Source organism: Uliginosibacterium gangwonense DSM 18521, from assembly GCF_000373965.1.
In the GTDB taxonomy this organism is placed as follows: domain Bacteria; phylum Pseudomonadota; class Gammaproteobacteria; order Burkholderiales; family Rhodocyclaceae; genus Uliginosibacterium; species Uliginosibacterium gangwonense.
In genome coordinates this window covers 57672-115342 of record NZ_KB892837.1, presented here as the reverse complement: position 1 = coordinate 115342, position 57671 = coordinate 57672, and the positions used below count along the sequence as shown (strand labels likewise).

The following is a 57671-nucleotide window of genomic DNA, read 5'->3' as shown; positions in this document are numbered from 1 at the left end:
TACCGCGATAGTCATACCAACCACAACGCCTACACATATCGGCAGCCAATGGCGACGCATGATCTGCCGGTAGTCAAAAATAGGGATGGCAAACGCCACCGTCGCCGGGCCAAGCATGGCAGATAGCCAATGGCTCTGTGAAGCGTAGCTGGCGTAAGGCACACGGGCGACCAGTAGGGTGATGATCAACACGATGGGGACGACAATCATCGGGGAGAGCAGGATATGCGGGCGCTGACCATGTACATGGCGCATGGCTGCATAGAGCAGAACTGTCAGGGCAAGCCAGAAAAGGCCGACGAGAAGCGTGACAGGCGTGTTCATACGTTTTCTCCTTCCTGCGTGTTCGATTTGCGCAAACGCCGCTCCAGGCGCCATGCCATATCCACGGCAATTGCCGTGCCCACCATCACGCAGGCGGTACTGGCGACGATCACAAACAAGATGCCCAGTCCATGCTGCTTCATCAAATCGGGGTATTGGATGATGGCAACAAAAACGGGGACGAAGAACAGCAGCATCTCGCGCAATAACCAAGTGGCACCACTTGCCACCCATTCCCGGCGCAGAAGTCCCAAGCCTAGCAAGACCAGGGCAATGATGATGCCAAGGATGCCTGCTGGCACGCTATGCAACCAGCGACTACTGAGCCAGGTGGCAAGAAACCAGATGGCTGTGATTAAACCAATCTGCCAAAGAGTTTGGAGAAAGCGATGTATTGCGGGAGGGAGAGACATGGGCGCAGCGGGAGGGAGAAACTAAGGCGTGATTTTACTACCTCTTTGGGCTGAAGCCATGAAAAGTAAACGTTTGAAACACAATAAGCGGATTTTCTTTGCTTTTCTGATGAAAGAATCGTTTGCGCCTGGATTTTGCAAAGTTGTTTATGTCAGCTTGCTGAAGACGATAAAATCGGGTTTTTGATCACTTCTCGCCACGGTGTGAACGGTGGGTGAAGCATGGCGTAACTGGAGGATGGATGACCGAGCGGGACGAGTATTTCATGCGTGAGGCGCTGCAATTGGCGCGCGAAGCAGCGAGCATTGGAGAAGTTCCGGTTGGTGCGCTGGTGGTGTTTGAGGAGCAGATCGTGGGGCGCGGCTTCAATCATCCGATCGGGCTGCATGATCCCACTTCACACGCCGAAATCATGGCATTGCGCGACGCAGCCTGCACCCTGGGCAACTACCGTTTGCCCGGTTGTACCTTATATGTGACCCTGGAACCCTGTGTGATGTGTTCTGGCGCCATCTTTCACGCGCGGATTGCCCGCGTGGTGTTTGGCGCACGCGATCCGAAGACCGGAGCAGCAGGCAGTGCGATTGATTTATATGCCGAGAGTCACCTCAATCACCATGCGGTGATTGAGGGGGGCGTTTTGGCGGATGAATGCGCGCAGTTGCTATCCAGCTTCTTTTCTGCGCGACGTAGCCGTACTTTGCTGGCTTGATCGCTTCAATCAATCGAGTAGGGCAGGGCACCGAGCGTCAGGCGTAAGCCAGCAGCGCTTCCGAGGTGGATTTCACCGGCCTCCTGAGCGCTCATCTGCACTACGATTAGCAAATCTGATCCGCCCTGAGGCGCTGGGCAGACTGTCACAACCTTGCCACAGGATTGTTCACCAAACACGGGCGCATAGAGATCCTGCCCAGGTGTGGGTGCCGCCGCGTCATCCAGATGCGCTAGGTACATGCGTTTTTTGAGTTTGCCCAGGTATTGGGTGCGGGCCACGATTTCCTGACCGGGGTAGCAGCCTTTCTGGAAGTTCACGCCTCCCAGCAACTCATAATTGAGCATCTGGGCAATGAACTCCTCCTGAATCGCCTTGGTGACCCAAGGAATGCCTGCCAGGACATCTTCACGAATCCATGCCGCGGTACCAACAGCATGAGTGGCTGGGGTGTTGAGCAGTTTTTGCCAGAGCCCAGAGACCTGCTCTGTAGCGTTCACCAGCAGGTAGCGGTTTGTGGCGCCAGCTTGCGGGATGCTGATGACGCCCATCCCATCACTTGTGGCGTTCCCTGTGCCATTGGCCGGGGCAATCAGGCCTGCTTGGCTCAGCACTTCAGAGGCTTGCGCTCCAAACAGACCGCTAAGTAGCACGGTGCTGGAGGCATCGCTGACCTTGACCTTGGCCCGCAGCACGTACATCGATAGCTTCTTGGCTATTTCTGCCACCAATTCTGCCGCCAGTATCAGCGTAAAACCGTTGTCTTTCCGCCAGACCAGAAAGTTGGCCAGCATCCGCCCTTTGGCGCTGTTTAGGCTGCTCCAGTGGATGCCACCACCCGGCATTTTCTTGACATCATTGGAGGTGAGATTGTGTAAAAACGCTGCGGCCTCCTCGCCTTCAACATGCAGAGCGCCCAAGTGTGGCAGAGGGCACAGCACTGCTGCCTGCAGGCGGGTTGTTGCCTCCTCTATACTGGAGAAGCCTGGCAGGGTGGGATCGGCAAGAGATGGGGCAAGGTTCTGCGAGGCAAGCAAGTGAGACCAGGCGGAGTGCATGTGCAAAGATCCTTTCATTGGGGTTCTGCCCGACGGTTGTCCAATAATGGTCTGGGCCTATTCATGTTTCCGTTATTATAAGGCGCCTGAACGGCCAGGGTTGGCTGTTCACCTATCCATTTTCCAGGCTTTTGGTGGTTTGACCGGCTACATGATTCGAACGATTTCACGTTTTATCAAATTGCTGATACTGCTGGGCTTCGTGCTGGCAGGCACATTTGTCTATTATGCGACCCAGCCTTTGGGCCTCAGGCACTCTCCCATTGATTTTGATATCGCACCGGGGGATAGCATGCGCGTTGTCTCGCAGCGTGTGGCCGAGGCTGGCGTGAAGGTGTGGCCCCCTTTGCTGACCTGGACTGCGCGGTTCAGTGGGCATTCGGTCAGGGTCAAAGCCGGAAGCTACCGCATTGAGCAAGACCTGAGTCTGTGGGAACTGGTGGAGTTGCTCTCCACCGGGTCAAATTCCTACACAGACATCACCATTGTAGAGGGGTGGAACTTTGCCCATTTGCGCGCGGCGATGGATGCCAACCCGGATTTGCGCCACGACACTCTTGGCCTCAGCGATAATGAGTTGATGAACCGCTTGGGGCTGGCGCCCCAGCGGCCCGAGGGACTGTTCTTCCCGGATACCTATAGCTTTGCACGTGGCGGCAGCGATACCGAGCTGCTCAAGCGTGCCTACCAACGCATGGCGGCGATTCTGGATCGGGAGTGGCAGGCGCGCAACAGCAATCTGCCCGTGAAGTCGCCCTATGAAGCGCTCACCCTGGCTTCGGTGGTTGAAAAGGAGACGGGCAAGGCGGAAGATCGCCCCCTGATTGCTTCGGTTTTCGTCAATCGTCTCAAGATCAAGATGCCTTTGCAGAGCGACCCCACCGTCATCTATGGCATGGGCCCGAATTTTGATGGCAACCTGCATAAGCGGGATCTGCAGGCCGACACGCCATTCAATACCTATACGCGTCCAGGGCTGCCTCCCACCCCGATTTCTTTGCCTGGGGTGGCTGCATTAAGGGCAAGTCTGCAACCACGGGAATCGAACTATCTGTATTTTGTGGCCAGGGGAGATGGTTCAAGCAAATTTTCCCGCACATTGGAAGAACATAACAGTGCAGTAATGCAGTATCAGAAAGCCGGCAAGAAATGAGTCAACACCTAAGCAATAGATCAGGACGTTTCATCACCTTCGAAGGCATTGATGGCGCAGGCAAAAGTTCGCAGATTGAAGCGGCTGCTGATTGGGCCAAGAGTGCCGGATGGGAGGTCGTGCGCACCCGTGAGCCGGGGGGCACGCCCTTGGGCGAAAAGCTACGCGAATTGTTGCTGCATGAGCCCATGCACCTTGAGACCGAAGCCCTGCTGATGTTTGCTGCCCGCCGGGAGCATCTGGCGGAAGTGATTGAGCCTGCGCTGGCGCGTGGAGCCTTTGTGCTGTGCGACAGGTTCAGTGACGCGACTTATGCCTACCAGCACGGCGGCAGAGGTTTGAGTGAGGCCAAGTTCAAAGCCTTGGAGCATTGGGTGCATCCAGTGTTGCAACCGGATCTGACGTTTCTTTTTGATGTTGCGCCAGAAGTCGCAGCAGCGCGCCTTGCCGCAGGACGTGACAAGGCAGACAAATTCGAGCGCGAGCAGGCCGATTTCTTCAAGAAAGTGCGCGGTGCCTACCTGATGCGGGCCGCTGCTTCGCATGGCCGGATTGTGGTGGTTGATGCGGGCTCGCCGATTGAGAGTGTCTGTGAGGCTGTATTGAATTGTCTGCGGGAACGCTTCGCATGAGTCAGCACGCTTTGCCCGAGTGGTTGATCTCTTTGTGGCAGGACATAACGGCCCGTCGGGATCGCCTGCCGCACGCCTTGTTGCTCACAGGTGCCCCTGGTAGTGGCAAGCGTCTGTTTGCCGAACAGCTATGCGCTGCATTGCTCTGCCAGCACCCCGATTCAGACGGATTTGCCTGCGGTCAGTGCAATGCCTGTCATTGGTTGGCATCAGGCAACCACCCTGATGTACTCCGGGTGGTGCCCGCTGCGGATCAGGAAGAAGCGGGTGAAGAAGGCGAGGGGGCTGAGACGCCCACCAAGAAAGAGAAAAGCCGCTCCAGCCAGATTGTGATTGATCAGGTGCGTGCCATTCAGAGCGTGCTGGAAGTGGGGGCAGGCGGGCGACGGGTGGTGATTGTTGAGCCTGCCGAAGCCATGAATGTTGCGGCCGCCAATGCGATGCTGAAAATGCTGGAAGAGCCTGGGCAGGGCACGGTATTCCTGTTGGTCTGTCACGCTCCGAGGCGCCTGTTGCCCACAATTCTCAGTCGTTGCCAGAGAATTGACTTTGGGCGTCCAAGTGCTGCACAGGTCAAAAACTGGGTGGCGGGGTGTGGAATCAAGGATGCCGAAGCTTTGCTAGGTTTTTGTAGTGGGCTGCCCTTGTTGGTTGAACGCATGCATCAGCAAGGTCTGGATGAGGCGCGCCGCCAGTTCGCTACGGAGTTGGTGCGTTTGCCGAATTCAGACCCGCTGAAACTGGCCGCACAGTGGGAAACACGCCTTAAAGCCAAAGATGCCGACGAACGGGGGTTGAGCCTCGCGCTGCTGATTTCTTGGATACAGCGTTGGCTGGCGGATGGTGCCCGGGTGGCCAATGGCATTGCGCCACGTTTCTATTTGGACTACCAAACAGAATTGGCTGCACTGAGTAATGGGCGTAGCGAGGCATGGACAGCGTGTTTCCGCGAATTTCATACTTATCGTGGCGTAGCACAGCATCCGCTCAACCTGCGTCTTTTTCTTGAAGAAATGCTCTTGGTTTTGCATCGCCGCACTACTGTGGTGCGGCGATGATGGTCAACAAGGGCATAGACAGCCATATTTCTGATGACCACTTGTGAGAAGCGGCTTGACCAAGCGTAAGGGGCTTGTTATAAAACTTCCCGCAGCCAAGCACACGTGCAGTACGCGTCCGGGCGGCGCCAGCTTTGATGCATGGCAATCCGTCCATTCGAGAACAGTCACTTTGAGGGGGTTGTTGTGAATAAGTCTGAACTTATTGAAGTCATTGCGAAACAAGCCGAAGTTTCCAAGGCGGCAGCAGGCCGCGCGCTGGATGCAACCATTGCTGCCATCACTCAGTCCCTGAAGAAGAATCAGGACGTGACGCTGGTTGGTTTTGGTACCTTTACTGTGGGTAAACGTGCCGCTCGTACAGGGCGCAATCCGCGTACAGGGGACGCAATCAAGATCAAGGCCGCAAAAGTTCCTAAATTTCGCCCTGGTAAAGCTTTAAAAGATGCGGTAAACTAACCGTCTTTGCTGAACGCAGTAAGTGTTCTGGTGAGTGGGTGCTTAGCTCAGTTGGTAGAGCGTCGCCCTTACAAGGCGAATGTCGGCGGTTCGAGCCCGTCAGCACCCACCAAGACTTTATTGCGTTACTTCAGAAAGCGCGGAGTGGTAGTTCAGTCGGTTAGAATACCGGCCTGTCACGCCGGGGGTCGCGGGTTCGAGTCCCGTCCACTCCGCCAGTAATTCGACAAGGCGAACGTAAGTTCGCCTTTTGTTTTTTTCGGATCTCTATTCTTGGACCATTATGTTTGACGTCGTTCGAAACAATCCCAAGATCGCACAGCTTATTCTGGCTGTGATCACGGTTCCTTTTGCGTTTGTCGGCATTGAGGCCTATATCCGTAACGGCAGCGGTGGTGCCGATACGGTTGCCAAGGTTGGCAAGCAGGAAATCACCCAGGCTGAATTCACCAACGCCTTGCGGCAGCAAATTGATCGCATGCGCGAGCAGCAAGGTGCGGCGTTTGACAGTGCCACGGCGGATTCCCCTGTATTTCGTTCCAGTGTGTTGGAAAGCCTGATCAATCAGCGCTTGCTGGATATAGCCATCAAAGATGGGCAACTGGCCATTTCTGATGCTTACCTCCAGGATATGATCAAGTCCAGTCCGGAGTTCCAGGAAAACGGCCAATTTTCCATGCGGATGTATCAATTGGCGGTCGAGCAGAAGGGCATGACGCCCCAGATGTTTGAAGCCCAGCAACGTGGTGAAATTCAGAAAGCCGCGTTGAGCTTTTCTCTGACCGAGTCGACCAAGATGCCTGCGGTGCTCGCCTCCCATTGGCTGGCGCTGATGCAAGAGGAGCGCACGGTGTCTGCCTGGCGCCTTGATGCCAAGAGCAAGGCGGCGGATGTCAAGCTTGCTGCAGATGCGGCTAAGAAGTATTACGACGCCAATCTGAAGCGTTTTGAACAGCCCGAGCAGGTCAAGCTGGAGTATGTTGTACTTAGCGCGGATGACTTGAGCGCCCAGGCCCAGGTGACGGAAGAAGACGCGCGTAAGTGGTATGAAGAGTACAAGAAGACGGGCGACTTCGCGAAGGACAAGCGTTTTTCCGTGCCGGAAAAACGCCATGCCAGCCAAATCCTGGTGCAGATACCTGAAGGTGCCAAGGATGATGTAAAGGCTGCAGCCAAGAAGAAGGCGGAGGATCTGCTGGCCAAGATCAAAGCAGCTCCGGGTAAGTTTGCTGTGATCGCCAAGGAATCCTCTGACGACAAGCCCACCGCCGAAAAGGGCGGTGATATGGGCTTTGTGGGCCGTGACGAAACCGTCAAGCCCTTTGAGGATGCGCTGTTCAAACTCAAACCCAAGGAAATTTCGGGGCTGGTGGAAAGCCAATATGGCTATCACATCATCATGCTCAATGAGGTTCAGGGTGGGAGCGTGAAGTCGTTTGACGAAGCCAAGAGCGATGCTTTGGCTGAGGTTCGCCATCAGGCGGCTGTCAAGCGCTATGCAGAGCTGGGGAGCGACTTTGGCAGCATGGTGTACGAACAACCGGATGGCCTCAAGCCCATTGCAGACAAACTCGGTTTGAAGCTGCAAACGACCGATTGGCTGACAGCTGCAAGCTTGCCGCAAGGCGTGCTGTCGACACCCAAGGTTCGTGCGATGATCTTCTCCGCTGAGGCGATCAAGGAAAAGCGCAATTCCGAGGCCATCGACCTGGGGCATGATTCTGTGCTCTCCTTCCGTGTGGTGGATAGCAAGCCAGCACGTACCAAGACCTTTGACGAAGTGAAGGCTGAAGCCGAAGCCTCTGCCAAGCTTGCAGAAGCCGCCAAACAAACCAAAGTGGATGGTGAGGCAACTGTAGCCAAATTGAAGGCAGGTACTGCGGTGGATGCCAAGTGGTCGCCATCGCAAGCTGTTCAGCGTATGGGTGAAATGTCCAAGGATGTGCGCAAGGCCATCTTTGGTGTTCCAGCCAAACAGCTTCCTGCGTATGTTGGTGTTGCAGATGAAGATGGCTACACCGTCTTCCGGGTCGAAAAAGTTACGGAAGCCAAAGCAGAAGCTAATGATCCGCGCCTGAAGCAGATATCCAGCGGCTATGCCACGGCTTTGGGGCGTGAAGATTTGCGAGCCTACCTACAGGCCCTGCGTAATAAAGTCGGCGTCAAGATCAACGAAGACAAGCTCAACGCAAAGTCTGGGCAATAATTCTTCGTCAGTGTCTGCGTGATATGAAGGAGGCTCAAATCGAGCCTCCTTTTCTTTTGCGCACGCGGCTCTAGCCTAAAAATAACAGATTCGTAAACGAAGTTCCGGCCCCAAAGCCGTGCTTTGGGGCCGGAAAAGTTTGTTTTCAGCTTGCTGTTTGGTGTTTAGAACGCAAAGTAGCGTTCTGCATTGCCATAACAGATGCCTTCCACAATCTTCTTGAGTTGTGCCCAGTCTTGCGGATACTCGCCATTTTCCACCCAGCAACCAATCAGGTTGCAGAGGATGCGGCGGAAGTATTCGTGACGCGTGTAGGACAAAAAGCTACGTGAATCAGTTAGCATGCCGATGAAGGCGCCCAGGTTGCCCAGTTGAGACAGCGCGGTGAGTTGGCGCGTCATGCCATCCTTCTGATCCAGGAACCACCAGCCCGAGCCGAATTGCATCTTGCCCATGACCTTGCCGTCCTGATAGTTGCCGATCATGGTGGCCAGCACTTCATTGTGGATCGGGTTCAGGTTGTACATGATGGTCTTGGGCAGCAGATCGTCGCCATCCAGGGTATCCAGGAAGCGGGCGATCTTGGCCGAAATCAGATCATCCGCAATGGAATCCCAGCCAGTATCCGGGCCCATTTTGTTGAACATGCGGGTGTTGTTGTTACGCTGTGCGCCGATGTGCAACTGCATGGCCCAACCGCGCTTGGCGTATTCGCGGCCCAGATGCAGCATTACGCCCGTCTTGAACTTCTCGACATCTTCCTTGGCGATGACTTCATTGCTCATTGCACGCGCAAGAATTGAAGACAGCTCGGTTTCGGAAGCCGAGGCGAAGAAGGCCAGATCGATAGCGTGGTCGGAAACCTTACAGCCGTGGGCCGCAAAATAGTCCAGACGTGCGGAGAGTGCCTTGGTCAGGTCGGCAAAACCGTTGATGGCGATGCCAGACACAGTGGCGAGCTTGCGGATGTAATCCTGGAAGCCCGCGCGGTCGATGTTGAAAGCCTTGTCCGGGCGGAACGTCGGCAGTACCTTGACAGCAAAGCCATCAGCGGCGATAGCCTTGTGCTGGGCCAGATCATCCACGGGATCATCCGTGGTACAGACCACTTTCACGTTCGAGCGCACCATCAGCCCGCGTGCGGAGAGTTCCGGCTTGCCGATCTGGGCGTTACAGGTTTCCCAGAGTTCATCCGCAGTCGCTGCGCTGACCAGGGTCTTGGTGCCAAAATAACGTTGCAGTTCCAGGTGGCTCCAGTGGTAGAGGGGATTGCCTACGCCCAAGGGAAGCACTTGGCAGAATTTGCGGAATTTTTCCTGATCGGGTTGGTTCCCGGTCATGAAATCTTCGGTCACGCCCGAAGAACGCATGAAGCGCCACTTGTAGTGGTCGCCACCCAGCCAGATTTCGGTGATGTTGCGGAATTGCTTGTTCTGCGCGATCTGTTCGGGTGGCAGATGGCAGTGGTAATCAATGATGGGTTGCCCGGCGGCGTATTCGTGATACAGCTTTTGTGCGGTGGCGGATTCGAGTAGAAAGTTCTCATCCATGAAAGTCTTGGCCATGCATGTCTCCTATGTATCGGCCACCGCGCCACGGCAGGGCCTTAGAGCAAAATAGAAATGGGCCACCTCAGGGAGAATGGCCGCTGACAGGTTTTGTCAGACGAATTGTAGTTCCGAACCCAAAAGTTCGGCAATGTGTCTGACAACTTTGTTTGCTCAAACACCCGAATAGGCGGAAAAACCTCCATCGACGGCAATGATGGAGCCGGTCACAAATCCAGATGCCTTGGATTCAACCAGCCAGAGCAAGGCGCCAATCAATTCGTCTGCTTCGCCAAAGCGGCGCATGGGGGTCTGGGCAATTACCTTCTGCGCACGAGGTGTGAAGCTGCCATCGTCTTGCAACATCAACTTCTGGTTTTGCTCAGTGATGAAAAATCCGGGCGCAATGGCATTCACACGAATGCCTGATTGCCCCAGGTGCACAGCCAACCATTGCGTGAAATTGCTGACCGCAGCCTTGGCACCACTGTAGGCCGCAACCTTGGTGAGCGGACGGAAGGCACTCATCGAGGAAATGTTGATGATGGTGCAACCTTTGCGGCCCAGCATCTGGCGCGCAAACACCTGACTGGGGAGTAGGGTGCCCATCAGGTTGAGGTCGAATACGAATTTGAACCCTTCCGAATCCAGATCAAAAAAGCTTGTCTGTGACGGTTCTTTGCCCGCCGTTTCTGCATCAAAGTATTCCTGGCCGGTAATCCCCTTAGGGTGATTGCCGCCAGCTCCATTGATGAGGATGTCACAGGGGCCGAAGGTTTCCTCGATCAGTTTGGCGCTATTTTCCAATGCCGCACGATCAAGCACGTTGCAGGAAATCCCCTTGGCGACTCCCCCGCTTGCCTGGATTTGTGTGGCGAGTGCTTCTGCCTTGGCGAGATCCCGCCCAATGATAACTACCTTCGCCCCGCAGGCGGCAAGGGACTTGCACATGGCAGAGCCCAGCACACCAGCGCCGCCGGTGACAACAGCTACCTTGCCTGTGAGATCGATCTGAAAGGGGAGGGAATACGGTTGGCTCATACGGATGCTTTCTGGTCAAGATTCGAAGGCGCGAACTTTGTGATGGCTTCCCAAAGTCCGTTCAAATACACCGCGCCCAAGGCACGGTCATAGAGGCCATAACCGGGTTTGCCGGTTTCACCCCAGATCATGCGGCCATGGTCAGGCCGAACATAACCTTCAAATCCTACATCATGATAAGCCCGGAGAATTTCAGCCATGTCTAATGAACCTGTACAAGACAGGTGGGCCGATTCATGGAAGGAGCCATCTTCTTTGACGGCTACGTTGCGCAGATGCGCAAACGGGATACGGCCCATGCCACCGAATTCCCGTACCAGGGAGACAATGTTGTTGCACAGGTCTGCACCGAGCGAACCTGAGCACAGAGTGATTCCGTTTGCAGGCAGGTCGACGATTTTCACCAGTCGGGCCAGATCGTCCCGATTCTTGATGATACGGGGCAGGCCAAAGATGGGGCGTGGGGGATCATCAGGGTGCATCCCCATGCGCACACCGGCTTCCTGTGCAACCGGAATGACGGCCTTAAGGAAGTATTCCAGATTATTCCAAAGGGTTTCTTCATCAACATTCTTGTAGTCGTCCAGTATCTTGCGCAATTCTTCTGGCTTGTAGCTGGCATCCCAACCTGGAAGGGAAATCCCCTTGTCTGGGTCGATGTGCGAGACAGCTTCTGCATCGAAAGCCAGGGTGAAGGAGCCATCCGGTAGTTGTTTGGCCAATTCGGTGCGCGTCCAGTCAAACACCGGCATGAAGTTGTAGCAAATCACCTTGATGCCAATTGCGGCACAGTTACGGATGCTTTGCTGGTAATTGGCAATCAGGCGATCCCGACTGGGTTTACCGAGCTTGATATCCTCGTGCACCGGGATGCTTTCCACCACCTCGAACTTCAGCCCGGTTTTTTCAATTCTGGCTTTGAGCGCTTGGAGCTTGTCCACTGGCCAGATTTCGCCAACGGGAACATCGTAGATGGCCGAGACGATGCCATCTACCCCAGGAATTTGGCGAATGTATTCAAGGCTGACTGGATCATTTTCGCCGTACCACCGGAAAGTCATTTTCATGCTACAAACTCCTCCATGGGGAAATATTGCTTGTATGCTAGTATACAAGAAGCCAAAACACAATCGCTTTGGTTTTATCCAGGGGGCTCTGCATGACAACACCACTGCCAATTATTGCTGGGACGCGTATGGCCTTACAGATCGCCGAGCGACTGCGTGAAGAAATCGTTTCTGCTGCGATTCTCCCAGGGCAGGCTCTGTCCGAAACAGACTACGCCACCCTCTATGGGGTGAGCCGACAACCTGTACGCGAAGCCTTCATACGCCTTGCCGCAGACGGTTTGCTTGAAGTGTTGCCACAGCGTGGAACCTTCGTCAAAAAAGTGTCCATCAAGACAGTGGCGGATGCCCGTTTTGTGCGGGAGGCGGTTGAAGCAGCGATTGTGGTAGAAGCCTGCCAGCGTGCTACACCCGCTGATATTGCTATGTTGAAGCAGATCATTGATTCGCAAACCGAGTTGCTGGAGCTTGAAAGTTCAAAGAGCGCATCGGCTGATGAGGTGATGAATCGTGCGATGGCAACCGGGTTCCTCGCGCTGGATGAGGCCTTTCACCGTGCGTTGGCCAAGGTTGCCAAACGCGAAACGGCCTGGGCGTTTGTCGATCGGCTCAAAGTGCAGATGGACCGTGTGCGCTACCTGAGCTATCAAGAGGCAACACCTGCCGAGCGCTTGGTTGCGCAGCATGCGACCATCGTTGAGGCTATCGCCCAGCGGGATGTGGCTTTGGCGAGCGCGGATATGCATATCCACTTGGCAGAAGTGGTGGGGGCCTTGCCTAAATTGCGCGAGCGCATGCCAGATATGTTTGAAGACTGAACGGCGGATTCTGATCCCAGCATAGAAAAGAGCGGCCCAAGGGCCGCTCTTTTGCTACCAAGGACCTTTAAAACCGTTCAATTTTCGGTTTTTGGGTCACGGCCCATCAGTAGTTCCACCGCATCACGGGGCGAGAGCTTCCCGGTGAGTACTTCGTGTACTGTGCAAGTGATCGGCATATCGACGCCCAATTCACCTGCACGGCGAACGATGACCTGGGTTGTCAACACCCCTTCTGCTACATGGCCCAAAGACTGGAGAATTTCGCCCAGTTGCTGGCCTTCTGCCAACTCAAGACCGACGCGACGATTGCGCGATAAATCTCCCGTAGCGGTCAGGATGAGATCCCCCATGCCGGCCAAACCCATCAGGGTATCGCGCCGTCCGCCCATGGCTTCGCTCAGACGAGCCATTTCCGCCAGCCCACGGGTGATGAGTGCTGCACGGGCGTTGAGGCCAAAGCCAAGCCCATCGGAAATCCCGGCGGCAATGGCGAGGACGTTTTTGACCGCACCACCAATTTCTGCACCAATGATGTCATCGTTGGCGTACAGGCGCAGCCGTGGCAGATTCAGTTCTGCAACCCAGGCTTTGGCAAATTGCATGTTTGTTGAGGCAAGGGTGATGGCGCAGGGCAATCCTTGCGCAACTTCCACTGCAAAGCTTGGACCTGTCAGCGCGCCAAAGCCTACGCCCGGTGCCAGATATTCTTCTGCTACTTCATGAGGAAGCTTGCCAGTTTCTGCTTCAAACCCTTTACAAACCCAGAGCACGGGAAGCTTGTTCCACTGCCCGGCCAGGCGCTGGATGGTCGGGCGCAAACCCGCCACGGGGGTGGCGATGATCGCGATGTTCGCACCGCTGCAGGCATGGGTAAAGTCAGGGGTGACTTCCAGCGCCTCATCAAACGGGATGCCGGAAAGGAATTGCTGATTGGTGCGTTCCTGGATCATGGTTTGCGCATGCGCGCTATCAATGGTCCACAAACGTACATTGTGATGATGGGAACTGAAGGCGTTCGCCAGCGCGGTGCCCCATGCACCGGCGCCCAAAACTGCAATACGTGCCACGCTCAAATTCCCCAGATAGCCTTGATCGAAATATAACCGCTTTGTCCGTCGCGATGCTTGACTTTGACCCAAGCCTTGTTGGGCTTTTCCTGGATCTCAAGCAACACGTCTTTTGCTACGGAAAATGCCTGAGGGGCCGCATCCTCAGGCTGTTGCCGCACAACCGCAGTGGATTGTGTGACGATGACTTGTTTAGCGTCTGTGACTTGGTTTTTTTCAACCCAACCCAGGCCGCCGCCCGCCTCACGGATTTTGACCCATTTATCAACGGCTACCACCACTTCAACCGGAGTGCCACGCAACAGGATGAACTGTGGCGTGGCTTGACGTGAAGCTCCGTCGTACACGATGACGTTTTCGCCAATGTTGCGGTAGTCGATTGCACTTGCTGCGGTAGAGGCAAATAGCCCAACAACAGCACAAAGCGTTGTGCATGCTAAACGCAGGTGGTGGTAGCTCATACTTGCTCCCTGTTATTGCACAGGTACGTCGGCGCCGCCTTGTTGCTGGGCCAGCTCTTGTTGGCGTGCAGCGTAGAGGCCTTCGAAATTGACCGGGGCCAGCGGGGCCATATGCATGCCGCCGCGAGCCACTGCGTCGGAGATGGTTTCGCGTGCATAGGGGAACAGGATGTTGGCACAGCCGATCATCAACACCGGTTCAATGTCGCCTTCCGGAATGTTGCGGATCTGGAAGATGCCGGCTTGTACGGCTTCAACCAGGAAAGCGACCTTGTCTTCACCAATCTTGGCGTTGACAGTCACCGTCAGGGCAACCTCATAGAAACCATCGCCGACCTGGGTGGCTGTCGTCCCCAGCTCAATGCCAACTGTGGGGGCTTCTTGCTCCAGGAAAATAGCAGGGGCGTTCGGAACTTCCAGGGAAAGATCCTTGATGTAGAGTTTTTCAATATTGAAAACGGGTTGCTCGTTTTGTTCCATGTGCAGAAGTCCAATGAACAGGGTGTAAAAGTTGATGAGGTTATCCGACCTGCGTGGGCATGTTGGTGCCGTGCGTCGTCAGGCTTTGTTGGCAATGCCCAGAAGCGAGTCGAGCTTGCCGTCTTTATCCATTGCATAAAGATCGTCACAGCCGCCCACGTAGGTTTCACCGATAAAAATTTGGGGAACAGTGCGTCGGCCTGTGCGGCTGATCATCTCGTCCCGTTTTTCCGGCTCAAGATCAACGCGGATTTTTTCGATGTTGGTCACACCTTTGCGCTGCAAGAGCTGCTCGGCCCGCACGCAATAGGGGCAGACCCCGGTGGAGTACATGAGTACGTTTGGCATTATGCAGGCTTCTTTGTGTTGATCGGCTGGCCCGCATCACGCCAGCCAGCAATCCCCCCAGCCAAGCTGAAGGTCTGCTCAAACCCGGCTTTACGAAGGATGCCAATGGCACGCATGGAGCGATTGCCGGAGGCACAGACGACCACAACAGGCTTGGCACGATACTTTGCGAGTTCGTCTACCCGTTTTTCCAACTCATCAAGGGGAATGTTGCGTGCGCCATTGATGTAACCCGCTTGGTATTCATCGCTGTTGCGAACATCCAACAACAGGGCGTTTTGCCGGTTGATCAGCAGCACCGCTTGCGCAGTAGAAACAGAATTTCCAGCCGCACCGGTGAACATAGGGTAGACGAGCATGGCGCCGCTCACGAGGGCCAAGGTGATCCAAACAAGGTTGCTTTGTACAAAATCCATATGATTTCAAAGTGTTGCAGTCAAATCGGGCAGCTATCCGTGATTTGCATCAAGATGCTACAGGAGCTCACACCCACAATGGGTTGATCCGATACAATAACACTTTTGAGCACTCGCGCGCTTGTCCGCGTTTGTTACTGGTTTTTTTGTTCTCTACTTTATAGGTCATAGATATGTACAAGATCGTATTGATGCGCCACGGTGAATCAACGTGGAACCTGGAAAACCGTTTCACCGGTTGGACGGACGTGGATCTGACCCCGCAAGGCGTGCAGGAAGCGATTGCCGCAGGCCGTCTGCTCAAGGAAAAGGGCTTTGCATTCGACATCGCCTTTACCTCGGTGCTCAAGCGTGCCAACAAGACCCTGAACGTTGTGCTCGAAGAACTTGAGCAACTGTGGATTCCCGTTGAGCACAGCTGGCGTTTGAACGAACGCCACTATGGCGCCCTGCAAGGCTTGAACAAGGCCGAAACAGCCGCCAAGTTTGGTGATGATCAAGTGTTGGTGTGGCGTCGTTCCTACGACGTGCCGCCGCCTGCGCTGGAACTGGACGACCCCCGCATGGGCGACAAGGAAGCCCGCTACGCTGATATGAAGCCGGGTGAATTCCCCCGCACCGAATGCCTGAAGGACACCGTGGCCCGCTTCGTGCCGTACTGGTTGGAAACCATTGCGCCGGTGGTCAAGAGTGGCAAGCAAGTGCTGATCGCCGCCCACGGCAACAGCCTGCGCGCCCTGATCAAGTACCTGGACAATGTGTCCGATGACGAAATCGTCGGCCTGAACCTGCCGACCGCCCAGCCGCTGGTGTATGAGCTGGACGCTGACCTCAAGCCCATCAAGCACTACTATCTGGCTGATCCAGAAGCTATTGCAGCCGCTGTGGCTGCTGTGGCCAACCAAGGCAAGGCCAAGGCCTGATGAAGCGCTTCGCTGGATTGCTGTTGGGGGTTCTGTTGGGCATTGGGATGCTATCAGCAGCCTTGGCCGCACCCAGTGAAGAGCGAAAGCAGGAACTATCCGTCCTGAAGGAAAAGATCCGCAGCCTTCAGGACGAGATAGCCAAAGGGGAAGAGACGCATGATGAGGCTGCCGACGGCTTGGCCGTGGCAGACAAGGCAATCTCTGCTGCGCAACGCCGCTTGCGTGAAGTGTCTTCGCAGCGCAGTCAGGCAGAAGAAAATCTGGCCAATCTCGGGGTGCAGCGTGAAGAGCTGGAAAGAACCCTGGCAGAAGCACGAAAATCGCTGGGAGATGCGATCTTCCGAATTTATGTTGAGGGTGGGCAGGCAGGGGTGCGTCGCTTTTTGAGCGGCGATGAACCCAATCAGCTGGCCCGTGATGCCTATTATCTTGAACTGATCGCACGCCAACGAATGGTGAGCATTGAGAACTCCCGCAAGGCATTGCAGGATCTCAGCGGCATCATTGCCCAAGTGGAGGCCCGCAAAGCGGAATTGGCGCTGCTTGAAAAGGAACATCGTAACGGGCAAGAGACCCTGCTGTCTGAACGCAAGAAGCAAAGCGAGGCGCTTGCCCAGATTTCCGTACAGTTACGCACGCAGCGCAAGCAGATGCAGACGCTGCAACAGAATGAATCCCGCATAGAGAAGCTCCTTAAAGGCTTGGAGCGCATTTCGCGCGAACCTTCTACGCCCAAGAAACCACCGCTTGCAGCCAATTCGCCCCCCGGTGTTACCAAACCAAGCAAGCATGTGACACCACCCGTCACAAGCTCTTCGGTGACTCACGTTGAAGCCGATACGGCCGTTGTTGAGGCGCCAGCCACAGGTAATTTCGCTACCTTGAAGGGTAAGTTGCACTGGCCTGTGCGGGGAGAACTAAATGGACGTTTTGGGGCTCAAAGGGCAGAAGGTGGAGCACAGTGGCATGGTGTCTTCATCCGGGCAGGAGCTGGGCAGGATGTCAGAGCTGTGGCTGCAGGCAAGGTGGCGTTTGCCGATTGGTTGCGCGGTTTTGGTAACTTGATTATTGTGGATCATGGGGACGGTTATATGACCGTCTATGGTAATAACGAATCATTGTTCAAAAGCCCAGGTGAGGCTGTGACAGCAGGCGAACCCATTGCGAGTGTCGGCGCAAGTGGGGGGCAGGATGAATCCGGTTTATACTTTGAAATACGATACCGTGGTCAGGCACAAGACCCAGCCAAGTGGGCTGCAGGTAGGTAAGGCGCAAAATCTCTAACGGAGAAGTGATGAGCAGCAAATTGAAGCAGTTCGGTTTGGTTCTGTCAGGCGTATGCCTGGGGGTTTTGATCAGCCTGAATTATTCGGCCAATGCCACACGGGAAACGCCAGTGGCCTTGCCCGTGGAAGAAGCAAGGAATCTTGCTGACGTGTTCAATGCCATCAAGCAGTATTACGTTGAACCCGTTGAAGACAAGAAACTGATCAGTGATGCCATCAGCGGTATGGTCTCCGGGCTGGACCCACATTCAGTCTATCTGGATGCTGATGCGTTGAAGGATCTTGAGGTCAGCACCAAAGGTGAATTTGGTGGTTTGGGGATCGAAGTCAGCATGGAAGATGGCTTTGTGAAGGTCGTCTCGCCCATTGAAGATACCCCGGCTTTCCGCGCAGGGGTGAAGGCAGGCGACCTGATCGTCAAGCTTGATGATCAGGCCGTCAAGGGCATGTCCTTGAATGAAGCTGTCAAGCACATGCGCGGCAAACCCAAGACGCAGATCGTGCTAACGATCGCCCGCAAAGGGGAGAATAAACCCATCATCCTGACGCTGACCCGCGAGATCATTAAGGTACAAAGCGTGAAATCCAAGCTCATTGAGCCGGGTTATGGTTACTTGCGGGTAACCCAATTCCAGGAGCAGACCACGGCTGATGTGGCACGGCACATGGAACGCATGTATAAGCAGGGACAGTTGAAGGGGCTTGTGCTGGATCTGCGCAATGACCCGGGCGGCCTGCTTAACAGCGCGATCGGTGTTTCCGCTGCCTTCCTGCCTGCCAAGTCTTTGGTGGTGTATACCGATGGCCGCACCGATGACGCGAAGCGCAAGTTCCATGCTGTGCCAGATGATTATATGCGTGGCTCTCGTGAGGACGTCCTCAAGGGGCTGCCTGAAGCATTGAAGAATGTGCCGATGGTGGTGATCGTCAATGGTGGCTCTGCCTCCGCGTCTGAAATCGTGGCGGGGGCCCTGCAGGACTATAAGCGTGCCAAGGTGCTGGGTATCCAGACCTTTGGCAAAGGCTCTGTCCAGACGATTCTACCTATCTCCAGCACGACCGGGATCAAGATCACCACGGCCAAATACTTCACGCCCACCGGTCGTTCGATTCAGGCGAAGGGGATTGTGCCTGACTATATTGTGGATGAGTCGCCCAATGGCAGCGGGGCTGATGTGTACCTTCGTGAGGCTGACCTGAGCCACCACTTGGCCAACCCGAATGATCCAAGTAGTTCGGCGCCTGCGGCAACCCCCAGCCAGTCCAAGCCCTCAAGCAAGGAGAAGGACAAGGAAAAGGGTGAAACCGAAAGCGTTCGTTACGAATTCGGTGGCAAAGGTGATTATCAGTTGGAACAGGCCATGAATCTGCTCAAGGGGTTGCCGGTTGCTGTGGTGCCAGTTGCAGCCAGCCAAAGTACTCCTGCTGGAGATAAGCCATAATGTAGATAACGGCCCCTGGCTCGGGGTGGTGGTGCGCTCTATCTGGATGGAGGTGTGAGCATGATGCGTCGTGAAACAGCTTATCGCATGGCTGGCCGCAATCATCACCATGAGGACATTCTTGACGACGCTTTGCGTCGTCAAGAAATCCGCTTCTCGGTGTTGCCGCCAGGGCAGGCAGAACGAGCCGTGGAACTGCTGTCCAGAATCCCCGGCTTGGGCGTAGCCCAGACACATACCGGGTGCGGTGTACGGATCAGTTATGATCTAGCCCATCACACGCTGCGCGGGGTCGAGGCGTATCTGGAAGGGCAGGGTTTCCATCTGGATGCATCCCTGTTCTCCAAGCTTAAACGGGCTTTGGTGTATTACTGCGAAGATACACAGTGCAGAAATGCCAAAGCGCCCCAGCGTCTGATCAAGCAGTCAGACCAGGTGTACATCAAGGCATATGAGCATCACCCTCACGGGGACCATGATGACACGCCTTTGGAGCTACGGGAAATCAAGTAATCCAGGTCAGTTTACGAAAAAGAGGGAGGCATGCAGCCTCCCTCTTTTGCATGGTTTTTAGCTTAATGCAGCGTTGGTTTGTCTTGGAAGAGGGCTCGTGCTTCTTCCTCTGAGAACCGGTAACTGTGGTTGGATATGTCATCATGGACCAGCACTTCGCCATGTTCTGCCAAGATGGCAAGCACCTCGGTTTCGCCTACGCTGCGAAGCATGTCACGGATCTTCTCCCAATCCGGCGGAAAGTTGTGCTGAAGTGCCTTGGGTTCAAATACCCGGACGCGTTCTTCCGCAAATACTCGGCGGAGCAATTCAATGGCATCCAGGCTTTGCAATTCTTCTAGCTTGATGGTTTGCGCCAACAGTGCGACGCGGTTCCAACCATCCTCATCCTTAAGGTCTGCCCCGGGGAGTTTCTGCAGGAACACGCCACTGGCGCGCTTGCTATCTGCGGCTAAAATCAGGATGGCAGGCTGCTGCTCCGATTGCACAAGGTAATGTTGGAAGATTTCACCAATGCTGTGGCCTTCCATCGGCACATAGCTCTGATAGGGTTGGCGCGCATCAGCATGATCCAGCGTCATCAGAAGCTGCCCGTCGCCCAGCAATGCCCCGGCGTTGGCTGCGCCATCCGGCAGATCACCATGTTTGGCATAGCCGCGCAGGTTCAGTGTCTCAGAGCAATCAATGACCAGTATCGAGATGTCGCCATGCCCCCTCAACTGAAAGGTCAGTCGCCCAGGTTGTTTGAGGTTTCCCGCGATCAAGGCAGAAACCGCGCACATTTGGCCGAGCAACTCGCTGACCACTGGCGGATAATGTCGCTGAGCCTGGATGTTTTGCCACACTGTGTCGATCTGGACAATCGCACCGCGAATATCCAGGTCTTCCAACAGGAAACGATGGATGGCGTCGTTCATTGTGCCTCCTTGTGCAAACGGGCAAGTTGTGCCTCGTCGTAGCCTACCCAAAGCTTCCCTCCTGCTTCAATGACAGGGCGCTTGATCAGACTGGGTTGTTCTTGCATCAGTTGCAGGGCGGTCTCCTCGGAAATGCCGTCCCGAACGGCTTCTGGGAGCTTGCGCCAAGTCGTACCTTTGGTATTGAGCAGCACTTTCCAGCCGAGCTGCTTGGCCCAAAGCTTGATCTGCTCATGGGAAATGCCGAACTTTTTATAGTCGTGAAACTCATAGGGGAGATTGTTGGCAGCCAGCCAATCAAAGGCTTTTTTCATGGTGCTGCATTGTTTGATGCCGTAGACCTTGATCATTGGTACATTTCAGTCTTTGTTCCAAAGGTGTGATTTTCGCATTGCTTTCAAAATCGCGCATGAAATTCACACGTTTATGAAGGAAGGGGCATTCAATGAGACAATACCCCCAACAGAGCCAGGACTGAGTTCAGGATAGGAACAGGATGAAACGATTCAAGTATTTGCTGTTGGCTGTTATCGCTTCCGGGCTGTGTGCCCAGCCACTGGTTGTGGTGGCCAAGACCCATCATGCAGCATCCCATGCCCAGGCAAGTAAGCAGAAGACTGCCTCCAAAACTGCCAGGAAAGAGAAGACGGGCACCAAATCCCGTGCAGAATCAAGAAAATCTAGTGGCAAATCCGTTACGGAAGCCAAGGGTAATACATCAAGCTGTCGGTCTGCCCGTACTCGGCGTGGTCGTCACCACAAGGCTTCCAGGGCATGTGCGGCTGAAGAGCCCGCGTTGAAGAGTCCGATTCAGGATACCGACCTGAACAAGCCTGCGCTCCAAAGAGGAGATGGCGAGAAGACTTCCGAGATCAAGGCGCGCACGGTGCCAGAGCGTGCTTATGCAGTTGATGGTGAGACATTTTTCTTCCAGGGACGGAAATTCCGCGTTTCTGGCCTATCTGGCGTTGATAGTAGTGAAATGGCCAAGCAACGCTTGCAAAAGGTGTTGGATGCCGGCGCAGTGGCCGTGGAGCCCGTCGGGTCGGAAGACGGGGGCGTATCCACTGCGGTGGTGCGAGTCGGGGGACGCAATGTTGTGGATTTGATCCCCAAGCCTTGAATCAGAGGAGATGGGGGAGGGCTGTGCACAGTGCGTAGCCATCTTCTCCCCTATGCCAAATCAGGTTTCCGCCAGCTCGTTGAGTGACAGCCAGTACTGCCCAAGCTGCCCGACTGTTGCCAGAAAGCGCTCGAAGTCTACCGGCTTGCGGATATAGCTGTTGGCCCCCATGTGGTAGGCCTCTTGGATATCCTGAATTTCTCGTGAGGTGGTCAAGACTACAACTGGCAGCAGGGCTGTTCGCTCATCAGCACGGATGCGGCGCAGCACTTCCAGACCGTCCAGACGCGGTAGCTTGAGGTCGAGGAATACAACGGCGGGCAATTGAGTGGTATCTCGATCCAGATGCTTGCCGGTGCCGAACAGGTAGTCCAGGGCGTCGATACCGTCTCGGGCAATCACTACTTCATTGGAAATCCGGTTTTTGCTGAGCGCTCGTAACGTAAGCGCCTCGTCGTCAGGATTGTCCTCTACCAACAGTATTGGTCGTTCTGTAGCCATGCTTGAAAACCTGTAATAACCGGTACAAGGGGTTATATCGACAGAAAGAGGTGAGGATTGAGCACAATTTCCCTTGACCATGCCGAAAGATTACGACAAAAGAACTAGGTTTGGATACAAAGGGAGATAAATGTCTTACCAACGGTAGTCAGGCGGCCTATGCAAAGCATCCTTCATATTTCGAAATAAAAAAGGGGCGCCATCCGGCACCCCTTGTATCAGGCGTGGGGCGTTCAGGCTGCAGGAAGCTGGTCTGCACGTAGCAGGAATACCTTTTCCTCTTCGCTGGCGTTGGTGAGCCAGACAAAATCCAGATCGGGGAAAGCGGCCTCTACAAGATCGCGGTTATGGCCTACTTCCACAACCAGAATGCCAGATTCGGTCAAATGCTGCCGTGCTTGGGCGATGATTTCTCTGACCACGCTCAGACCATCCACTCCACCAGCCAGGGCCAGCCGTGGCTCACGTAGGTATTCTTCTGGCAGATTTGCCATTGAATCATCGGTCACATAGGGCGGATTGCTGAGAATCAGGTCGTATTGCTCATCTCCAAGTGCTTGGAATACATCGGATTGAATTAGGCGGATCTGATCCTGCAGGCCATATTCATCCACGTTGATCCGTGCAACTTCCAGGGCATCTGGAGAAACATCAATCGCATCAACTTTGGCTTCGGGGAAATAGTGCGCCAGCAAGATTGCCAGACACCCGCTGCCCGTGCATAGATCCAACGCCGAGCGCACATCCTGCGGGTCTTGAATCCATGGCGAGAAGCCATCTTCCAAAAGCTCTGCACAGAAAGAACGCGGGATGATTACGCGTTCATCCACGTAGAAACGGAAGCTGCCAAGCCAGGCTTCATTGGTGAGGTAGGCGGCAGGCAGGCGGGTTTCAACGCGTTTGTGGATCACATCCAACACCTCTGCGCGCTCGTCCCCCGGTATGCAGGCATCCATAAAGGGCTCCAGGGTATCCAGCGGTAGATGCAGTGTGTGCAGGATGAGGTACACCGCCTCATCGAAGGCGTTGCTGTTGCCATGTCCAAAGTACAGATCGGCACGGTTGAAACAGCTCACTGCATAGCGAACGAGATCCCTGATCGTCACCAGTTCATCCAGTGGAGAATGGCTGTGTTCGTCTTCGTAGTGTTCATGGGAGGGCATGCTGACTCCAATTTTGGATGAAAATGGCTGGGGTAAATAATAAAGGCGGCTCAGTGGGCCGCCTGTGAATTCAAGTTGATGGCAACTCAAGCGTTCTGGGCTTCATCTTCATCCATATTGAAGCTGAAAGAACTGAACGATGCACCATCAGGTTCGGCAGGTTCGAAATCAACCATGGTTTGCTGCTCCGGTGTGCCTTTTGGCGCTTCTTCACCTTCGGGAGGCGCATTGTTGACCAACCAGGAGAAGTTGGTGGGCGAATCCGAGTTGGCCAACGCTTCTTCAAGGGTAACAATTTTCGCGCGATACAGGCGGAACAGATCCTGTTCAAAAGTCTGTGAGCCAGGCGCTAGTGATTTTTCCATGGCTTCACGCACCTCGTTAAAGGCGCCTTTTTCGATCAGTTCGGCTATCAGACGGGTGTTCATCATGATCTCGGCCGCTGGAATCCGGGTGCCATCGGGTTTCTTTACCAAGCGTTGCGAGATGATACTGCGCAAGGATACAGACAAGTCCAAGTGCAGCAATGGCCGGTTTTCCAGCGGGAAGAAGCTGCTGATCCGGTTCAACGCGTGGTGGGCGTTGTTGGCATGCAGGGTGGCAAGCACCAAGTGCCCCGATTGGGCATAGGAGATTGCCGCCTTCATGGTTTCCAGATCGCGGATTTCACCGATCAGGATGCAGTCTGGCGCCTGACGCATGGCGTTTTTCAGTGCTTCGGACCAACCGTGGGTGTCAAATCCGACTTCACGCTGGTTGACCAATGAGCGCTTGTGCTGGAACAGGTACTCGATTGGGTCTTCCACGGTCAGGATGTGACCAGGGACGAGCTGATTGCGGTAATCCAGCATTGATGCAATGGTGGTGGATTTCCCTGAACCTGTCGCCCCTACCACCAGCACCAGCCCACGCTTTTCCATGATGATCTCGGAAAGGACCGAGGGCAGGTTGAGTTTCGCCAGTTCAGGGATTTCCCCCTGAATATACCGCACCACAATGGCAATGCTGCTACGCTGCCAGAAGAAATTGATCCGGAAGTTGCCCAGCTCACGGCGGCCAAAAGAAATATTCAGTTCCCGATCTTTTTCAAATCGGGCAGCCTGTTCGGGCGAGAGCAATTCATCCGCCATGCGCTTGATGAGCGCGGGTTCCATGATCTGTTGGTTGATGGGAAGGATGACGCCGTTGATCTTGATATGAATAGGCGTTCCGGCCGAGACGAAAATGTCTGAGGCCTTCCGGTCTGCCATGAGCTGAAACAGCTTGTCAAAAATCATTCCCATTTCTCCAGCATGAGGGGGTTTTTTGTGCCCCCTCTGATTTTGATTTTAGTCGCGCAGCAGTTCGTTGATAGAAGTCTTGGAACGCGTTTGCGCATCCACCTTCTTGACGATCACTGCACAGTACAACGAATATTTCCCGTCAGCCGAAGGCAGGTTGCCGGATACCACCACAGAGCCCGCAGGAACACGGCCATAGTGGATCTGCCCTGTTTCACGGTCATAGATCTTAGTACTCTTGCCGATGAACACACCCATCGAGATCACCACGTTGTCTTCCACGATCACGCCTTCCACCACTTCGGAGCGCGCACCGATGAAGCAGTTGTCACCGATGATGGTGGGATTGGCCTGCAGTGGCTCCAGCACGCCGCCGATCCCAACGCCACCAGACAGGTGTACGTTTTTGCCGATCTGAGCGCAAGAACCCACAGTGGCCCAGGTGTCGACCATCGTGCCTTCATCCACGTAAGCACCGATATTTACATAGGATGGCATCAACACGACATTCTTGCCGATGAACGAGCCCTTACGCGCAACGGCATTGGGGACCACACGGAAGCCGCCATCACGGAAGGCTTGCTCGGAATAATCGGCAAATTTGGTCGGAACCTTGTCGAAGAAACGGGCGTCCCCGCCTTGCATGACCTCATTGTCGTGCGAACGGAAGTACAACAGAACGGCTTTTTTCAGCCACTGATGCGTGACCCAGTCGCCATTGATTTTTTCGGCGACGCGGAGTGTGCCATTGTCCAGTTCGTGAAGAACTTGGTCGATGGCCAGGCGCAGATCGCTGTCAACCGACGTGGGCGTAATGTCGGCGCGGCGTTCAAAAGCGGCTTCGATAATGGGCTGCAAAGCGTGCTGATGCATGATTGTTCCTGTTGTTTACAAGCAGTAGTGTGAAAACAAGACTAACTTTCGTGCGGTTGCAAGTTAGTCCAGATAGCGGGCCATGCGTTGTGCCGCTTCCACGCATTCGGCCACTGGGGCCACCAGCGCGATGCGCACAAATCCCTGACCAGGGTTGACGCCACGGGCTTCCCGAGCCAGGAACTGGCCCGGTAGAACCGTAATGTTGGCGTGTTCCAAAAGACGGCAGGCAAAGTCCGCATCATCGCCCCCTGGTACGCGTACCCACAGGTAAAAGCCCGCATCAGGCATCGTGGTGCCGAGCGCAGGTTGCAGGATGGGGACAACGGCTTCGAATTTTGCACGATACAGTGCGCGGTTTTCGCGTACGTGCACTTCATCTGACCACGCAGCAACGGAGGCAGCCTGGATCGGCCCACCCATGGCGCACCCATGGTAGGTACGGTAGCGCAGAAAACCCGCCAGCACTTTTGCATCCCCGGCCACAAAGCCAGAGCGCATGCCCGGCACATTGGAGCGTTTGGATAGGCTGGAGAATACGACCAAGCGGGGATAGCCATCCCGCCCCAAGGCCTGTGCGGCTTCCAGCGCACCGAGAGGAGGGTGCGACTCGTCGAAATAAATCTCGGAATAGCATTCGTCCGCAGCGATCACAAAGCCATATTTGTCGGAAAGTGCAAATAACGCCTTCCATTCATCCAGGCTCATCACCCTTCCAGTCGGATTGCCGGGGGAGCAGATGTATAGAAGTTGTACCCTGGCCCAATAGGCGTCACCGAGCGAATCCCAGTCAAAGCCAAAACCGTTTTCCGGCGTCTGGTTGAGAAATACCGGACGTGCGCCTGCCAGCAGTGCTGCGCCTTCGTAGATCTGGTAGAAGGGGTTGGGGCAAACCACAAGCGCGTCCTGTTTGGAACCATCAATCACCGCTTGGGCAAAGGAGAACAAGGCCTCACGCGAACCATTGACCGGCAAGACCTCGGTGGCAAAATCCAGGGACTTCAGGGCATAGCGCTTTTTCAGCCATTCGGCGATGACTTGCCTTAGCGCGTCATTACCTGTGGTGCTTGGATAGGCTGAGAGCGAAGCGAACGAATCGCTGATAGCCTGGGTGATCAAGGCAGGTGTGGCATGCTGCGGCTCCCCGATCGACAGGCGGATAGGGCGCTGCTCGGCAGGCGTGACACCAGCGAACAACTTGCGCAGCTTCTCAAAGGGGTAGGGGTGAAGTAGATCGAGGCGGGGATTCACGATGATGGTATGAGTATCAGTTCCAGCAGGTATTATGCCTGCCCGGCAGTCAGTGAAGGGGAAGCCTGTGGCAATGGGATGGTATTATAGCCCGCCTGTCGGGACTCTCCGACCCGCTAATCCGGCGGTTTTTTCAATTTCTTGATTCACCCTGTAGCTGACGTGCGACTCTCAAAACTCAAACTCGCCGGCTTCAAGTCCTTCGTAGATCCGACGGTAGTCATGACCCCGGGCCAACTCGTAGGCATCGTCGGCCCAAATGGCTGTGGCAAATCCAACCTGATCGACGCTGTGCGATGGGTGTTGGGGGAATCCCGCGCCTCGGCGCTGCGTGGCGAATCCATGCAGGATGTGATTTTCTCAGGTTCCAACACGCGCAAACCGGTTTCGCGTGCCAGCGTGGAACTGGTGTTCGACAATGCTGATGGTCGCGCCGCAGGGCAGTGGTCAACCTATGCTGAGATTTCGGTCAAGCGGGTGGTCGACCGCAATGGGGACTCCGAGTACTACATCAACAATGTACGGGTGCGCCGCAAGGATGTGATTGATCTGTTCCTGGGGACTGGCCTGGGGCCGCGTGCTTACGCGATCATTGAGCAGGGCATGATCTCCCGGGTGATCGAGGCTCGGCCAGAGGATGTACGGGCCTTTCTGGAAGAAGCTGCAGGTGTCACCAAATACAAGGAACGTCGCCGCGAGACAGAGGGGCGGCTTTCTGATGCACGCGACAACCTTGCCCGTGTAGAGGACATCCGGGCTGAGTTGGGGCTACAGATTGATCGTCTCTTTGGTCAGGCTGAATTGGCTAGGCGTTACAAAGACCTATCTTCAAGCCTGGGGCAGCGCCAGGTATTGCTCTGGCGTTTCAAGCACACCCAGGCCGAACAGGAACTGGAAAAGCTTCATGATGTTGTGATCAATCTGGCTGCCTCCATTGAGGCATCCAGTGCCAGCCTGCATGAAACGGATCATCAACTCATCGTGGCGCGTGAGCATCAGCAGGTACTCAGTGAGGCGCTTAACGCCGCGCAACGGGATTTTTACGCCATTTCCGCTGAAGTTTCCCGTGTTGAGAGCGAAATCAAGACCTTGCGCGATACCCATGCCCGGTTAAGCCAACGTGGCACACAGTTGCTGGCCGAAGAGGCGCAGTGGCGGGATCGTGAAGCCCGGTTGCATGAGGAACAGGCTGTTTGGGAAGAACGCCGCGCTGTTGCGCTGGGGCGCCTAGAGGTGGTTCAAGACTCTGTGGGTGAGAGCGAATTCCGCGTACCTGAGGCTGAGGCACTTTGGCAACAAGCGCGTGAAGAGTTGGAAATCCGCCGCCGTAGTCACGCCCAGGCAGAGCAGCAAGTTCGGGTGGCTGAGGCCAAACGTACTGCCAGCGCTCGTGCGCTGGAGAGTCTGGCTCAGCGACGGGAGCGCCTGGAGGGTGAGCGGCAGGGCTTGAATCCTGCGGACGAGGAAGCCCTGGCAACACTGGAAGGTGAAGTGGCCGGGCTCAGCGCCCATCAGCACGAAGAAGAAGCCCGTTGCGAGGCTTTGCAGGAACAGAGCGAACAGGCTTTGGACCACTTGCGGCAGGTTCGCCAGCAGACTGAGCAATTAGGCAAGGATCTGACCCAGCGCCATGCCCGCTTGGATGCGCTCCGTGGTTTGCAGGCACGCCTGCAAGGGCAAGGGGACCTGGGGGACTGGCTGAAGTCGCAGGACTTGGACGGCGCATCGCCTCTGTGGCAGAGCCTGCATGTGGAGGCCGGATGGGAGTTGGCGGTTGAATCCATTCTGCGGGAACGGGTAGCCGCGTTGGGGCCACTGGATGATGCGCATATTGCTGCGAGTCTGGCACAGGCCAGCCCCGCCAATATAGTGCTCTTGCGTCCGTTGGAAGATGTGCCCCCGCCTTCCGCCCCCCATTTCACCGCACGCAGTCTGTTTAGTCTGGTTCGTTGTGAGCGTGAAGATATTGCGATGCACCTGCGTTACTGGCTCAACGGATTCTACGCGGTGGATGATCTGGACTCCTGGCTGCAAAGCGGGCAGAACCTTCCTCCTGGCGTAACTCTGGTGAGCCGGAGCGGGCAGGCTTTGTCAGTGGGTGCCTTGACGCTGTTTGCGCCGGATGCGCGAACACATGGCGCGCTTGAACGACAACGGGAGATCGATGCACTGGAAGCTGAACTGGTGCCAGCCGAAGAGGCGCTGGCACTGGCGCAAGAGGCACTTGCCGAGGCTGACAGACGCTTCAGAGCGTTGCAGGATGAGCAGGCTGAATCCCGCCAGCGTGTCAAACAGGCGCAAGCCCGTCTACATGAGCGCACGCTTGATTTCGTCAAAGCCCAACAGGAACAGGCCCGACATGAGGAGCGCCTGTCTCAATTGGCGCGTGAGGTGGCAGAACTGGCCACGCAAGAAACCCTGGAGCAAGCTCATCAGGCTGAGGCGGAACTGGCCGGGGCGGAAGCCGAAGCACAGATGGAACTGTTCTTCGAGCAGGTTCAGGATGCACAGCGGCAAGTCGATGAAAGTGAACAGGCCTTGCGCGCCGTGCGGGAAGCCCATGCGGGCATTCAGCGGCAACGCCAGGAGGCCGAGTTTGCGGTGCGCGAAAGCGAAGTCAAGCTTGGGGATATAGAGCGCAGCCTTGCCTTGATGGTGGGTGAGCGTGAAAAGAATGCAGTTGAGCAGGCACGTTTGAGTCAGGAACAAGGCTCCTTGGATGAAGGCTCGGTTCAAACCGCTTTGCAGACAGCGCTGGATTTGCGTCATCAACGTGAAGAGGCTCTGAACGCCCGTCGTGAAGAGTTGGAAGAAGCACAACAGCGTTTGCGCGTACTCGAAGAAAATCGGGTGCGATTTGACCAGGCGCTTGGGCCCATGCGGGATAAAATCAACGAGATGCGCCTGCAAAGCCAGGCTGCGGAGCTTGCCCGTGATCAGGCACGGGAGCGCCTGGGTGAGCTGGGAGCGGACGTTATTGCGCTGGAACCCGCAGTGATGGCGGATGTGAAGGAAACCAGCCTGAGCCGGGAAGTTTCACGCCTGACACGCGAGATTGCCGAGATGGGGCCAGTTAATCTTGCTGCACTGGTCGAACTGGAGGCCGCCCGGGAACGCAGGCGCTTCCTAGATGCGCAGTACGAAGATTTGATGGGGGCCATTGATACCCTTGAGAGCGCAATCCGCAAGATCGACAAGGACACCCGCGAGCAGCTCAAAACCACGTATGAGACGGTCAATCGCCACTTCGGTGAACTGTTCCCTCGTCTGTTTGGCGGTGGCGAAGCCCAATTGGTGTTGGCTGGCGAAGAAATTCTGGACTCTGGGGTTAATATCGTTGCCCGCCCACCAGGGAAGAAAAACTCTTCCATCCACCTGTTGTCTGGCGGTGAGAAGGCATTGACGGCCATCGCGCTGGTGTTTGCAATGTTCCAGCTCAATCCTGCGCCCTTCTGTATGCTGGACGAAGTTGATGCGCCGTTGGATGATGCGAACACCGAGCGCTATTGCGACATGGTCAAACACATGTCTGCAGTCACCCAGTTTGTGTTCATCAGCCACAGCAAGATTACGATGGAGATGGCGCAACAGTTGGTTGGTGTGACCATGCAGGAGCAAGGCGTTTCACGCGTGGTTGAGGTAGATATGGAAGAAGCGCTTAAGCTTGCCCAACCAGTGGCCGCATAATGCGATAATCAGCGAAATGTTTCATGCGTATAAATTACAGCAAAGCAACCACCCATGATGTCTGGAAATGAATTGCAGTTTGGATTGATTTGCCTTGGTGTGCTGGCAATTGTTGGCGTGCTGATTTTCAATTTTTATCAGGATCGTCGTTCGCGCAAGCACGCAGAACAGGCTTTCCGCTCCACGCACCACGACGTGCTGCTTGATGATAACGGCGAGCCCAGCATTCCCCCTGCTCCCGGTGGGCGCATGGAGCCTGGTTTGCCACGGAGCCCTGCGGCCGCAGGAATGGCAAGTGCGGGCACGGCGAACACGCCACGCCCGGTGCTTGCTCGTGCTACACAGCCGGAGCTGCCCGGCGACGAGCATATGATCGACTGTGTTGTGGCAATCGATGCGCCAGCAGGGGTGTCATGCTCTGCGCTGTTTGCTGCTCAGCTTGAAGTCATGTCCGGCTTTGCCCGGTCCTTGCACTGGTATGGTTGGGATGATGCCGAGAACCAGTGGATCGAGATTGATGCCCATACTCCTGGAAGCCTGAACCGTGCCCAGGTTACGCTGCAATTGGCAGACCGCCAGGGCTGCATCGCCAACAATGAACTGGAGCGGTTCTATACGCAGTTGCAGCGTGTCTGCGACCAGTTCCTGGCTGTTCCCCGATTGCCGCAGCGTGCCGAGGTGCTGCAACGCGCAGGGGACCTGGATAAATTCTGCTCAGACGTGGACATCCAGATCGCCATCAATCTGGTGGCAAGCTCAGTCCCCTTTGTAGGGACCAAATTGCGCGGTTTGGCCGAAGCGGCTGGTTTGGTATTGGGTTCGGATGGTGCCTATCATCAACGCGATGAAGTGGGGAATGTGCAATTCACGCTTACCAATCTGGAGCCATTGCCATTTACACCAGAACAGTTGCGGCATCTTCAGTCAAAAGGCGTGGTATTGAGTCTGGATATTCCGCGCACGCTCAACCCCGCACATACCTTTGACCGGATGATCGCATTTGCCCAGCATCTGGCGGATGCGCTGGATGGCGTGCTGGTGGACGACAACAATGTCCCCTTGTCTGAACGCTCGATCAGCCTGATCCGTAGCCAGATATATCAATTCGAATTGCAGATGGAGCGTCAGGCAATTCCTGCCGGTAGCCCGATGGCGCTGCGCTTGTTTGCCTAGCTATTCTTCTCGGTTATCATCGGCGGATGGATAATTCATCTCCCCGTCAAGATCAGGAGCGTGCCGAGTTTTTGCGTGCCACGCTCAACCGCTACGCGCATGCATATTACGTACTCGACAACCCTTCGGTGCCGGATGCGGAATATGACCGCCTGTTTCGTGAGCTGCAAGCCATTGAGTTGGCGCACCCGGAATTGATCCGGCCAGATTCCCCTACGCAACGCGTAGGGGGGGCGCCGCTACCAGAGTTTTCAGAAGTCACGCATGCGGTGCCCATGCTTTCGCTCAACAACGCCTTCAGTGAAGAAGACCTGATTGCGTTTGATAGGCGTTGTCGTGAAGGCTTGGAGCAAGAGAACCTTACTTACGCCACTGAACCCAAATTCGATGGCCTGGCCATCACCCTGATCTATCAGGATGGTTTGTTTGTTCAAGGGGCAACCCGTGGCGATGGGATGAGTGGTGAGGATGTTACCCAGAATCTGCGCACCATTGGCGGCATCCCTTTGCGCCTGCAAGGGGACGATTTACCCAGCGTGCTTGAGGTGCGTGGTGAAGTCTTGATGTTCCGGAAGGACTTTGCTGATCTCAATACTCGCCAAGCCGCCCGTGGGGAAAAGACTTTTGCCAATCCGCGCAATGCTGCCGCAGGCAGCCTGCGTCAGCTTGATTCCCGCATTACAGCACAACGCCCCCTGAGTTTCTTCGCCTATTCGGTGGTTCGCCTGGAAGGCGCGGCGGCGCTCCAATCTCATAGCGAGACCATGGCAGCCTTGAGCAAGTGGGGTTTTCCGGTTTGCTCACTGAGGGCTACCGTGCAAGGCGCTGACGGCTTACTTGGTTATTACCGCAGCATTGAGGCGCAGCGTGATGGGCTCCCGTTTGATATTGATGGGGTGGTCTACAAAGTCGACAGCTTTGCGTTGCAGGAAACATTGGGTTTTGTGTCGCGTGCGCCACGCTGGGCGATTGCTCACAAATACCCTGCACAGGAAGAACTGACGGAACTGCTTGATATCGAAGTTCAGGTTGGCCGCACAGGGGCGATCACCCCAGTGGCTCGCCTCAAGCCGGTATTCGTGGGGGGGGTGACTGTTACCAATGCAACTTTGCATAACGAAGATGAAATCCGGCGCAAAGACCTGAAGATTGGAGATACGGTGATTGTCCGCCGTGCAGGGGATGTGATCCCTGAAGTGGTTGCCTCTGTGCCCGAAAAGCGTACCGGCAGTGAGCGTGAGTTTATTATGCCAACAGCGTGTCCGATTTGCGATTCGCATATTGCCAAGAGCGAAGACGAGGCGGTGGCGCGCTGCACGGGTGGATTGTATTGTCAGGCACAACGCAAACAGGCGCTGCTGCACTTTGCTCATCGCCGTGCCATGGATATCGAAGGCTTGGGTGACAAGATAGTGGATCAGCTGGTGGATGCCGATCTGGTCAAAACGCCTGCGGATATTTATGCGCTGACCGTCGAGAAACTCAGCCAGCTTGAACGCATGGGTGAGCGTTCGGCGCAGAATCTTTGCGAGGCCATCGAAAAGAGTAAGCAAACTACGCTGGCGCGATTCATTTTTGGCCTGGGGATTCGCAACGTGGGGGAGACGACGGCCAAGGATCTGGCTCGGCACTTCGGTAAACTCGAAACCCTGCTGGTCGCCGATGAGGCCGTCTTGCTCCAGGTTTCAGATGTTGGCCCTGTGGTGGCCCAAAGCATCGTGCAGTTTTTTTCTGAAACGCACAATCAGGATGTCATACAGGCTTTGCGCAGCACCGGAGTGACTTGGCCTGAGAGCGAACCTGCTGCGGCAAGCTCTACCGAGGGGATTTTGGCCGGAAAAACGCTGGTGCTGACGGGTACGCTGCCAACGATGAGTCGTGATGAAGCCAGTGCGCTTATTGAGCAACACGGCGGCAAGGTTAGCGGTTCGGTTTCCAAGAAAACCCATTATGTGGTTGCTGGTGCAGACGCAGGCTCCAAACTGGTCAAGGCGGAATCACTCGGTGTCCCGGTACTGGATGAAGCCGGTTTTCTTGCATTGATAGGCCAGTCATAAAGCTGCCCCATAAAACGCCTGCTCAATGCAGGCGTTTTTGCAACAAGACCAGCGGAATTCCGATTAGGCAGAGTATTGCCACGTCCATCAGGAGCGTATTCCCCACGAGCACAGTGACCTGTTGGTCGATCTGGGTGGAGAGTAGTTGCAAGGTGGAACTATCCTGCGCATAGGGGCTATGTGTGAAGATAGGGTTGAATATGTCGATGCGTTGCACCAGTACATTGCGGTATTCGGCGCTCAGCCTCTGCCAGTGCTGGCTGACCAAGCCTGCGGCAAACACGTTTGAGAGTTGCCGCACAATATTCTTGAGCGCATAGGCGTGGGCGAAGTCTTCATGCGGAACTTCTTTATAAGTCAGCCCCGCAATCTGAATGACTCCCAGAATAGGAAAAATGCCTTTGAGCGCCATGGGTAACAGCAGGGCTTGGTAGGCGGTTGTACTACTGGCTCGGGTGCCCATCCAGATCAAGGCAATCGCGGCAATGGCGAAACCTGCTGCAATCACACGACGCCGGTCCCCTAGTTTTGGAGCCAGTGCGAAATAGAGTGGCAGCAATACAACTGTGGCGCAGGAGGCAAACGAGAGCAGGCCCCCTGTGGTGGTGAGCGGCAAGCCTAAGCCACCCGCAAAAAACAAGGGGTAAATATAGGAAGTTGCGCCATTGATCAGGTAGTACAGGCAATAGAACCCCAGCCCAGCGATATAACGCCGCCCATTGATGACTCTGGCATCAAGCAGGGGGTCATGATGCTGATGTATGCGCCATATAGCAAAGCCCAGCATGCTTAACGCAACGATGAACATCAGAATCTGATGGGCATCCAGGCGCAATAGCTCCATGTCTTCGAGGCCGTGGAGCAGCAAGAGCATTCCAAGGGAAAAGCTCAAGGCCATGGGCCAGTCCAGATCGCCCAATGAACGTGGGGTATGACGTTCTGCTTTCAAATACAACAACACCAGCAGCAGAACCAACAAGGCGAAAACGGCTTGCAGTACGAAGACTGCCTGCCAACCATAATCTTGTACCAATTCTGTGGTGAGCCAGGACATGGGCGCCGTGGAGCCCAAGATTCCCAGCATATAGCCTTTAAGTTGAGCAGGGCGTTCCTTTGCCGGGACTGCAAGCTGCAAATACACCCGCGACATGGTGAAGAGCCCGCCGCCGCCAACCCCTTGCACAATTCGCGCAAAAATCATCTGTCCAAGGCTGTCGCACATTGCAGCCCAGATGGCACCGCCAATGAAAAGCGCGATGCCAGCCGCCATCAGGCTACGATAGTGCCAACGTCTTGCCGCCCTTTCGATCAAGGGGATGATGCTCATCCCCGCCGCCGCGTACACGGTAAGAATCCACAAGAACTCGCTGGGGGAGGCGAATATTCCGCCGCGTATCTCGCTGCTGGCCAACAATACGCTCAGGCTTGAGAGAAAGTCGACCGCTGTGACCAATCCCATCACATGGCCAAGCCAGCGAGGCACCTCATGAGCGGGCAGGGGATGATGAGACATGGCGACAGGCATTCAAAATAGCAATCAGATAGACCTATCTTACGTAGATTTTTTGCCTACAATAACGGGGTCTGGATGAACACTTTGTTGCATGAGAGAAACAATCAAACTTGATGATCTGGCGCTTTTTCTTGAAGTAGCCGAGGCGGGCAACATGACCCGTGTGGCCCAGCGCCTGGATCTACCCAAATCAACGGTCAGCCGTACCATTCGGCGCCTTGAGTCGCAGATGGGTGTGCGCCTGCTCGAGCGCAGTACGCGGCATTTGCGACTGAGTGCGGAGGGTGTGCATTTGCTTGAACAGACGCGCCCCTTGGTGGAACGACTGCACGAGACTTTGCAACAATCGATCAATCAGGACGATACGCCGCAGGGCATCCTGCGCATCAGCGCGCCTTACGAGTTTGGCTTGCTGCGCCTGGGGGATGTGATCAACCGCATGCTTGCCCGCTACCCAAGTCTGGAAATAGACTGCGATCTGTCGTCTCGCCAGCCTGATCCGAGGGTAGAAAACTACGATATTGTTTTCTGCTTGCAGGTGGGTGCTTTGCCCGACTCTGAACAGGTCGCCCGCCGGGTTTATACCGTGGGAAGGGGGCTATTTGCTGCGCCTGGCTTGCTTGAGGAAACGGGCGACCCCAAAAATCTGGCCGATCTGGCGGCCATGCCCTGTTTGACCAGCCCCGGTGAGGCATTTTGGCGTCTACGGGATACAGAAGGGCACGTTCATGAATTCCAGCCTGTGTCCCGCTTGCGTTCTCCCAATGTCGGCATGCGGCTGCAAGGCGTGATCGCTGGTGTGGGTGTCGGACTGCTTGCGCGCAACTACTGCCGTGAAGATATTGCGGCAGGCAGGATTATCCCCTTGTTGCCGCATTTGCATCCCGAACCAACGCTGATCTACGCGCTACTGGCTACCCGCCGACTGATGCCCCCCAAGGTGCGTGTATTTCTGGAACTGCTTGAAGAGCGCATGGCAGAGCCCATTGCGTCTGTACCTGCCCTACACAGAAGAATGCGAGGGGGGAAATAATTAATTTTCTGGAGCGCAATTTGCCCCTAACAGATGCGTGGCAACTGGTCGCCAGACATCCAGTCAACGATGCGTGAGCCCCCCATGCCTGTACGCATCTGCACAAAATGATGCGGATCGGCGCAAACCTTGCCGATCATGCATGCTTCCCTGCCCAGAGGGTGGTTTTGCAAGCACGCCAACACCCGCTCTGCATCCTCTTGCGGACAGATGATGAGGATCTTTCCTTCGTTGGCAACAAAAAGTGGGTCCAGCCCAAGCAGTTCGCATGCGGCTTCCACCGTAGGGGATACCGGAATCCGGCTCTCTTCAAGCATCATGCCAACGCCAGATTGATGACAAATTTCATTCAGCGTAGCGGCCAATCCGCCACGTGTGGCGTCCCTCAAAGTATGCAGATTGGGCACTTCATCAAGCAACTCACCAATCATGCCATGCAGTGCTGCAGTGTCAGAAACAATGGGCGCATCAAAAGCCAGACCTTCTCGTACCGACATGATGGCCATGCCGTGATCGCCTATCCGGCCAGAGACCAAAATCGCGTCGCCGACTTGGGCGTTGGCACCGGAAAGAGAGACCCCTTCGCGCAAGACGCCTAAACCCGTGGTGCTGATGAATACACCATCCGCCTTGCCGCGCTCAACAACCTTGGTGTCACCGGTGACGACAGGCACCCCGGCATCCCGTGAAGCCTTTGCCATGGAAGCGACGATGCGATCCAGGTCGGCCAGAGGGAAGCCTTCCTCCAATATGAAACTGGCGGTCAGGTAAAGCGGAGTTGCCCCCATGACGGCTACATCATTCAGGGTACCATGTACCGACAGGCAGCCAATATCTCCTCCCGGGAAAAATAGTGGCGAGACGACATGGGCATCCGTTGCCAGCACCAACCGACCTGCCGCAGCAGGCAAAGCTGCACCGTCGTCGCCCTGAGCGAGATAGGGGTTGTGGAGATGGCGGGCAAAAAGTTCACTGATGAGCTGTGCCATAGCACGGCCACCGGCCCCATGAGACAGGTCCACCCGGCCATTGCGCAAATCGATAGGGCGCACGTAGTTTGCTTTGACTGTATTCATAGGGCATTTATCCGGCTACAACGCGGAACCGGCCATAAGTGTAGTGTGCCGCACAGGCGCCTTCAGAGGAGACCATGCAGGAGCCCACGGGGTTATCTGGGGTGCAGGCGGTGCCAAAAATCTTGCAATCACGTGGGTGTTTTTCGCCACGCAATATCGTGCCGCACTCGCAAGCTTTGTTGTCCGCTACTGCATGGTAGGGCTGATTGAACTTTGTTTCTGCATCAAACTGCTGGTAGGCGGGGCGCAGGCGCAATGCGCTAAGTGGCACACTGCCAAGCCCACGCCAATCAAACGCGTCACGGAGTTCAAAGATATCATTGACCAAGGCTTGCGCTTTGGTGTTGCCTTCGCGCGTTACGGCACGGGTAAATTCGTTCTCAACCTCGGCACGCCCCTCATTGATCTGCAAAACCAGCATATGGATGGCCTGCATGACATCCAGTGGTTCAAAGCCAGCAATGACGACGGGTTTCTTGTATTGCGCAGGGAAAGGCTCATAGGGAGCTGAGCCGATGACGGTGGAGACATGCGCAGGGCCGACAAAACCATCCAGCGCGACGCCGTTGGGTGCTGCCAGAATCGCATGCATGGCCGCTGGAGTGAGCACGTGGTTGCAAAGGATGCTGAAATTATTCAACCCTTGTGCTTGGGCCGTTTTGATGGCGACTGCTGTAGGCGGAGTCGTAGTTTCAAAACCAATGGCAAGAAATACGACTTCCCGCGTGGGATTGTCACGTGCAACCTGCAGGGCATCCAGGGTGGAATAAACCATACGGATATCTGCACCACGCGATTTTGCCTTGAGCAGTGAGAGTGCGTTGGATGCTGGAACCCGCAAGGTGTCGCCATAGCTACACAGGATGACGCCCTTTTCCAAGGCAAGCGATATAGCTTGGTCAATACGCCCAATCGGTAGCACGCAGACCGGACATCCCGGCCCGTGAATCATGCGGACGTTTGTGGGGAGCAGGTCTGTCAGCCCATAGCGCGAGATGGCGTGTGTATGGCCCCCGCAAAACTCCATCAAACGGTATTCTTTGCCCGAATCCACATCGCTGGCAATGGCCGAAGCCAAACCGCGTGCTAATTCACCATCACGGAATTCATCAACAAACTTCACAGCACTTTCTCCAGATCGTCCCCTTGTTGCCTGGCGATTTCGCGGAAGAGTTCCAACGTAATCTCTGCTTCTTTGGCATCAAGCTTTTGCAGCGCATAGCCTACGTGCAGTATGACATAGTCACCAACAGAAACGCCATCGACCAAAGCCAGGGACGCATCCTTGCGAACGCCACCCAGTTCGACGATAGCGTGGTCGCCTTCACGTATTTCGACCACGCGGGCCGGAATTGCTAAACACATTGTTGCTACCTCCGCTTTAAATGCTTCTGTCCATTCGGTGATCAATTACTAGTTCCTGGCGTGCAGAGCGCGCAGGGCGATCCAAGCTTGGCCAAGGCTCAAGCCCCCATCATTTGGGGGAATTGCTTGGGCTGAAAGTACCTTCAAACCCGTAGCGCTGAGTTCGGTGGTCAGGTCTCGGCTCAAAATTGCATTGAGAAAGCACCCGCCTCCCAGTGCAATGGTATTTTCTTGCCTCTGATATGTTGCATGCAAAACCCATGCTTTGATGCCTGCAACAAGCGTAGCATGGAAACGTGCAGCAGCCTCTGCTGTATCGCCCCGCCAATCGGCAAGTTGCTCCAGCATACGAGAGAAATCCAACACCTCATTATTGATTGTCCAACCCGGCCAAGCTTCGCACATGTCATGGCGGGCAGCCAGTGTTTCCAACTCCATTGCTGCTTGCCCTTCATAGGCGGCGATTGTCCGTATGCCGAGAAGCCCCGCCGCAGCGTCAAACAAGCGGCCAAGGCTGGTGGTGGGAGGGCAGTTGAGGCCACGCTTTAGCATTTCGCCCAAGTGTGTGGAAGCGGGGAGGGCTGCAAATCGTTTGGCAATTTCATCCCCTCGTCCGATTTGCCATAACGCTGCTGCTGCCATGCGCCAAGGCTCGCGGGCTGCGCGATCTCCACCTGGCAGAGGGCTAGAGGCCAAGTGCCCCAGGCGTTGAAATGTGTGGCCTTGCAGTGCCAGGAGTTCGCCACCCCAGGCATTGCCATCGTCACCCAGGCCGACTCCATCCAACGCCAATCCTAACAGTGGCCCTGTGTGCCCATGCTCTGCAGCAATGGCCGCAATGTGGGCATGATGATGTTGTATGCCAAAACAAGGGATTTCGAATTGCCTGGCAAGTTGCTGAGCCAAACGCGTGGAGTAAAAATCGGGGTGCAGATCGTGTGCAATTGCCTGCGGTTCTACATCCAGCAGATTTTGCAGATGCACAACGGTTTCTTCTAGAAAGCTGCAACTGGCTGCGTTATCCAGATCACCAATATGCTGCGACACCCACGCCTGATTGTCTCTGGTGATGCAAATTGTATTCTTGAGCCAGCCGCCCAAGGCTAGTACGGAAGGCCCGTTTTCAGGCAACTGGATCGGGCTCGGCGTGTAGCCCCGGGCGCGCCGGACAAATTGCGGTGTGCTGCCAATAGGGCGGACGACGCTGTCGTCACAGCGGATCAGGATGTCCCGGTCATGTACGAGAAATGCATCTGCAATGGCGCCCAAGCGTTCAAAAGCTTCATCATTGGCAATGGTGAGCGGCTCTCCGCCAGGGTTGGCACTGGTCATGACCAGTAGCAGATGTTGCCACGCCTCAGTCCATGCCAAACCACTCGGGCGTCCCGCTGCTTCATGAAAGAGCAGCCATTGCACTGGCGTATAAGGTAGCATGATACCTAGGGAATCCAGCCCTGGGGCGATGCCGGCAAGTGCAGTTGCATGCCCCGCCTTGGCGGGCAGAAGCACAATCGGGCGTTCCCGCGCATTCAGCACCGCAAGACTTGCAGGGGCGGTGTGAACGAAATCTTCGACCGAGGAGGCGTTCACTGCCATCAAGGCAAAAGGCTTTTCATCACGCGCCTTGCGCTGGCGTAATGTGGCTACAGCTTGAGCGTTACGCGCATCGCAGGTCAGATGAAAGCCTCCCAGGCCCTTGATGGCAACGATTCCGCCAGTCTGGATCAAACCCAGTGCTGCTGCGATGGGATCCTCCTGAATCAAGTCGCCTTGTGCATTTCTGAGTTGCAACTGGGGGCCACAAACCGGGCAGCAGTTGGTTTCCGAGTGAAAACGACGGTGAGCCGGGTTCGTGTATTCATTCAGACAAGTTGGGCATTGCGGAAAGCTCGCCATGCTGGTCTGAGCACGGTCGTAGGGCAGGTGACGCGTCAGCGTATAGCGTGGGCCACAATGCGTGCAGGTGATGAACGCATGCCGCCACCGTCGGTCGGTTGGGTCGCACATCTCCGCCAGGCAAGCCGGGCAGATGGCGGTATCTGCTCCGATCATGGTGTGGACTTCGCCTTGGCAACTACTGTCAATAATGAAGTCGGTACATCCTGTGACCGCCGTGGAGGCGATGTGCAAATCATCAATGCGGGCCAACGGGGGCGTCTGGCTGAGCAGTGCGTGCCGGAAATGCTCAAGCCCACCCTGTATTCCTTCTAGATGGATCTCCACCCCCAAGGCGTCGTTACGTACCCAGCCGGAGAGCGCATTCTCATTCGCCACACGCCATACAAATGGTCTAAAACCTACGCCTTGTACCAAGCCGGTGACGCGAATGCGTTGCGCTGCAAGGTGTGGCTGAGTCATGTAGGCCTGCTTTTAGCGATGAAAGCGTGCGCTGGTGCCTGAAACGCGGACGTAGCCAGAGGCAGGGCGTGTAGCTTGAGCGGACACCACCCCCTTCTCAATCCAGTCAAGCCATTCCTGCATGCCATCACCACTACGTGCCGAGAGTTGGATTACCTGAAGCCCAGGATTGATACGCCGGGCAAAGGCAATTGCTGCCTCCACATCGAAATCCAGGTAGGGCAGGAGGTCGCATTTGTTGAGGATCATCAACGAAGCCGCTGCAAACATATCAGGATATTTGATGGGTTTGTCTTCGCCTTCGGTGACCGACAGCACCACAACCTTGCAGGCTTCACCCAGATCAAAAGCTGCCGGACACACGAGGTTGCCGACGTTTTCGATCATCAGTACGCCGCCTTCCGGCACGGGGATTCTTTCCATGGCATGCGCAACCATGTGCGCATCCAGGTGGCAACCTTTGCCCGTGTTGATTTGTAGCGCCGGAGCCCCCGTTGCCCGAATACGTTCGGCATCCTGGCTGGTCTGCTGATCGCCTTCAATCACGGAAACAGCCAGACGACCTTGCAAGCGTTTGATGGTTTCCACCAGAAGCGTCGTTTTGCCAGAGCCAGGGCTGGAAACAAGATTAAGCGCAAAACATCCCCGGGCAGCCAACCTTTGCCGATTGTTTTCTGCAAAGGCATTGTTTTTGCTTAGCAAATCTTGCTCGATCTCCACAATGCGGCTCGCCGATACACCGGGAGCATGGCTGTGATGATCGTGACTGTGGTCATGACTACCTGCATCAAAGGTGGCTCCATCGCCCCCGCAGCCGCATGTTATGCACATAAGAATCCTCTATTACATTGCTCTAATCTTCGACCACAATGGCCTTGACCCGCATATCGGTCCCGCCTGTCACCTGCAACGCGTAACCGCCGCAGAGTGGGCAATGCATGTCTCTGCTGGCAATCTCAACGCTGTTGTGGCAGGTTGTGCACCAAGCCAAGCCTGGGCTGGGGAACATTTCCAACTGCGCGCCTTCAGCAAGGCTGCCACGCGTGACAACGTCAAAACAGAAAACCATGGCCTCAGGCTCTACATTGGCCAATTGCCCGATTTCCAGCACCACCTTCTTGACCTTGCTGAACCCTTCGCGCCGTGCGCTGTCCTCAATCAGGTCCAGCACGCTCTCCACAAGCGACACTTCGTGCACTGCAGCATACTCCTACAGGTTGGTTGCAAATAGTAGACATGATACATCTGCATAGGAGGCGAAAGACTCTATATAGATTGTACGCGATCAAGAACCTGCGTTTCTTTGTGCCGATGAAAGGATCTTGCATACGCGGTGGCAAGTTTGAGCACAGGCGGGGTCGGAGGCCGGAGATGCCCAAGCTCGCCCAGCGGTATCACTTTACTTTCTGCCGACAGCCAGCCAACTCTTGTGGCAGAAAAAGAGAGCAATCTCCACTTTGAACTGCTCGCGTAGCAAAGCCTCTTTTGCGCGTATATTTATACTGTTATGAAGAAAATTTCCAAACAATTGCTGATCGGCTTGGCCGCAATATGCGCCGCATCCGCTACATGGGCTGACAAGGGCGATGTCATCTTATCGGTTTCGGGTATGGCGGTAAAACTTGACAATGGGCTGGCTCACTTTGATTTTGCCGCCGATGCCAGCGCCAAGGTTGTGGGGACAGATGAAGTCAACCTGGTTGATCGACTATCAGGCGCAGGACGCGACCCCAGCCGCTTACGGAGCTTCCATCTGGATTACAACTCCAGAGGGGTAACCCGCTTTCAGCCTGAAAGTTTGAAAGTAATAGAGCAGCAGCCCGAACGCGCTCATGTTGCCTGGATAGAGCGCCAAGGGAAGCTTGATCTTGAGTACCACCTGATCATGGAAAAGGGTGAACCAGGGCTGTATTCCTATGTTCTGGCCAAAAATTCGCACAGTGAACCACTACTGGTGAGCGAGCTGCGCACGATTTATCGTTTCAACCCAGCAATACTCGATCACTTGTATACGCTTCAAGGCAGCAGCAAGCCCCCACTATATGGGGAGCTGGAAAAAATGCCTTTTATCCAGGATGAGACTTGGCGGTTGGCCGATGGCTATGCCTATTCAAAATACAATCTGGTTGATTATCAACGTAAAAATGAATTCTGGGGGGCATATGGCAATGGTTATGGCGCGTGGTTCATCCCGGTCAATCACGACTACTATTCGGGTGGCCCGCTCAAACAGGACCTGATGGTGCACCAGGACGCCATTGTTCTCAATTATATGACTGGCGCGCATATGGGTACCCCGGACATGATGGCCCCACCGGGATGGCAGAAACTCTACGGCCCGTGGCTGGTCTATTTGAACAAGGGGGCGCCAAACAGCGTGATTTCGGACGCCAGAAAACATGCTGAATACATCAAAAAACGTTGGCCTTTTACCTGGGTTCAAGATGCCAATTACCCGCTACAGCGATTTACTGTTGATGGCAAACTTGGCAACCGTCAAGGCGAAGCATTCAATGTCGTGCTCTCCCCCCAGGCAGGGGACCCCGAGATGCAAACCTTGGGATTCCTCTATGCAACAGTCAGTGATACCAATGGCGCGTTTAAGCTCAGTGCAGTGCGTCCGGGGAGCTACTGGCTGACCGTGTATTCCGCAACAGGTTACGACCAGGGAATTCTTCTGCAAAACGAGGTCAAGATAGACCAGAATGGATTTCATTTAGGGGAATTTGATCTTCCTGCCGCCAAAAAGTATGTATGGCACATTGGAGTTGCGGACAAAACTGCAGCCGGGTTCAAATTTGCAGAGAAGCCACGGAATGTTGACTGGGCCGACCAAGTGCCTGCGGACTTGGTGTTCAACGTTGGGCAACAAACAGATGGCGATTGGTATTATGCGCAAACCCAACCAGGAGATTGGAAAATATTTTATACAGAAGAGCAGATTGTGGGCACACGAATTCTCAATCTGGCGTTTGCTTCGACGAGCAGTTCCGGTACACAGAAGCCGGCATCACCCAAACTGGCGGTAATGGTCAATGGCCAAAAGATTGCCGATATCGCGTATTCAAATGATAAAAGCATTTACAGGGGGAGTGTGCTGAATGGACAATATCATAACGAGTCCATCACAATTCCCGAGGGGGTGTTGCACAAAGGCAAGAATGAGATAGTCTTGAGGGTTTTGGGTGGTGCATTCATGTACGACGCTATCAATCTGGAACAGAAATAGCGTAAATGCCAGTAAAGGAGTGAATTTAAAAGAGGGGAGAATCTGGGGGAATATAGCTGACCGAGTGGATGACGACGGAGAGTAGCCAGTCTGTGGCTACTCTCTTGATCCGCTTGACAATCAGGTTACCGGAGCAGGATTGAAAAGTGCCAAGGCATTATGCAACTTCCAATGTTCAGCCCAGGTTTTACGGCCACTGGCCACCTCCAGCATGAGGCGGAAGAGTTCCCAGCCGAGTTCCTCAATGGTGGACTCCCCGTCGGCAATGCGTCCGGCATTAACGTCCATCAGGTCGTGCCAGCGGCGGGCGAGATCCGAGCGCGTTGCAACCTTGATAACGGGACATGCGGCCAATCCGTATGGGGTGCCGCGCCCGGTGGTGAATACATGCAGGTTCATGCCGGCTGCAAGTTGCAGGGTTCCGCAGATGAAATCGCTGGCTGGCGTGGCCGCATAGACCAATCCTTTGTGGATGCCTTTTTGACGCAAATTTTCGCCTGGGGATATGACGCCAGTAATAGGTGAGCTACCGGACTTGATAATGGAGCCCATTGCTTTTTCGACAATATTGGAAAGCCCCCCCTTTTTGTTGCCCGGTGTGGTGTTGGCGCTACGGTCAACCTCACCTTGAGCAAGGTAAGCGTCATACCAAGCCATTTCGCGGATCATGGCTTCAGCAACTTCCGGCGTAGAAGCGCGTGCAGTCAGTTGGTCGATCCCATCACGTACTTCGGTCACTTCAGAGAACATGACCGTGGCACCCGCCCGCACCAACAAATCTGTGGCATAGCCCACAACCGGATTGGCGGTAACACCAGAGAATGCATCGCTACCGCCGCATTGCACACCAACGATCAGTTCGGATGCCGAGCAGGTTTCGCGCTTTCGTGCGTTGAGTCGTTCCAGGTGGGTGCGGGCACTGTCCATGATCGATTCAATCATGCTCATGAAACCCACATGCTTTTCATCCTGTAGCTGGATTGTATCCAGGCGTTCGGGCGTTATAGGAATGGAACCCGGTGGCAGGAGGCGTTCTGGTTGCAATTTCTCGCATCCCAGGGAGACGATCATTACCTCACCACCAAAATTGGGGTTGAGGGTGATATTGCGGAGTGTGCGGATCGGAAAAATCGCATCAGGCGCGTCAATCGCTACGCCACACCCGTAGGTATGCTCAATGCCGATTACATCATCAACATTCGGGTATTGCGGTAAGAGTTCATTCTTGATGCGCTGTACGGCATAGTCGACAACACCAGAAACACACTGAACCGTAGTGGAGATAGCCAGTATATTGCGTGTGCCGACTGAACCATCTGGATTACGATAGCCATCAAACGTGAAATCTTTGAGTGGGGCTTGCGGTGCTGGTTTGATGGTTGCAATCGGTAAATCGTTGAGTGTGCGAGCTTCAGGCATCCGCAAACGCTGTTCATTGACCCAACTGCCTGCAGGCAGCGCTTGTAAGGCGTAGCCAATGGTAACCCCATAACGCAAAACGGGGCCTTCTGCGGGCAAATCGACCAAGGCGACTTTATGTCCTTGAGGTATAGCTTCCAGAGTGCGTAGGCCGTTGCTGAACACCGTGCCTGCGGGAAGGCCCCCATCATTGACGACGATGGCTACGTTGTCGCGTTCATTGAGCTTGATGAAAAGTGGTGGTGATGAAGGCATAACAGCTTCCTTATCAATACAGAAAATATCGCGGCATGCCATCAAGACATGCCGCAACATGTGGGCTTACTTCAATTCTACACGCTTGATTTCGCCGACTACGAAAAGGTAACAGGCCATGGCGATGAAGGCATGTACGCCAACATAGACCAAGGCTCCGTTAAACGAGCCTGTGGATTCGATGATATACCCGATGGCAATCGGGGTGGTGATACTTGAAATATTGCCGCAAACATTCAGCAAACCACCGGAAAGACCAGCAATCTGCTTCGGTGCCGTATCCGAGTTCACGGCCCAGCCCAGGGCGCCAATACCTTTGCCGAAGAACGCCAACGCCATGAAGAAGATGACTGCAGACTCAAGTTCAACATAGTTGCAGAACACCATTGTCATAGACAGCAGCATGCCCAATACAATGGGAGTTTTACGTGCTACGGTCAGAGAGTAACCGCGCCGAAGCATCGCATCCGAAAGAACCCCACCGAGTACGCCACCGATGAAACCGCATACGGCAGGAATTGCTGCAACAAACCCAGCCTTCAGGATGGTCATGTGCTTTTCTTTGACCAGATAAACCGGGAACCATGTAATGAAGAAGTAGGTCAGTGCATTGATACAGTATTGGGCGAGATAGATGCCTACCATCATTCTGTTCTTGAGCAGCTGGCCGACATATTGAAGTTTGGGGCCTTCTGTGGGGGCCCCGGACTTCATGTGCATATCCATGCTGACCAAGCCGCCGCCTTCCTCAATGTAGGCCACTTCTTCATCATTGGCCATCGGATGATCTTTCGGATCGTAGATCATCTTGTTCCAGACGAATACAAACAGAATGCCAAGTACACCCATGACGGTGAATACATAATGCCATGAGAATGTATGGATCAGCCATCCCATCAGCGGCGCAAAAATTACCGTGGCTGCGTATTGTGCAGAGTTGAAGATGGCGGAGGCGGTTCCTCTTTCATCTTTAGGGAACCAAGCCGCTACAATACGGCTATTAGCCGGAAAGGAGGGGGCTTCAGAAGCACCGACAAAAAAACGCAGCGCAAATAACAGCACCACGGCAGACAAGCCACTGAGGAAGCCGACCGTGCCAGTCAGCAGTGTGAAAAGTGACCAGAAGAAAATACTAAAAGAATAAATTATTTTTGACCCGAACTTGTCGAGCAGCCAGCCCCCCGGTAATTGTGCAATCACATACGACCAACCGAATGCGGAAAATATGTACCCCATCGTTACCGAGTTGAACTTCAATTCCTTTGCCATTTCTGGTCCTGCCAGAGATATGGTTGCCCGGTCTGCATAGTTGATGGCGGTGATCATGAATAGAACGGCTACGATCATCCACCTTACGTTGGTTTTCTTTTGCGCCAACATCGCAGTGCTTGTTTCCATCTTTGTCTCCTCAAGATTTGCTGACAGCCCCATAATCAGATGACCTGACTATCGGGTGTCGGAACGTCGTCAATGTATTTGGTATTGACTACGCAACAGATACTCTTGTGTGGCAAACACCTTGTTTTTTTGGTGTCTTTTTTATGTATTGCTCAGTACGAGAGGGCAGGGGCATCAAGTACCAGTACCGCCCTGAAATCATTGACATTGGTGAGCGTTGGCCCCGTGATGACAGAGTCACCCAATGCGCTGAAAAAACTATGCCCGTCATTATTGTCAAGGCTGTCACGCGGGTTCATCCCGTGTGCCCAGGCACGCTCAAGGGAGTCTGGAGTCAGATAGGCCCCGGCAATTTCTTCCATGCCATCCACCCCATCGGTATCACCTGCCAGCCCATAAACACCGGGCAATCCGTTGAGTGATACACCCAGTGAGAGCAGGAATTCCACATTGCGCCCACCACGCCCCTGGCCCCGTACTGTTACGGTTGTTTCACCGCCGGAGAGCAGTACGCATGGGGTGGTAAAGGGTTGCTTGCGCAAAGCAATTTGGCGAGCCAGGCCCGCCATGACTTTGCCGACATCCTTGGCTTCCCCCTCGATGGAGTCGCCCAGTATATGCGTAGTGATGCCAGCCTGCTGGGCCACAACTGCAGCAGCTTCCAGTGCCGCTTGAGGTGTGGCGATGAGATGCACCTCGTTATGCTGAAAACATGGGTCGTTGGGTTTGATTGATTCTCCCTGTCCTGACATCAGTATCGAACGGACATGCTCAGGTACGTCTATCTCGTACCGCTTGAGGATTGCCAAGGCGTCTTCGCAGGTCGTGATGTCGGCCACAGTGGGGCCAGAGGCGATATCGCTTGGCACATCACCAGGGACGTCTGAGATCAGCAGGGTGATCACTTTGGCTGGATGACAGGCGCGTGCGAGGCGCCCACCCTTGACGGCGGAGAGATGGCGGCGCACGCAATTCATTTCACCAATGTTTGCCCCAGATACAAGCAGCGCCTTGTTGATAGCTTGTTTATCCGCCAGCGTGATACCCGGCAGTGGAGCAGCCAGGAGGGCTGAACCACCGCCCGAAATCAGACACAACACGGTGTCTTCTGCTTGTAGCTGGCTGACGAGGGCAAGAATGCGTTCGGCGGCATGAATACCCGCCTCGTCGGGCACAGGGTGGGCCGCCTCAATGATCTCGATCCGCGAGCAGGGAACGGCGTATCCATAACGGGTAACAACCAAGCCTTCCAGCGGCCCTTTCCAGTTCGCTTCCACAGCCTGAGCCATCGCTGCTGAAGCCTTGCCTGCACCGATTACAATCAAGCGTCCTTTGCCTGGTTTTGGCAGATAACGCGGAATGCAGTGTGCAGGTTGCGCTGATTCGATGGCTGCATCGAACATTGCCCGCAGCACGGATTTCGGATCAATATGCATGAGGAAACCTTCCCTGGCTGTAGATCAGGATTTTTGGCCGATTTCGAAATTAGCCATCAATTCCAGGGCCTTGACCATGCCAGAGTGATCCCAAGCACTGCCGCCGTGGGCCGCACATGTATTGAATAGCTCTTGGCAAGTTGCCGTATTGGGCAGGGCGACACCGAGCTTACGGGCGGAACTTAATGCGAGGTTCAGGTCCTTCTGGTGCAATTCAATGCGGAAGCCCGGATCAAAAGTACGCTTGACCATGCGTTCGCCATGTACTTCCAGAATACGGGATGAAGCAAAACCACCCATCAATGCTTGGCGCACCTTTGCCGGATCCGCACCTGCCTTGGAGGCAAACAGCAGTGCCTCACCTACGGCTTCAATGGTCAATGCCACAATCATCTGGTTGGCTACCTTGGCGGTCTGCCCGTCACCATAACCGCCCACCAAGGTAATGTTTTTGCCCATGAGTTGGAATAGTGGCAGAACCTTGTTGAAGATCTCTTCCTTGCCACCCACCATGATCGAGAGGCTTCCCGCAACCGCTCCAACTTGGCCGCCGGACACTGGTGCGTCCAGATATTCGCAATCCAGTGCACAGATTTTCTTGGCAAATTCTTTGGTTTCGATTGGCGAAATCGAACTCATATCCACGACGATCTTGCCTTTGCTCAGGCCCGCGGCAATGCCGTTTTCGCCGAACAGTGCATCAGCAACGTGGGGAGTGTCTGGCACCATGATGAAGATGATTTCTGCATTTTGTGCGACTTCCGTGCCCGATTTGCAAGCTTTGCCGCCTTCGGCAATCAGTGATTCGGGAATCTTTGGAATGCTGTAAAGATGGACTTCATGGCCCGCTTTGATCAGGTGCCCTGCCATCGGCGTACCCATGATGCCCAGCCCAACAAAACCGATCTTGCTCATTTACGACTCTCCTAGTATTTTCAATGCAGCCTGTTTCAGGCTGCTAGAGGGAAGTTGATATATCTTATCGTGTTACAGATACTTGTCTCGCAATGCCTGCGTAGCACTGCGGAATACCCCTAAGTCGCTGCCGACGGCCACAAAACTGGCGCCCATTTCCAAGTAACTGCGGGCTTCTGCCTCCACTGGAGCCAGTATGCCGCTGGGCTTGCCTGCGGCTTTGGCACGGGCAAATACATGGGCAATCGCCTGTTGCACTTCAGGGTGCTGGGCATTACCCAAATGCCCCAAGCCTGCGGCCAGATCAGAGGGGCCGACGAAGAGACAGTCAACGCCGTCCACCGCTGCGATTGCGTCGATATTGGCGACCGCTGTACGATTTTCGATCTGCACCATTACCGCAATGTTTTCGTTGATGATCTGTTGGTAATTTTTCACGGTGCCATATCGGTTGCTGCGGTGTGCTACCGATACGCCTCGCACGCCTCCGCCAGGGTAGCGCGTAGCGGCTACGGCACGTAGTGCGTCTTCAGCCGACTCCACAAAGGGCACCAGGAAATTGTAGAAACCGATATCCAGCAAACGCTTGATCAGTACCGTGTCATTCCATGCCGGGCGTACAACGGGGGCGCTTGGACTATCCTTGAGCGCCATCAGTTGGGGGATGAAAGACAGTACATCGTTCGGCGCGTGCTCTCCGTCAAGCAAAATCCAGTCGAAGCCCGCTAGACCGAGAATCTCTGTGGTGATCGGGCTTCCCAGAGCGCTCCAGCAGCCGATCAGCTGTTTGCCCGCAAGCAGATCACGTTTGAACTGGTTTGGGAATGCCGTGTATGGCACTGGGTTTTGAGTATCATTCATAATGTATATCCTTAAGGCATGGCGCTCAGCGCACCAGACACGGACGTTTGTTGTTGAAGGTCCAGCCGGGGATCAGGAACTGCATGGCTGCTGCATCATCCCGGGCACCGAGCCCCATGTTTTTGTAAGCCTGATGTGCTTTTTCCAATTCGGCCATATCGATTTCCAAGCCCAGGCCGGGTTTGTTGGGTACACGGATCAGGCCGTCTTTGATCACATAAGGGTCTTTGGTCAGGCGTTGACCATCCTGCCAGATCCAATGTGTGTCGATAGCGGTGACTTTGCCCGGCGCTGCAGCACCCACGTGGGTGAACATTGCCAGCGATATGTCAAAGTGGTTGTTCGAGTGCGAACCCCAGGTCAAGCCGAACATCTGGCAAAGCTGAGCCACACGTACCGACCCTTGCATGGTCCAGAAATGCGGGTCGGCCAAGGGGATATCCACGGATTGCAGTTGTACCGAGTGGGCCATTTGGCGCCAGTCAGTGGCAATCATGTTGGTAGCGGTTGGCAGACCCGTGGCACGGCGGAACTCTGCCATGACTTCGCGGCCGGAGTAACCATTTTCAGCACCGGTAGGGTCTTCAGCATAGGCGAGTATGCCGTGCTTGTCGCGGCACAGTTCGATGGCTTCAGCAAGCGACCAGGCTCCGTTGGGGTCGAGGGTGATACGGGCCTGGGGGAAGCGTTCATGCAGTGCGATGATGGCTTCCATTTCCTCTGCGCCAGCCAGCACGCCACCCTTGAGCTTGAAATCATTGAAACCGTAGCGTTGGCGAGAGGCCTCAGCCAGACGTACTATTTTTTCTGGCGTCAGGGCTTCTTCGTTGCGCAGTTGGAACCATGCGTTATCAGCATTCGGTTCACTGCGGTAGTTCAGGGTGGTTTTGTTACGGTCGCCAACGTAAAAGAGGTAGCCGAGTATCTCCACCGCTTCACGTTGCATGCCTTCGCCTAATAGTGAGGCAACGGGCACGTTCATGAACTGACCAAGCAAGTCGAGCAGGGCGGATTCTACGGCGGTAACGGCATGGATCGTTGTGCGCAGATCGAAGGTTTGTAGACCGCGCCCGCCGGTATCACGATCGGCAAATGCCTTGCGCATGGCATTGAGAATATTGTTGTACTCGCCAAGCGTTTTGCCCACAATCAGGGGACGTGCATCTTCAATGGTCTGACGAATCTTTTCGCCGCCCGGCACTTCTCCCAAACCGGTATTACCAGCACTGTCGCGCAGAATAACAATATTGCGCGTGAAGTAAGGGCCGTGTGCGCCGGAGAGGTTGAGCAACATGCTGTCTTGTCCGGCAACCGGAACGACTTGCAACTCGGTGATGCGCGGTGCGCCGCTGACGCGGGTTTGTGTGGAATTCACTGTGTCCTCCTAGGCAATTATGTTGACGCCATACCAGCGTCATTTCCAGTTGCTTACTTGCGTCCGATGCTGGGTTGCTTGGGATCGTACTTCCAGCCTGGGGTCAGGTATTGCATCGCAATGGCATCGTCGCGTGCGTTGCTGCCCACCTTCTTGTACAGTTCATTGGCTGCCAGGATGCGATCCATGTCGGGTTCAACCCCCAAGCCAGGTTTCTCTGGCACCTGCACCAATCCGTTGATGATGCGCAACGGCTCACGGGTGAGGCGCTCCTGGCCTTCCTGCCAGATCCAATGTGTGTCAATGGCGGTAATCTCGCCTGGGGCTGCTGCCGCTGCGTGGGTGAACATGGCAAGCGAGACATCGAAATGGTTGTTCGAGTGAGATCCCCAGGTCAGTCCGAATTCGTCACACATCTGCGCCACACGTACAGAACCTTGCATGGTCCAGAAGTGTGGATCGGCCAGGGGAATGTCGACTGAATCCAGCTTGAGAGAGTGATTCAATTGGCGCCAGTCAGTGGCAACCATGTTGGTGGCAGTAGGAATGCCGGTGGCACGTTTGAATTCGGCCATGATTTCACGGCCGGAATAACCGGCTTCTGGCCCGCAAGGGTCTTCCGCATAGCTCAATACATGGTTCTGACCCTTGCACGCTGCAATTGCTTCTGCCAGCGACCATGCTGCATTGGGGTCCAATGTCACACGGGCATGGGGAAAGCAATTCTTGATGGCGGCCACAGCCTCAATTTCTTCTTCAGGCCGCATGACGCCGCCCTTGAGTTTGTAGTCGGTAAAACCGTAGTAGTCGGCGGAGGCTTCCGCCAGTCGTATGATGCCTTCTACGCTGGTTGCCTCTTCATGACGCAGGCGATACCACTCGTGACTGGCATTGCGATTTGCCAGATAGGGCAGGTCTGTCTTGGTGCGATCACCAATATAGAACAGATAGCTTAGCATGCGGACGGCATTGCGTTGCTTGCCCGTGCCAAGCAGCTCGCATACCGGTACGCCAAGGTGTTGGCCGAGCAAATCAAGCAGCGCTGCTTCAACGGCGGTGATCACGTTGTCCATGCGCAGGTTGATTTCATGCGGTTGCTTGAGTACGCGCGCTTCGGACTCGGAAGTCACCTTGTGCACGGTGGCCTGATTGGCTGCCCGGCCACTCACAAAAGTGCTGCGGATGCTGTTCAATATGCTGTTATAGCTGCCAATGGTCTTGCCAATCACCAGCTCGCGGGAGCGCTCCAGCGCCTGCCGAATACCTTCTCCGCCCGGCACTTCACCGATGCCAGTGTTGCCTGCGCTATCCTTCAACAATACGAGGTTGCGGGTAAAGTATGGGGCGTGCGCACCACAAAGGTTGAACAACATGCTGTCATGCCCGGCGACGGGAATAACTTGCATCTCTAGCACTGCCGGAGTATTAGCCCGGTTGGCGATGGTAGAATTGGCCTGCATTCGTGTCTCCTGCGCTGATGCGGAAGTTTTGTTCGTGAATGAAAGAACTTCTTCAGCGCAATGGTTATCGTTTTTTGCGACATGTTTGCCAGCGATTGATTGTTCTGACTCATATGTCGTCGTATGTCTTGGTATCCACTATAATCAGAGCGTCACTATTTGAAACTAAGCGTTTACCCTTATTTATCATTATGAATGACTCTCCAATTGTCACAGCGCGACGCAAGCCTGGGCGTAGTCTTGCCCAGGATCTTATGGACACACTGGCCGAGCAGATCCGCAATGGTGGCTATGAACCAGGGCAACGTTTGCCTACTGAGCCTGAGGTGATGGCCCAGCATGGTGTCAGCCGCACCGTGGTACGCGAAGCCATTTCCCGATTGCAGGCGGCAGGCTTGGTTGAAACACGACACGGTATCGGCTCCTTTGTATTGGCTCCTGTGCCTTCTGCGGGTGAGCTTTTGGCCGTGGTGACCTTGCGTGACGTATTGGATATGCTGGAATTGCGCATCAGTCTGGAGACCGAGGCGGCAGGGCTGGCAGCCTTGCGCCGCAAGGACGAGCACCTTGTGCAGATGCGCAATGCGGTCAATGAATTTGAGCAGGAGCTGATGCAAGGGGGAAAATCAGTTGAAGCTGATTTCCAGTTTCATTTACAGATTGCTTTGGCCACCCACAACAAGTACTTTGAGGATTTCTATCGCCACCTTGGCACAACTACAATTCCTCGCACCCGCCTGGATACGTCACAACTTTCCGAAGAACCCAGCAGCGATTACCTGACCCGTACCAACCGGGAGCATGCAGATATTCTGGATGCTATCGCTCGTCGGGAACCAGAGGCGGCTCGGGCGGCCATGCGCATGCATTTGACGAATAGCCGGGAACGGCTGCGTCGGGTCTATGAGCGAAACCAGAACGCAGCCCCCGCTACAGCAAATTCATAGGTCGTCGTACTTCTGGAACTAAAGGTGCTCGTTAAGTGCTCTGGAACTCAAGGAATGGCGCAGGCGGCGAACGCCAATCCAGGTAGCGATGGCAACGATCGGTATTGAAGCCGCGCTGACCAGTTCTGGATTGACCCCCAGGCCGAGGATTTTGAACCCTTTGGCAAGATAACCGATCAGCCCCATCAGGTAATAGGTGATGGCCACAGTTGAGAAGCCCTCAACTGCCTGTTGAAGCCTGAGCTGAGCGCTGGCGCGGCGGTTCAAAGATGCAAGAATGGCCGAGTTTTGCCGTTCCTGGCTGATGCTGACACGCGTTCGTAGTAGATCACTGGCGTGGGCGATACGATCGGCTAAGTGATTCTGGCGGATATCGACTGCGTGACAAAATTCAATTGCCGGGGCCAGACGGCGATCCATGAATTCGGCGATGGTAGGGTAGCCCTCAATACGTTGTTCCCGGATATCTGCAATGCGTGCCTGTACGATGTGCCAATAGGCCTGCACCGCAGCAAAACGATTTCCGCTGGCTTGGCTCATCGTTTCCACCCGTGCTGCCAGGGCGATGAGGTTCTGCATAAGCAGATGTTCTTCATCCGGGGTGGCGACTGATTCCATTTGCTGTGTCAGGCTACTGAGCGCAGCCTCGATCTCACGAATTTTGGGTTGATGAACTTGTGCGGTGGGAAAACCCAGCAGGGCGATCGTATGGTAGGTCTCAATTTCTACCAGACGCTGTGCCAAGCGCCCTGTTTGCATGTGCAACAGGTTCTTGTCCCGAACAAGAAAGCGCGAAAAACCATCCGCCTGGATGCGGAAGTCCGACCAAACTTCGGCTCTGGCCCCAACCGAAAGACTGCCGGAGATGACTTGTCCTGTGAAAAACTGGCGCAGCATCTCTTGATCGGTGGTTTGCCCATCATGTTTTTCAACATGCAGATGAGTCGCCACCATCAGTAGTCCGGCTAGCTGTTGTAGCCAGGATTGCGGAAGGTATCGGTGGGGAGGGTCAGAAAACGGCCCCTTGGGATTACTGGATCGGGCAAGGGTATAGCTGGAAAACTCGGTATGGTTTTCCCACTTGAGCTGGAAGTCACCAAAATCGTGGCTGAAATTCTGGTGTCCTTTTTCTGGCGGCGCCACACCAAAGTGCTGACAGAGCGAAGCCAACAGCGTGTGGTGACGCTCGATATCTGCGTCACAGAGGATCGCCAGATGAGAAACTTCAACTGGTGCCGCGATATCCATGAATGGGCGGGAGTGGATTTCGCTTGAAAGGCTGACGCGCCAGGGGTGGTTGAGGTCAAGCGTTGGGGCAGCTAGTGCATTGGCCTGGAGGACAGGGCGATTGACATCTGTAGGAGCTTGCACGATGAGTTCCCCCGTGATGGGTCGTGCACCGAGTCTAGCAAGACTTGTGCTTGCTGCTGAATCAGGATGTTTATGCCTCCATCAAATTGCCAGAAGCTATTCCTGATTCAGGCGGTTGATGACCTCGTTGCAGGCGTGGATGAGGTGGAAGTCGGTTTTCAGCGCCGACAGGCTACTGGCTGTGTAGTGCTTGTTGTCACGTGACAAGACACGATGCCAGGTCCCTTGCTGAGCGTTGAGGAAGTATTGCTGGCAGTATTTCCAGATGCGCTCATACCAGATCCAGTATTCCTCCTTGCCCTTGCGCATGGCAATCAGTGCTGCGGAAGCGATGGCTTCAGCCTGCACCCAGTAATACTTGTCCTGGTCGCAAATGGTTTTGTCCGGTGCAAAGGCAGCCTGAAGCCCGCCGAATTCTTCATCCCAGGCATTGTTGACGGCTTCGTCAAACAGCGCCTCGGCACGCAGAGCCAACCAAGGCAGATTGCGGTGGCGCTCCAGGATCAGGAGCAGGCGTGCCCATTGAACGTGATGCCCTGGTTGATAGCCCCAGGGGCGCTGCGCCAAGCCTTGGCGGTCCCGGTTATAGTTCCAGTCCGGCGTCCAATCAGCGTGGTAGTGCTCCCAGATCAGGCCGTTGGCGAGGGAGGCCCGCCCAACGGTGATGTTGTAGGCCAGTTCCTGGGCGCGTTCCAGATATGCATAGTCTGAGGTTGCCTCGTAGGCGGCCAAGAGTGCTTCGCAGGCATGCAGATTGGCATTCTGCCCACGATACGGGGAAACCTTCCAGTTGGCATCCGCATCGTCGGCATAGAGTCCAGCTGCAGCATCCCAGAAATGTTCATTCATCAGCTTGAACACATCTCGCAGAGGTTTGGCTGCTTCCTTGATACCCGCCTGGAGTGCTTGGGCGTAGGCTTGCAGCGTTAGCGCAAGGCCGTAGCAGTAAGTGGTGGCGTTGACGACTTCACGCGAACCATCCTGCCAGTTGATTTCCCAGGCATAGGTGCTGTTGCGTGGATCGCGGTGTGCCTGTTCAATGAAACGCAAACCATGCTCGGCGGCTTCTCGGTAGTGTACATCCTTGAACCAGCGCGCCGCTACCGCGTAGTTACAGACGAAACGGGCACTACTGGCAAGGTGACGGGCACGGGGATCAGCGATGGAGCCATCCTCGTTGAAGTGCTGGAAGAAACCGCCGCTGCGGTCGAGAGCCCGCGGATGGTAAAAACCCAGAGCATAACGAATCTGCTCCAGCAGGAACTCTCGACTACGAACGGCAGAAAGGATCATTAGGGCTTGGCGTTGCGCACGTAACGGATCAGGGCTTCGGTCGAGGCATCGTAGGCGGGCTCTGTAGCATTGCCACCCAGACGCTGCTCAATGCCGGTGGCCAATTGCTTGCCCAGCTCAACACCCCACTGGTCAAAGGAGTTTACCCCCCACACGGAACCTTGGACAAATACCTTGTGTTCGTACAGCGCAATCAAGGCGCCCAGCGAGCGTGGCGACAACTCATCAAGCAGCATGGTGCTACTGGGGCGGTTACCCTTGAAGACGCGGTGCGGCAAAAGTTCAGCGATCTGAGCTTCTGAGCTACCCTTGGCGCGCATTTCTGCTTGAACCTCAGCTTCCGTTTTGCCGTTCATGAGCGCTGAAGCTTGGGCCAGGCAACTGGCGATGAGCGTCTTGCGGTGCGGATCAACTTGGCCGGGTTGTGCCAGTGCCAGGATGAAGTCGACTGGGATCAGGTGGGTGCCTTGGTGCAGGAGCTGGAAATAGGCATGTTGGCCGTTGATGCCGGGCTCACCCCAGATGACCGGGCCGGTGGCGTACTCTACGCTGCTGCCATCTGCGCGTACCCCTTTGCCGTTGGATTCCATATCCAATTGTTGCAGGAAGGCCGGCAGGCGGTGCAGGGTTTGATTGTACGGAGCAATGACGTGGGAGCTGGAGCCCAGGAAGTCCACATACCAGACGCCCAACAGCCCCAGCAGCACTGGCAGATTTTGCGTCAGCGGGGCGGTTTGGAAGTGTTGGTCCATCTCGTAGGCGCCAGCCAGCAATTCATCAAAGCGATCCGGGCCGAAAGCTACAATGATGGGTAGGCCGATGGCGGACCACAGGGAGTAGCGACCGCCTACCCAATCCCAGAAGCCGAACATGTTGTCCAGATCGATACCGAACTCGGACACTTTCTCCTT

General features: G+C 55.1%; 53 protein-coding genes and 2 tRNA genes (2 of these 55 cut by a window edge). 20 read left to right on the top strand and 35 right to left on the bottom strand.

Annotation, left to right across the window (positions count from 1 at the left end; all coding sequences use genetic code 11):
* Window positions 1-324, bottom strand: the 5' end (the start) of a protein-coding gene (locus B145_RS0107085) for an LrgB family protein (RefSeq protein ID WP_018606229.1). The gene continues 375 nt to the left of window position 1, outside the view; the window shows 324 of its 699 coding nt (coding positions 1-324); the start codon lies at window positions 322-324; its stop codon lies beyond the left edge, outside the window.
* A complete protein-coding gene (locus B145_RS24695) occupies window positions 321-737 on the bottom strand; it encodes a CidA/LrgA family protein (RefSeq protein WP_033406524.1) in 417 nt (138 codons plus the stop codon). Before B145_RS24695 ends, B145_RS0107085 begins: the two co-directional genes overlap by 4 nt.
* Window positions 738-979: 242 nt before the next feature.
* Here B145_RS24695 and tadA point away from each other — a divergent pair, with 242 nt between their 5' ends.
* Entirely contained in the window at window positions 980-1450 is a 471-nt protein-coding gene (gene tadA / locus B145_RS0107075; protein WP_018606227.1) for a tRNA adenosine(34) deaminase TadA, read from the top strand.
* Between the two features lie 5 nt (window positions 1451-1455).
* Here tadA and ygfZ read toward each other — a convergent pair whose 3' ends face one another.
* Window positions 1456-2508: a CAF17-like 4Fe-4S cluster assembly/insertion protein YgfZ gene (gene ygfZ, locus B145_RS0107070; RefSeq protein WP_018606226.1), complete on the bottom strand. Its 1053-nt coding sequence runs from the start codon at window positions 2506-2508 to the stop codon at window positions 1456-1458.
* 151 nt (window positions 2509-2659) lie between these two features.
* Here ygfZ and mltG point away from each other — a divergent pair, with 151 nt between their 5' ends.
* From mltG to B145_RS0107035, 7 genes are all read left to right on the top strand, one after another.
* Complete coding sequence (mltG, locus tag B145_RS0107065; protein ID WP_026258913.1) at window positions 2660-3661, top strand: endolytic transglycosylase MltG; 1002 nt, start codon at window positions 2660-2662, stop codon at window positions 3659-3661.
* Window positions 3658-4293: a dTMP kinase gene (gene tmk, locus B145_RS0107060; protein WP_018606224.1), complete on the top strand. Its 636-nt coding sequence runs from the start codon at window positions 3658-3660 to the stop codon at window positions 4291-4293. The genes mltG and tmk overlap by 4 nt, the downstream gene beginning before the upstream one ends.
* Window positions 4290-5351 carry a DNA polymerase III subunit delta' gene (gene holB / locus B145_RS0107055; RefSeq protein WP_018606223.1) on the top strand — a complete coding sequence of 354 codons (1062 nt, stop codon included), beginning with the start codon at window positions 4290-4292 and terminating at the stop codon, window positions 5349-5351. The genes tmk and holB overlap by 4 nt, the downstream gene beginning before the upstream one ends.
* A 186-nt stretch (window positions 5352-5537) precedes the next feature.
* Window positions 5538-5810 carry an HU family DNA-binding protein gene (locus tag B145_RS0107050; protein ID WP_026258911.1) on the top strand — a complete coding sequence of 91 codons (273 nt, stop codon included), beginning with the start codon at window positions 5538-5540 and terminating at the stop codon, window positions 5808-5810.
* 36 nt (window positions 5811-5846) lie between these two features.
* Window positions 5847-5922 (top strand) — tRNA-Val (locus B145_RS0107045).
* A 29-nt stretch (window positions 5923-5951) separates the two neighbouring features.
* Window positions 5952-6028 (top strand) — tRNA-Asp (locus tag B145_RS0107040).
* Between the two features lie 65 nt (window positions 6029-6093).
* Window positions 6094-8016 carry a SurA N-terminal domain-containing protein gene (locus B145_RS0107035; RefSeq protein WP_026258910.1) on the top strand — a complete coding sequence of 641 codons (1923 nt, stop codon included), beginning with the start codon at window positions 6094-6096 and terminating at the stop codon, window positions 8014-8016.
* A 164-nt stretch (window positions 8017-8180) separates the two neighbouring features.
* On the opposite strand, the gene uxaC is transcribed toward B145_RS0107035, so the two are convergent.
* From uxaC to uxuA, 3 genes are all read right to left on the bottom strand, one after another.
* Entirely contained in the window at window positions 8181-9581 is a 1401-nt protein-coding gene (uxaC, locus tag B145_RS0107030) for a glucuronate isomerase (protein ID WP_018606220.1), read from the bottom strand.
* Between the two features lie 156 nt (window positions 9582-9737).
* On the bottom strand, window positions 9738-10604 hold the full coding sequence (locus tag B145_RS0107025; protein WP_018606218.1) for an SDR family oxidoreductase: 867 nt from the start codon (window positions 10602-10604) through the stop codon (window positions 9738-9740).
* On the bottom strand, window positions 10601-11671 hold the full coding sequence (uxuA, locus tag B145_RS0107020) for a mannonate dehydratase (protein WP_018606216.1): 1071 nt from the start codon (window positions 11669-11671) through the stop codon (window positions 10601-10603). Before uxuA ends, B145_RS0107025 begins: the two co-directional genes overlap by 4 nt.
* 92 nt (window positions 11672-11763) lie before the next feature.
* Here uxuA and B145_RS0107015 point away from each other — a divergent pair, with 92 nt between their 5' ends.
* Window positions 11764-12489 (top strand): GntR family transcriptional regulator, encoded by a 726-nt coding sequence (locus tag B145_RS0107015; RefSeq protein ID WP_026258909.1) that lies wholly within the window; start codon window positions 11764-11766, stop codon window positions 12487-12489.
* Between the two features lie 77 nt (window positions 12490-12566).
* Here B145_RS0107015 and B145_RS0107010 read toward each other — a convergent pair whose 3' ends face one another.
* From B145_RS0107010 to B145_RS0106990, 5 genes are all read right to left on the bottom strand, one after another.
* Window positions 12567-13565, bottom strand: a complete 999-nt coding sequence (locus tag B145_RS0107010) for an NAD(P)H-dependent glycerol-3-phosphate dehydrogenase (RefSeq protein ID WP_018606211.1) — start codon at window positions 13563-13565, stop codon at window positions 12567-12569.
* The gene (locus B145_RS0107005; RefSeq protein WP_018606210.1) at window positions 13562-14020 is read right to left on the bottom strand and encodes an SH3 domain-containing protein; all 459 of its coding nucleotides are present in this window, start codon (window positions 14018-14020) and stop codon (window positions 13562-13564) included. The genes B145_RS0107010 and B145_RS0107005 overlap by 4 nt, the downstream gene beginning before the upstream one ends.
* Window positions 14021-14032: 12 nt before the next feature.
* On the bottom strand, window positions 14033-14500 hold the full coding sequence (secB, locus tag B145_RS0107000; protein WP_018606208.1) for a protein-export chaperone SecB: 468 nt from the start codon (window positions 14498-14500) through the stop codon (window positions 14033-14035).
* A 78-nt stretch (window positions 14501-14578) separates the two neighbouring features.
* Window positions 14579-14848: a glutaredoxin 3 gene (grxC, locus tag B145_RS0106995; protein ID WP_026258907.1), complete on the bottom strand. Its 270-nt coding sequence runs from the start codon at window positions 14846-14848 to the stop codon at window positions 14579-14581.
* A complete protein-coding gene (locus tag B145_RS0106990) occupies window positions 14848-15264 on the bottom strand; it encodes a rhodanese-like domain-containing protein (RefSeq protein ID WP_018606205.1) in 417 nt (138 codons plus the stop codon). The genes grxC and B145_RS0106990 overlap by 1 nt, the downstream gene beginning before the upstream one ends.
* A gap of 173 nt (window positions 15265-15437) precedes the next feature.
* Between B145_RS0106990 and gpmA the strand changes: the two genes are divergently transcribed.
* The 4 genes from gpmA to B145_RS0106970 are packed head-to-tail and all read left to right on the top strand — an operon-like array spanning window position 15438 to window position 19431.
* Window positions 15438-16187, top strand: a complete 750-nt coding sequence (gpmA, locus tag B145_RS0106985; RefSeq protein WP_018606203.1) for a 2,3-diphosphoglycerate-dependent phosphoglycerate mutase — start codon at window positions 15438-15440, stop codon at window positions 16185-16187.
* Window positions 16187-17458, top strand: coding sequence for a murein hydrolase activator EnvC family protein (locus B145_RS0106980; protein WP_018606202.1), 1272 nt, complete (start codon window positions 16187-16189; stop codon window positions 17456-17458). Before gpmA ends, B145_RS0106980 begins: the two co-directional genes overlap by 1 nt.
* 26 nt (window positions 17459-17484) lie before the next feature.
* Entirely contained in the window at window positions 17485-18918 is a 1434-nt protein-coding gene (locus B145_RS0106975) for a S41 family peptidase (protein ID WP_018606200.1), read from the top strand.
* Between the two features lie 60 nt (window positions 18919-18978).
* Window positions 18979-19431 (top strand): hypothetical protein, encoded by a 453-nt coding sequence (locus B145_RS0106970; protein ID WP_018606198.1) that lies wholly within the window; start codon window positions 18979-18981, stop codon window positions 19429-19431.
* Window positions 19432-19493: 62 nt separating this feature from the next.
* On the opposite strand, the gene hslO is transcribed toward B145_RS0106970, so the two are convergent.
* Together hslO and B145_RS0106960 are read right to left on the bottom strand one after the other, a co-directional pair.
* Window positions 19494-20348: an Hsp33 family molecular chaperone HslO gene (gene hslO, locus B145_RS0106965; RefSeq protein ID WP_018606194.1), complete on the bottom strand. Its 855-nt coding sequence runs from the start codon at window positions 20346-20348 to the stop codon at window positions 19494-19496.
* A complete protein-coding gene (locus tag B145_RS0106960) occupies window positions 20345-20698 on the bottom strand; it encodes an arsenate reductase (protein WP_018606191.1) in 354 nt (117 codons plus the stop codon). Before B145_RS0106960 ends, hslO begins: the two co-directional genes overlap by 4 nt.
* Before the next feature lie 146 nt (window positions 20699-20844).
* On the opposite strand from B145_RS0106960, the gene B145_RS27315 reads away from it, so the two are divergent.
* A complete protein-coding gene (locus B145_RS27315) occupies window positions 20845-21471 on the top strand; it encodes a hypothetical protein (RefSeq protein ID WP_018606190.1) in 627 nt (208 codons plus the stop codon).
* 60 nt (window positions 21472-21531) lie between these two features.
* Here B145_RS27315 and B145_RS0106950 read toward each other — a convergent pair whose 3' ends face one another.
* The 5 genes from B145_RS0106950 to dapC form a co-directional block, all read right to left on the bottom strand.
* Window positions 21532-21972, bottom strand: coding sequence for a response regulator (locus B145_RS0106950; protein WP_026258905.1), 441 nt, complete (start codon window positions 21970-21972; stop codon window positions 21532-21534).
* A 233-nt stretch (window positions 21973-22205) separates the two neighbouring features.
* Window positions 22206-23135: a 50S ribosomal protein L3 N(5)-glutamine methyltransferase gene (gene prmB, locus B145_RS0106945; protein ID WP_018606186.1), complete on the bottom strand. Its 930-nt coding sequence runs from the start codon at window positions 23133-23135 to the stop codon at window positions 22206-22208.
* 86 nt (window positions 23136-23221) lie between these two features.
* Window positions 23222-24412 carry a PilT/PilU family type 4a pilus ATPase gene (locus tag B145_RS0106940; RefSeq protein WP_018606185.1) on the bottom strand — a complete coding sequence of 397 codons (1191 nt, stop codon included), beginning with the start codon at window positions 24410-24412 and terminating at the stop codon, window positions 23222-23224.
* 51 nt (window positions 24413-24463) lie between these two features.
* Window positions 24464-25288: a 2,3,4,5-tetrahydropyridine-2,6-dicarboxylate N-succinyltransferase gene (gene dapD, locus B145_RS0106935; protein WP_018606183.1), complete on the bottom strand. Its 825-nt coding sequence runs from the start codon at window positions 25286-25288 to the stop codon at window positions 24464-24466.
* 63 nt (window positions 25289-25351) lie between these two features.
* On the bottom strand, window positions 25352-26539 hold the full coding sequence (dapC, locus tag B145_RS0106930) for a succinyldiaminopimelate transaminase (RefSeq protein ID WP_018606182.1): 1188 nt from the start codon (window positions 26537-26539) through the stop codon (window positions 25352-25354).
* A 162-nt stretch (window positions 26540-26701) separates the two neighbouring features.
* Between dapC and smc the strand changes: the two genes are divergently transcribed.
* From smc to ligA, 3 genes are read left to right on the top strand one after another with little or no spacing between them, the layout of a single operon-like run.
* A complete protein-coding gene (gene smc / locus B145_RS0106925; RefSeq protein WP_026258904.1) occupies window positions 26702-30226 on the top strand; it encodes a chromosome segregation protein SMC in 3525 nt (1174 codons plus the stop codon).
* Between the two features lie 54 nt (window positions 30227-30280).
* Window positions 30281-31399, top strand: coding sequence for a cell division protein ZipA (locus B145_RS0106920; RefSeq protein WP_018606177.1), 1119 nt, complete (start codon window positions 30281-30283; stop codon window positions 31397-31399).
* A gap of 26 nt (window positions 31400-31425) precedes the next feature.
* Entirely contained in the window at window positions 31426-33456 is a 2031-nt protein-coding gene (ligA, locus tag B145_RS0106915; RefSeq protein ID WP_018606175.1) for an NAD-dependent DNA ligase LigA, read from the top strand.
* Between the two features lie 22 nt (window positions 33457-33478).
* Here ligA and B145_RS0106910 read toward each other — a convergent pair whose 3' ends face one another.
* Window positions 33479-34969, bottom strand: coding sequence for an MFS transporter (locus tag B145_RS0106910; RefSeq protein ID WP_018606173.1), 1491 nt, complete (start codon window positions 34967-34969; stop codon window positions 33479-33481).
* A 91-nt stretch (window positions 34970-35060) separates the two neighbouring features.
* Between B145_RS0106910 and B145_RS0106905 the strand changes: the two genes are divergently transcribed.
* On the top strand, window positions 35061-36002 hold the full coding sequence (locus B145_RS0106905) for a LysR family transcriptional regulator (protein ID WP_018606171.1): 942 nt from the start codon (window positions 35061-35063) through the stop codon (window positions 36000-36002).
* Window positions 36003-36028: 26 nt separating this feature from the next.
* Here B145_RS0106905 and hypE read toward each other — a convergent pair whose 3' ends face one another.
* From hypE to hypA, 6 genes are read right to left on the bottom strand one after another with little or no spacing between them, the layout of a single operon-like run.
* Window positions 36029-37078, bottom strand: a complete 1050-nt coding sequence (gene hypE, locus B145_RS0106900) for a hydrogenase expression/formation protein HypE (RefSeq protein WP_018606169.1) — start codon at window positions 37076-37078, stop codon at window positions 36029-36031.
* A gap of 7 nt (window positions 37079-37085) precedes the next feature.
* The gene (gene hypD / locus B145_RS0106895; protein ID WP_018606167.1) at window positions 37086-38201 is read right to left on the bottom strand and encodes a hydrogenase formation protein HypD; all 1116 of its coding nucleotides are present in this window, start codon (window positions 38199-38201) and stop codon (window positions 37086-37088) included.
* A complete protein-coding gene (locus B145_RS0106890) occupies window positions 38198-38443 on the bottom strand; it encodes a HypC/HybG/HupF family hydrogenase formation chaperone (protein WP_026258901.1) in 246 nt (81 codons plus the stop codon). The genes hypD and B145_RS0106890 overlap by 4 nt, the downstream gene beginning before the upstream one ends.
* 48 nt (window positions 38444-38491) lie before the next feature.
* Window positions 38492-40801 (bottom strand): carbamoyltransferase HypF, encoded by a 2310-nt coding sequence (gene hypF / locus B145_RS0106885; RefSeq protein ID WP_018606165.1) that lies wholly within the window; start codon window positions 40799-40801, stop codon window positions 38492-38494.
* Window positions 40802-40813: 12 nt separating this feature from the next.
* Window positions 40814-41632, bottom strand: coding sequence for a hydrogenase nickel incorporation protein HypB (gene hypB / locus B145_RS24685; RefSeq protein WP_018606163.1), 819 nt, complete (start codon window positions 41630-41632; stop codon window positions 40814-40816).
* Window positions 41633-41654: 22 nt separating this feature from the next.
* Window positions 41655-41999 (bottom strand): hydrogenase maturation nickel metallochaperone HypA, encoded by a 345-nt coding sequence (gene hypA, locus B145_RS0106875; protein ID WP_018606161.1) that lies wholly within the window; start codon window positions 41997-41999, stop codon window positions 41655-41657.
* Window positions 42000-42308: 309 nt separating this feature from the next.
* Here hypA and B145_RS0106870 point away from each other — a divergent pair, with 309 nt between their 5' ends.
* Complete coding sequence (locus B145_RS0106870; protein WP_018606159.1) at window positions 42309-44030, top strand: polysaccharide lyase family protein; 1722 nt, start codon at window positions 42309-42311, stop codon at window positions 44028-44030.
* Window positions 44031-44150: 120 nt separating this feature from the next.
* On the opposite strand, the gene garD is transcribed toward B145_RS0106870, so the two are convergent.
* The 7 genes from garD to B145_RS0106835 form a co-directional block, all read right to left on the bottom strand.
* Window positions 44151-45704: a galactarate dehydratase gene (gene garD, locus B145_RS0106865; RefSeq protein ID WP_033406562.1), complete on the bottom strand. Its 1554-nt coding sequence runs from the start codon at window positions 45702-45704 to the stop codon at window positions 44151-44153.
* 66 nt (window positions 45705-45770) lie between these two features.
* Window positions 45771-47102 (bottom strand): MFS transporter, encoded by a 1332-nt coding sequence (locus B145_RS0106860; RefSeq protein WP_018606155.1) that lies wholly within the window; start codon window positions 47100-47102, stop codon window positions 45771-45773.
* A gap of 152 nt (window positions 47103-47254) precedes the next feature.
* The gene (locus B145_RS0106855; protein WP_018606153.1) at window positions 47255-48538 is read right to left on the bottom strand and encodes a glycerate kinase type-2 family protein; all 1284 of its coding nucleotides are present in this window, start codon (window positions 48536-48538) and stop codon (window positions 47255-47257) included.
* A gap of 24 nt (window positions 48539-48562) precedes the next feature.
* On the bottom strand, window positions 48563-49453 hold the full coding sequence (glxR, locus tag B145_RS0106850) for a 2-hydroxy-3-oxopropionate reductase (RefSeq protein WP_018606150.1): 891 nt from the start codon (window positions 49451-49453) through the stop codon (window positions 48563-48565).
* 72 nt (window positions 49454-49525) lie between these two features.
* Window positions 49526-50314, bottom strand: coding sequence for a 2-dehydro-3-deoxyglucarate aldolase (gene garL, locus B145_RS0106845; protein ID WP_018606148.1), 789 nt, complete (start codon window positions 50312-50314; stop codon window positions 49526-49528).
* Between the two features lie 25 nt (window positions 50315-50339).
* Complete coding sequence (gene gudD / locus B145_RS0106840) at window positions 50340-51689, bottom strand: glucarate dehydratase (RefSeq protein WP_018606146.1); 1350 nt, start codon at window positions 51687-51689, stop codon at window positions 50340-50342.
* A 53-nt stretch (window positions 51690-51742) separates the two neighbouring features.
* Window positions 51743-53149 carry an enolase C-terminal domain-like protein gene (locus tag B145_RS0106835; protein WP_018606144.1) on the bottom strand — a complete coding sequence of 469 codons (1407 nt, stop codon included), beginning with the start codon at window positions 53147-53149 and terminating at the stop codon, window positions 51743-51745.
* 191 nt (window positions 53150-53340) lie between these two features.
* Between B145_RS0106835 and B145_RS0106830 the strand changes: the two genes are divergently transcribed.
* Window positions 53341-54096: a FadR/GntR family transcriptional regulator gene (locus tag B145_RS0106830; protein WP_018606142.1), complete on the top strand. Its 756-nt coding sequence runs from the start codon at window positions 53341-53343 to the stop codon at window positions 54094-54096.
* A gap of 18 nt (window positions 54097-54114) precedes the next feature.
* On the opposite strand, the gene B145_RS24680 is transcribed toward B145_RS0106830, so the two are convergent.
* The 3 genes from B145_RS24680 to pgi form a co-directional block, all read right to left on the bottom strand.
* Window positions 54115-55467 carry a DUF3422 family protein gene (locus B145_RS24680; protein ID WP_083917650.1) on the bottom strand — a complete coding sequence of 451 codons (1353 nt, stop codon included), beginning with the start codon at window positions 55465-55467 and terminating at the stop codon, window positions 54115-54117.
* Window positions 55468-55563: 96 nt separating this feature from the next.
* Complete coding sequence (locus tag B145_RS24675; RefSeq protein WP_018606136.1) at window positions 55564-56760, bottom strand: AGE family epimerase/isomerase; 1197 nt, start codon at window positions 56758-56760, stop codon at window positions 55564-55566.
* Window positions 56760-57671, bottom strand: the 3' portion of a protein-coding gene (pgi, locus tag B145_RS0106815; protein WP_018606135.1) for a glucose-6-phosphate isomerase. Its footprint extends 729 nt past the window's final position; the window shows 912 of its 1641 coding nt (coding positions 730-1641); its start codon lies beyond the right edge, outside the window; its stop codon occupies window positions 56760-56762. Before pgi ends, B145_RS24675 begins: the two co-directional genes overlap by 1 nt.

What these genes read in the sequence shown, in the direction of transcription:
- B145_RS24695 (WP_033406524.1), bottom strand. Translation starts at nt 737, where the DNA reads ATGTCTCTCCCTCCCGCAATACATCGCTTTCTCCAAACTCTTTGGCAG.
- tadA (WP_018606227.1), top strand. Translation starts at nt 980, where the DNA reads ATGACCGAGCGGGACGAGTATTTCATGCGTGAGGCGCTGCAATTGGCG.
- ygfZ (WP_018606226.1), bottom strand. Translation starts at nt 2,508, where the DNA reads ATGCACTCCGCCTGGTCTCACTTGCTTGCCTCGCAGAACCTTGCCCCA.
- mltG (WP_026258913.1), top strand. Translation starts at nt 2,660, where the DNA reads ATGATTCGAACGATTTCACGTTTTATCAAATTGCTGATACTGCTGGGC.
- tmk (WP_018606224.1), top strand. Translation starts at nt 3,658, where the DNA reads ATGAGTCAACACCTAAGCAATAGATCAGGACGTTTCATCACCTTCGAA.
- holB (WP_018606223.1), top strand. Translation starts at nt 4,290, where the DNA reads ATGAGTCAGCACGCTTTGCCCGAGTGGTTGATCTCTTTGTGGCAGGAC.
- B145_RS0107035 (WP_026258910.1), top strand. Translation starts at nt 6,094, where the DNA reads ATGTTTGACGTCGTTCGAAACAATCCCAAGATCGCACAGCTTATTCTG.
- uxaC (WP_018606220.1), bottom strand. Translation starts at nt 9,581, where the DNA reads ATGGCCAAGACTTTCATGGATGAGAACTTTCTACTCGAATCCGCCACC.
- B145_RS0107025 (WP_018606218.1), bottom strand. Translation starts at nt 10,604, where the DNA reads ATGAGCCAACCGTATTCCCTCCCCTTTCAGATCGATCTCACAGGCAAG.
- uxuA (WP_018606216.1), bottom strand. Translation starts at nt 11,671, where the DNA reads ATGAAAATGACTTTCCGGTGGTACGGCGAAAATGATCCAGTCAGCCTT.
- B145_RS0107015 (WP_026258909.1), top strand. Translation starts at nt 11,764, where the DNA reads ATGACAACACCACTGCCAATTATTGCTGGGACGCGTATGGCCTTACAG.
- B145_RS0107005 (WP_018606210.1), bottom strand. Translation starts at nt 14,020, where the DNA reads ATGAGCTACCACCACCTGCGTTTAGCATGCACAACGCTTTGTGCTGTT.
- secB (WP_018606208.1), bottom strand. Translation starts at nt 14,500, where the DNA reads ATGGAACAAAACGAGCAACCCGTTTTCAATATTGAAAAACTCTACATC.
- grxC (WP_026258907.1), bottom strand. Translation starts at nt 14,848, where the DNA reads ATGCCAAACGTACTCATGTACTCCACCGGGGTCTGCCCCTATTGCGTG.
- B145_RS0106990 (WP_018606205.1), bottom strand. Translation starts at nt 15,264, where the DNA reads ATGGATTTTGTACAAAGCAACCTTGTTTGGATCACCTTGGCCCTCGTG.
- gpmA (WP_018606203.1), top strand. Translation starts at nt 15,438, where the DNA reads ATGTACAAGATCGTATTGATGCGCCACGGTGAATCAACGTGGAACCTG.
- B145_RS0106980 (WP_018606202.1), top strand. Translation starts at nt 16,187, where the DNA reads ATGAAGCGCTTCGCTGGATTGCTGTTGGGGGTTCTGTTGGGCATTGGG.
- B145_RS0106975 (WP_018606200.1), top strand. Translation starts at nt 17,485, where the DNA reads ATGAGCAGCAAATTGAAGCAGTTCGGTTTGGTTCTGTCAGGCGTATGC.
- B145_RS0106970 (WP_018606198.1), top strand. Translation starts at nt 18,979, where the DNA reads ATGATGCGTCGTGAAACAGCTTATCGCATGGCTGGCCGCAATCATCAC.
- hslO (WP_018606194.1), bottom strand. Translation starts at nt 20,348, where the DNA reads ATGAACGACGCCATCCATCGTTTCCTGTTGGAAGACCTGGATATTCGC.
- B145_RS0106960 (WP_018606191.1), bottom strand. Translation starts at nt 20,698, where the DNA reads ATGATCAAGGTCTACGGCATCAAACAATGCAGCACCATGAAAAAAGCC.
- B145_RS27315 (WP_018606190.1), top strand. Translation starts at nt 20,845, where the DNA reads ATGAAACGATTCAAGTATTTGCTGTTGGCTGTTATCGCTTCCGGGCTG.
- B145_RS0106950 (WP_026258905.1), bottom strand. Translation starts at nt 21,972, where the DNA reads ATGGCTACAGAACGACCAATACTGTTGGTAGAGGACAATCCTGACGAC.
- prmB (WP_018606186.1), bottom strand. Translation starts at nt 23,135, where the DNA reads ATGCCCTCCCATGAACACTACGAAGACGAACACAGCCATTCTCCACTG.
- B145_RS0106940 (WP_018606185.1), bottom strand. Translation starts at nt 24,412, where the DNA reads ATGATTTTTGACAAGCTGTTTCAGCTCATGGCAGACCGGAAGGCCTCA.
- dapD (WP_018606183.1), bottom strand. Translation starts at nt 25,288, where the DNA reads ATGCATCAGCACGCTTTGCAGCCCATTATCGAAGCCGCTTTTGAACGC.
- B145_RS0106920 (WP_018606177.1), top strand. Translation starts at nt 30,281, where the DNA reads ATGATGTCTGGAAATGAATTGCAGTTTGGATTGATTTGCCTTGGTGTG.
- ligA (WP_018606175.1), top strand. Translation starts at nt 31,426, where the DNA reads ATGGATAATTCATCTCCCCGTCAAGATCAGGAGCGTGCCGAGTTTTTG.
- B145_RS0106910 (WP_018606173.1), bottom strand. Translation starts at nt 34,969, where the DNA reads ATGTCTCATCATCCCCTGCCCGCTCATGAGGTGCCTCGCTGGCTTGGC.
- B145_RS0106905 (WP_018606171.1), top strand. Translation starts at nt 35,061, where the DNA reads ATGAGAGAAACAATCAAACTTGATGATCTGGCGCTTTTTCTTGAAGTA.
- hypE (WP_018606169.1), bottom strand. Translation starts at nt 37,078, where the DNA reads ATGAATACAGTCAAAGCAAACTACGTGCGCCCTATCGATTTGCGCAAT.
- B145_RS0106890 (WP_026258901.1), bottom strand. Translation starts at nt 38,443, where the DNA reads ATGTGTTTAGCAATTCCGGCCCGCGTGGTCGAAATACGTGAAGGCGAC.
- hypF (WP_018606165.1), bottom strand. Translation starts at nt 40,801, where the DNA reads ATGACTCAGCCACACCTTGCAGCGCAACGCATTCGCGTCACCGGCTTG.
- hypB (WP_018606163.1), bottom strand. Translation starts at nt 41,632, where the DNA reads ATGTGCATAACATGCGGCTGCGGGGGCGATGGAGCCACCTTTGATGCA.
- B145_RS0106870 (WP_018606159.1), top strand. Translation starts at nt 42,309, where the DNA reads ATGAAGAAAATTTCCAAACAATTGCTGATCGGCTTGGCCGCAATATGC.
- garD (WP_033406562.1), bottom strand. Translation starts at nt 45,704, where the DNA reads ATGCCTTCATCACCACCACTTTTCATCAAGCTCAATGAACGCGACAAC.
- B145_RS0106860 (WP_018606155.1), bottom strand. Translation starts at nt 47,102, where the DNA reads ATGGAAACAAGCACTGCGATGTTGGCGCAAAAGAAAACCAACGTAAGG.
- B145_RS0106855 (WP_018606153.1), bottom strand. Translation starts at nt 48,538, where the DNA reads ATGCATATTGATCCGAAATCCGTGCTGCGGGCAATGTTCGATGCAGCC.
- glxR (WP_018606150.1), bottom strand. Translation starts at nt 49,453, where the DNA reads ATGAGCAAGATCGGTTTTGTTGGGCTGGGCATCATGGGTACGCCGATG.
- garL (WP_018606148.1), bottom strand. Translation starts at nt 50,314, where the DNA reads ATGAATGATACTCAAAACCCAGTGCCATACACGGCATTCCCAAACCAG.
- B145_RS0106835 (WP_018606144.1), bottom strand. Translation starts at nt 53,149, where the DNA reads ATGCAGGCCAATTCTACCATCGCCAACCGGGCTAATACTCCGGCAGTG.
- B145_RS0106830 (WP_018606142.1), top strand. Translation starts at nt 53,341, where the DNA reads ATGAATGACTCTCCAATTGTCACAGCGCGACGCAAGCCTGGGCGTAGT.
- B145_RS24675 (WP_018606136.1), bottom strand. Translation starts at nt 56,760, where the DNA reads ATGATCCTTTCTGCCGTTCGTAGTCGAGAGTTCCTGCTGGAGCAGATT.